This is a genomic window from Pseudescherichia sp. L3 (assembly GCF_024656065.1).
Classification (GTDB): Bacteria; Pseudomonadota; Gammaproteobacteria; order Enterobacterales; family Enterobacteriaceae; genus Pseudescherichia.
Genome location: NZ_JANKYC010000002.1, coordinates 288,358 through 345,521 on the forward strand (window position 1 = coordinate 288,358; position 57,164 = coordinate 345,521).

The 57,164-nt window shown below is 57.0% G+C and carries 51 protein-coding genes and 1 pseudogene (2 of these 52 only partly in view); 21 read left to right on the forward strand and 31 right to left on the reverse strand.

The window, feature by feature from the left end:
- A protein-coding gene (gene lplT, locus NR795_RS12915; RefSeq protein ID WP_144819044.1) for a lysophospholipid transporter LplT crosses the window boundary here: on the reverse strand, positions 1–260 show its start. 934 nt of this gene lie to the left of the window's left edge; only the first 260 of its 1,194 coding nucleotides appear in the window; it begins with the start codon at positions 258–260; its stop codon lies beyond the left edge, outside the window.
- Positions 253–2,412: a bifunctional acyl-ACP--phospholipid O-acyltransferase/long-chain-fatty-acid--ACP ligase gene (gene aas, locus NR795_RS12920; protein WP_257758444.1), complete on the reverse strand. Its 2,160-nt coding sequence runs from the start codon at positions 2,410–2,412 to the stop codon at positions 253–255. Before aas ends, lplT begins: the two co-directional genes overlap by 8 nt.
- A gap of 431 nt (positions 2,413–2,843) precedes the next feature.
- Between aas and galR the strand changes: the two genes are divergently transcribed.
- Positions 2,844–3,851, forward strand: a complete 1,008-nt coding sequence (galR, locus tag NR795_RS12925; RefSeq protein WP_144819040.1) for an HTH-type transcriptional regulator GalR — start codon at positions 2,844–2,846, stop codon at positions 3,849–3,851.
- Here galR and NR795_RS12930 read toward each other — a convergent pair.
- The gene (locus tag NR795_RS12930; RefSeq protein ID WP_144819084.1) at positions 3,848–4,297 is read right to left on the reverse strand and encodes a GNAT family N-acetyltransferase; all 450 of its coding nucleotides are present in this window, start codon (positions 4,295–4,297) and stop codon (positions 3,848–3,850) included. The two genes, galR and NR795_RS12930, sit on opposite strands and share 4 nt — an antisense overlap.
- Positions 4,298–4,307: 10 nt before the next feature.
- A complete protein-coding gene (lysA, locus tag NR795_RS12935; protein ID WP_257758445.1) occupies positions 4,308–5,570 on the reverse strand; it encodes a diaminopimelate decarboxylase in 1,263 nt (420 codons plus the stop codon).
- Positions 5,571–5,683: 113 nt separating this feature from the next.
- On the opposite strand from lysA, the gene NR795_RS12940 reads away from it, so the two are divergent.
- Positions 5,684–6,610, forward strand: coding sequence for a LysR family transcriptional regulator (locus tag NR795_RS12940; RefSeq protein ID WP_257758446.1), 927 nt, complete (start codon positions 5,684–5,686; stop codon positions 6,608–6,610).
- Here NR795_RS12940 and NR795_RS12945 read toward each other — a convergent pair.
- On the reverse strand, positions 6,607–7,299 hold the full coding sequence (locus tag NR795_RS12945; RefSeq protein WP_144819034.1) for an aspartate/glutamate racemase: 693 nt from the start codon (positions 7,297–7,299) through the stop codon (positions 6,607–6,609). The genes NR795_RS12940 and NR795_RS12945 overlap by 4 nt on opposite strands.
- 148 nt (positions 7,300–7,447) lie before the next feature.
- Here NR795_RS12945 and NR795_RS12950 point away from each other — a divergent pair, with 148 nt between their 5' ends.
- From NR795_RS12950 to NR795_RS12970, 5 genes are all read left to right on the forward strand, one after another.
- A complete protein-coding gene (locus tag NR795_RS12950; RefSeq protein ID WP_257758447.1) occupies positions 7,448–7,774 on the forward strand; it encodes a cupin domain-containing protein in 327 nt (108 codons plus the stop codon).
- A gap of 258 nt (positions 7,775–8,032) precedes the next feature.
- Positions 8,033–8,923 carry a carbohydrate ABC transporter permease gene (locus NR795_RS12955; protein WP_144819030.1) on the forward strand — a complete coding sequence of 297 codons (891 nt, stop codon included), beginning with the start codon at positions 8,033–8,035 and terminating at the stop codon, positions 8,921–8,923.
- Positions 8,916–9,818 carry a carbohydrate ABC transporter permease gene (locus NR795_RS12960; RefSeq protein ID WP_144819028.1) on the forward strand — a complete coding sequence of 301 codons (903 nt, stop codon included), beginning with the start codon at positions 8,916–8,918 and terminating at the stop codon, positions 9,816–9,818. The genes NR795_RS12955 and NR795_RS12960 overlap by 8 nt, the downstream gene beginning before the upstream one ends.
- A gap of 12 nt (positions 9,819–9,830) precedes the next feature.
- A complete protein-coding gene (locus tag NR795_RS12965; RefSeq protein ID WP_144819026.1) occupies positions 9,831–10,958 on the forward strand; it encodes an ABC transporter ATP-binding protein in 1,128 nt (375 codons plus the stop codon).
- A gap of 13 nt (positions 10,959–10,971) precedes the next feature.
- Complete coding sequence (locus tag NR795_RS12970; protein ID WP_144819024.1) at positions 10,972–12,261, forward strand: ABC transporter substrate-binding protein; 1,290 nt, start codon at positions 10,972–10,974, stop codon at positions 12,259–12,261.
- A gap of 42 nt (positions 12,262–12,303) precedes the next feature.
- Here the strand turns inward: NR795_RS12970 and NR795_RS12975 are convergent, their stop codons facing one another.
- The 3 genes from NR795_RS12975 to kduI all read right to left on the reverse strand — a co-directional run bounded on the left by NR795_RS12975 (position 12,304) and on the right by kduI (position 15,736).
- Positions 12,304–13,734 (reverse strand): sugar porter family MFS transporter, encoded by a 1,431-nt coding sequence (locus NR795_RS12975; RefSeq protein ID WP_257758448.1) that lies wholly within the window; start codon positions 13,732–13,734, stop codon positions 12,304–12,306.
- A gap of 342 nt (positions 13,735–14,076) precedes the next feature.
- The gene (kduD, locus tag NR795_RS12980; RefSeq protein WP_144819020.1) at positions 14,077–14,838 is read right to left on the reverse strand and encodes a 2-dehydro-3-deoxy-D-gluconate 5-dehydrogenase KduD; all 762 of its coding nucleotides are present in this window, start codon (positions 14,836–14,838) and stop codon (positions 14,077–14,079) included.
- A gap of 61 nt (positions 14,839–14,899) precedes the next feature.
- On the reverse strand, positions 14,900–15,736 hold the full coding sequence (gene kduI / locus NR795_RS12985) for a 5-dehydro-4-deoxy-D-glucuronate isomerase (protein ID WP_042387963.1): 837 nt from the start codon (positions 15,734–15,736) through the stop codon (positions 14,900–14,902).
- A 369-nt stretch (positions 15,737–16,105) separates the two neighbouring features.
- Here kduI and NR795_RS12990 point away from each other — a divergent pair, with 369 nt between their 5' ends.
- Positions 16,106–17,281 (forward strand): oligogalacturonate lyase family protein, encoded by a 1,176-nt coding sequence (locus tag NR795_RS12990; RefSeq protein WP_144819016.1) that lies wholly within the window; start codon positions 16,106–16,108, stop codon positions 17,279–17,281.
- Positions 17,282–17,433: 152 nt separating this feature from the next.
- On the opposite strand, the gene NR795_RS12995 is transcribed toward NR795_RS12990, so the two are convergent.
- The 4 genes from NR795_RS12995 to NR795_RS13010 all read right to left on the reverse strand — a co-directional run bounded on the left by NR795_RS12995 (position 17,434) and on the right by NR795_RS13010 (position 21,013).
- Positions 17,434–18,114, reverse strand: a complete 681-nt coding sequence (locus tag NR795_RS12995; RefSeq protein ID WP_042387967.1) for an oligogalacturonate-specific porin KdgM family protein — start codon at positions 18,112–18,114, stop codon at positions 17,434–17,436.
- Between the two features lie 374 nt (positions 18,115–18,488).
- Entirely contained in the window at positions 18,489–19,301 is an 813-nt protein-coding gene (locus NR795_RS13000) for a MetQ/NlpA family ABC transporter substrate-binding protein (RefSeq protein ID WP_257758449.1), read from the reverse strand.
- Between the two features lie 28 nt (positions 19,302–19,329).
- Complete coding sequence (locus NR795_RS13005; protein ID WP_103818366.1) at positions 19,330–19,998, reverse strand: methionine ABC transporter permease; 669 nt, start codon at positions 19,996–19,998, stop codon at positions 19,330–19,332.
- Positions 19,991–21,013, reverse strand: coding sequence for a methionine ABC transporter ATP-binding protein (locus NR795_RS13010; protein ID WP_257758450.1), 1,023 nt, complete (start codon positions 21,011–21,013; stop codon positions 19,991–19,993). The genes NR795_RS13005 and NR795_RS13010 overlap by 8 nt, the downstream gene beginning before the upstream one ends.
- Positions 21,014–21,424: 411 nt before the next feature.
- Here NR795_RS13010 and NR795_RS13015 point away from each other — a divergent pair.
- From NR795_RS13015 to NR795_RS13025, 3 genes and pseudogenes are all read left to right on the forward strand, one after another.
- Positions 21,425–22,441, forward strand: a pseudogene (locus NR795_RS13015) (PLP-dependent cysteine synthase family protein); the annotation flags it as partial.
- Positions 22,430–23,563, forward strand: coding sequence for a PLP-dependent aspartate aminotransferase family protein (locus NR795_RS13020; RefSeq protein WP_257758648.1), 1,134 nt, complete (start codon positions 22,430–22,432; stop codon positions 23,561–23,563). The pseudogene NR795_RS13015 and the gene NR795_RS13020, both read left to right, overlap by 12 nt.
- Before the next feature lie 89 nt (positions 23,564–23,652).
- Positions 23,653–24,183 (forward strand): sterol desaturase family protein, encoded by a 531-nt coding sequence (locus tag NR795_RS13025; protein ID WP_257758451.1) that lies wholly within the window; start codon positions 23,653–23,655, stop codon positions 24,181–24,183.
- Here NR795_RS13025 and crtB read toward each other — a convergent pair.
- From crtB to NR795_RS13075, 10 genes are all read right to left on the reverse strand, one after another.
- On the reverse strand, positions 24,119–25,048 hold the full coding sequence (crtB, locus tag NR795_RS13030; protein WP_257758452.1) for a 15-cis-phytoene synthase CrtB: 930 nt from the start codon (positions 25,046–25,048) through the stop codon (positions 24,119–24,121). The genes NR795_RS13025 and crtB overlap by 65 nt on opposite strands.
- Positions 25,045–26,523: a phytoene desaturase gene (locus NR795_RS13035; RefSeq protein ID WP_238081408.1), complete on the reverse strand. Its 1,479-nt coding sequence runs from the start codon at positions 26,521–26,523 to the stop codon at positions 25,045–25,047. The genes crtB and NR795_RS13035 overlap by 4 nt, the downstream gene beginning before the upstream one ends.
- Positions 26,520–27,680 (reverse strand): lycopene beta-cyclase CrtY, encoded by a 1,161-nt coding sequence (gene crtY / locus NR795_RS13040; RefSeq protein WP_374544357.1) that lies wholly within the window; start codon positions 27,678–27,680, stop codon positions 26,520–26,522. Before crtY ends, NR795_RS13035 begins: the two co-directional genes overlap by 4 nt.
- Complete coding sequence (locus NR795_RS13045) at positions 27,677–28,918, reverse strand: glycosyltransferase (protein ID WP_257758453.1); 1,242 nt, start codon at positions 28,916–28,918, stop codon at positions 27,677–27,679. Before NR795_RS13045 ends, crtY begins: the two co-directional genes overlap by 4 nt.
- Positions 28,915–29,958: a type 2 isopentenyl-diphosphate Delta-isomerase gene (fni, locus tag NR795_RS13050; protein WP_257758454.1), complete on the reverse strand. Its 1,044-nt coding sequence runs from the start codon at positions 29,956–29,958 to the stop codon at positions 28,915–28,917. Before fni ends, NR795_RS13045 begins: the two co-directional genes overlap by 4 nt.
- 62 nt (positions 29,959–30,020) lie before the next feature.
- Complete coding sequence (locus NR795_RS13055; protein ID WP_308219181.1) at positions 30,021–30,893, reverse strand: polyprenyl synthetase family protein; 873 nt, start codon at positions 30,891–30,893, stop codon at positions 30,021–30,023.
- 166 nt (positions 30,894–31,059) lie between these two features.
- Positions 31,060–31,809 carry an SDR family NAD(P)-dependent oxidoreductase gene (locus NR795_RS13060; protein WP_257758456.1) on the reverse strand — a complete coding sequence of 250 codons (750 nt, stop codon included), beginning with the start codon at positions 31,807–31,809 and terminating at the stop codon, positions 31,060–31,062.
- A gap of 123 nt (positions 31,810–31,932) precedes the next feature.
- Positions 31,933–32,703, reverse strand: a complete 771-nt coding sequence (locus tag NR795_RS13065) for a phosphate/phosphite/phosphonate ABC transporter substrate-binding protein (protein ID WP_257758457.1) — start codon at positions 32,701–32,703, stop codon at positions 31,933–31,935.
- Positions 32,693–33,667: a fatty acid desaturase gene (locus NR795_RS13070; RefSeq protein WP_257758458.1), complete on the reverse strand. Its 975-nt coding sequence runs from the start codon at positions 33,665–33,667 to the stop codon at positions 32,693–32,695. Before NR795_RS13070 ends, NR795_RS13065 begins: the two co-directional genes overlap by 11 nt.
- A gap of 158 nt (positions 33,668–33,825) precedes the next feature.
- A complete protein-coding gene (locus NR795_RS13075; protein ID WP_257758459.1) occupies positions 33,826–34,779 on the reverse strand; it encodes an aldo/keto reductase in 954 nt (317 codons plus the stop codon).
- Positions 34,780–35,031: 252 nt separating this feature from the next.
- Here NR795_RS13075 and NR795_RS13080 point away from each other — a divergent pair, with 252 nt between their 5' ends.
- Together NR795_RS13080 and NR795_RS13085 are read left to right on the forward strand one after the other, a co-directional pair.
- Positions 35,032–35,256, forward strand: coding sequence for a hypothetical protein (locus tag NR795_RS13080; protein WP_257758460.1), 225 nt, complete (start codon positions 35,032–35,034; stop codon positions 35,254–35,256).
- A gap of 258 nt (positions 35,257–35,514) precedes the next feature.
- On the forward strand, positions 35,515–36,726 hold the full coding sequence (locus tag NR795_RS13085; RefSeq protein WP_257758461.1) for an MFS transporter: 1,212 nt from the start codon (positions 35,515–35,517) through the stop codon (positions 36,724–36,726).
- 48 nt (positions 36,727–36,774) lie between these two features.
- Here NR795_RS13085 and NR795_RS13090 read toward each other — a convergent pair whose 3' ends face one another.
- The 3 genes from NR795_RS13090 to NR795_RS13100 all read right to left on the reverse strand — a co-directional run bounded on the left by NR795_RS13090 (position 36,775) and on the right by NR795_RS13100 (position 40,766).
- Complete coding sequence (locus tag NR795_RS13090) at positions 36,775–39,171, reverse strand: membrane-bound PQQ-dependent dehydrogenase, glucose/quinate/shikimate family (RefSeq protein ID WP_257758462.1); 2,397 nt, start codon at positions 39,169–39,171, stop codon at positions 36,775–36,777.
- Between the two features lie 168 nt (positions 39,172–39,339).
- Positions 39,340–39,861, reverse strand: a complete 522-nt coding sequence (locus NR795_RS13095) for a GNAT family N-acetyltransferase (RefSeq protein ID WP_257758463.1) — start codon at positions 39,859–39,861, stop codon at positions 39,340–39,342.
- A 29-nt stretch (positions 39,862–39,890) separates the two neighbouring features.
- Complete coding sequence (locus tag NR795_RS13100) at positions 39,891–40,766, reverse strand: DMT family transporter (RefSeq protein ID WP_257758650.1); 876 nt, start codon at positions 40,764–40,766, stop codon at positions 39,891–39,893.
- A 108-nt stretch (positions 40,767–40,874) separates the two neighbouring features.
- Here NR795_RS13100 and NR795_RS13105 point away from each other — a divergent pair, with 108 nt between their 5' ends.
- Together NR795_RS13105 and NR795_RS13110 are read left to right on the forward strand one after the other, a co-directional pair.
- On the forward strand, positions 40,875–42,221 hold the full coding sequence (locus NR795_RS13105) for a PLP-dependent aminotransferase family protein (RefSeq protein WP_257758464.1): 1,347 nt from the start codon (positions 40,875–40,877) through the stop codon (positions 42,219–42,221).
- Between the two features lie 296 nt (positions 42,222–42,517).
- A complete protein-coding gene (locus NR795_RS13110; protein WP_257758465.1) occupies positions 42,518–43,048 on the forward strand; it encodes a DUF2778 domain-containing protein in 531 nt (176 codons plus the stop codon).
- A gap of 265 nt (positions 43,049–43,313) precedes the next feature.
- Here the strand turns inward: NR795_RS13110 and NR795_RS13115 are convergent, their stop codons facing one another.
- From NR795_RS13115 to opgC, 6 genes are read right to left on the reverse strand one after another with little or no spacing between them, the layout of a single operon-like run.
- Positions 43,314–43,820, reverse strand: a complete 507-nt coding sequence (locus NR795_RS13115; protein WP_257758466.1) for a hypothetical protein — start codon at positions 43,818–43,820, stop codon at positions 43,314–43,316.
- Between the two features lie 41 nt (positions 43,821–43,861).
- Complete coding sequence (locus tag NR795_RS13120) at positions 43,862–44,281, reverse strand: ATP-binding protein (RefSeq protein ID WP_257758467.1); 420 nt, start codon at positions 44,279–44,281, stop codon at positions 43,862–43,864.
- A gap of 7 nt (positions 44,282–44,288) precedes the next feature.
- Positions 44,289–44,627: an STAS domain-containing protein gene (locus tag NR795_RS13125; RefSeq protein WP_144818969.1), complete on the reverse strand. Its 339-nt coding sequence runs from the start codon at positions 44,625–44,627 to the stop codon at positions 44,289–44,291.
- Positions 44,624–45,832 (reverse strand): PP2C family protein-serine/threonine phosphatase, encoded by a 1,209-nt coding sequence (locus tag NR795_RS13130; RefSeq protein ID WP_144818967.1) that lies wholly within the window; start codon positions 45,830–45,832, stop codon positions 44,624–44,626. The genes NR795_RS13125 and NR795_RS13130 overlap by 4 nt, the downstream gene beginning before the upstream one ends.
- Before the next feature lie 8 nt (positions 45,833–45,840).
- Positions 45,841–46,740 carry a hypothetical protein gene (locus NR795_RS13135; protein ID WP_144818965.1) on the reverse strand — a complete coding sequence of 300 codons (900 nt, stop codon included), beginning with the start codon at positions 46,738–46,740 and terminating at the stop codon, positions 45,841–45,843.
- A gap of 10 nt (positions 46,741–46,750) precedes the next feature.
- A complete protein-coding gene (gene opgC / locus NR795_RS13140) occupies positions 46,751–47,968 on the reverse strand; it encodes an OpgC domain-containing protein (protein ID WP_257758468.1) in 1,218 nt (405 codons plus the stop codon).
- A gap of 278 nt (positions 47,969–48,246) precedes the next feature.
- Between opgC and NR795_RS13145 the strand changes: the two genes are divergently transcribed.
- The 6 genes in view from NR795_RS13145 to NR795_RS13170 are tightly spaced (at most 2 nt apart) and all read left to right on the forward strand, a layout consistent with a single transcriptional unit that may run on beyond the window.
- Entirely contained in the window at positions 48,247–50,064 is a 1,818-nt protein-coding gene (locus NR795_RS13145; RefSeq protein ID WP_257758469.1) for a cellulose synthase catalytic subunit, read from the forward strand.
- The gene (locus tag NR795_RS13150) at positions 50,061–51,392 is read left to right on the forward strand and encodes a DUF3131 domain-containing protein (RefSeq protein WP_257758470.1); all 1,332 of its coding nucleotides are present in this window, start codon (positions 50,061–50,063) and stop codon (positions 51,390–51,392) included. The genes NR795_RS13145 and NR795_RS13150 overlap by 4 nt, the downstream gene beginning before the upstream one ends.
- Positions 51,389–52,936, forward strand: a complete 1,548-nt coding sequence (locus NR795_RS13155; protein WP_257758471.1) for a DUF3131 domain-containing protein — start codon at positions 51,389–51,391, stop codon at positions 52,934–52,936. Before NR795_RS13150 ends, NR795_RS13155 begins: the two co-directional genes overlap by 4 nt.
- Positions 52,921–54,315, forward strand: coding sequence for a DUF3131 domain-containing protein (locus tag NR795_RS13160; protein WP_257758472.1), 1,395 nt, complete (start codon positions 52,921–52,923; stop codon positions 54,313–54,315). The genes NR795_RS13155 and NR795_RS13160 overlap by 16 nt, the downstream gene beginning before the upstream one ends.
- Positions 54,312–54,746, forward strand: a complete 435-nt coding sequence (locus NR795_RS13165; RefSeq protein ID WP_257758473.1) for a globin — start codon at positions 54,312–54,314, stop codon at positions 54,744–54,746. The genes NR795_RS13160 and NR795_RS13165 overlap by 4 nt, the downstream gene beginning before the upstream one ends.
- A gap of 2 nt (positions 54,747–54,748) precedes the next feature.
- A protein-coding gene (locus NR795_RS13170; RefSeq protein WP_257758474.1) for a response regulator crosses the window boundary here: on the forward strand, positions 54,749–57,164 show its 5' portion. 266 nt of this gene lie beyond the right edge of the window; only the first 2,416 of its 2,682 coding nucleotides appear in the window; the start codon lies at positions 54,749–54,751; its stop codon lies beyond the right edge, outside the window.

Genomic DNA, 57,164 nt, shown 5'->3' on the forward strand with positions numbered 1-57,164 from the left:
CCATTGGCGAACATCATTACCCGCCCCTTGGCAAAGCTGTCCGCCACCTGTCCAACAAAAGGAGCGAAGAGTATGTAAGCACCTACAAACACCATCTGCAGGATTGGCTGGCTCCAGTCAGGATAGAACTCGGCCTTGAGCAGCGCCAGGGTGGCAAACAGCAGGGCGTTATCACCAAATGCCGAGAGGAACTGGGCGGCAGTCACCGCCAGCATGCCCTTCGACAGCAGAGAATTGTTCGTGCTTACTGGCTCATGCATGTTGCGCTTCCGCCTCGTCGAGTTTGCTCTTCAGGGTAACAAAATCCGGTTTGCCGCTGCCCAACACCGGCAACTGCTTCAGGAAACGGATATCACGCGGCACGGCCAGCTCCGGTACGCCCTGCGCGCGCGCCTGCTTAAGCAACGTCTCACGGGTCAGCTCGCTGTCGGTGGTAAACATCACCAGCGCTTCGCCTTTGCTGGCGTCGCTCTTCACAACCGTCGCGTGCATTTTGTCCGGCGAGGCCATTAACGCCAGCTGCTCTACCATCTCCAGCGAGATCATCTCCCCGGCGATTTTGGCGAAGCGCTTGGCCCGGCCCTGGATCTGCACAAAGCCCTGCTCATCGAAGCGTACGATATCGCCGGTGTCATACCAGCCGGGCTCAATCTCACCCTCGGCGTTTTCTGCAGCCGGGCGCTCAAGTACGCCTGGATTCTCAACGCGCAGATAGCCGGTCATGATGTTCGGCCCCTTCAGCTGTAGCCTGCCGCCCTCTTCAATGCCCGGCACCGCCATCAGGCGCGCATCCATGCCTGGGAGAATACGCCCCACCGTCCCTGGCTTCGCCGCCATCGGCACGTTGATGGAGACCACCGGCGCACACTCGGTGACGCCGTAGCCCTCCAGTACCCGCAGGCCGAACTTATCCTGCCAGAGCTGGCGGGTGCTCTCCTGCAGTTTTTCCGCCCCGGCGACCACGTAGCGCAGGCGGTAGAAGTCGTAAGGGTTGGCAAAGCGGGCGTAGTGCCCAAGGAAAGTCGAGGTGCCAAACAGCACGGTGCAGTTACGGTCATAGACCAGCTCCGGCACGATACGGTAGTGCAGCGGGCTGGGATAGAGAAAGACCTCTGCCCCGGTCAGCAGCGGGGTAAATAGCCCCACGGTAAGGCCAAAGGAGTGGAACAGCGGCAGAGCCGACATAAAGCGATCCCGGGCGGTAAAGTCCGCGATGGTCCGGATCTGCTCCACGTTGGCGAGAAGGCTTTTATGGCTGTGCACCACCCCTTTTGGATTGCCCTCTGAACCGGAGGTAAACAGCACCAGCGCGTCATCTTCCGGCTGCTGCGGTACCTGGGCGAGATGCGGCATCAGCAGATGGCCGAAGATCCACAGCTTATCGGCGGTAGTGACTTCGCCTTTCAGATCTTCCAGATAGATCCAGCGCACCTCGGTCAGCTGCTCCGGCAGATGCCAGAGCTTGCCCTTCTCCATAAACTGGCGGGAGGTAAAGATGGTTTTGATCTGCGCGGCGGTAATGGCGCTGCCCAGCCCCTTCACCCCAGCCGTGTAGTTCATCATTGCCGGGATGCGTCCCCGAGCGATGGCACCGAATATCACCGCCGCCGCAATGCCCGCGTTCGGCAGCATCAGGCCAATTTTTTCGCCCTGGGCGCTGTATTTATCCAGGATGCGCGCCACAAACAGCGTTTTGGTCAGCAGTTTGCGGTAGGTATCGGGCTTGAAATTGATATCCTCGACGCAGTTCTTGCCCGCGCCGTAGCGGTACTGCGCCGCCAGCAGGGCTTCGAACAGCGTTTCCCGCGGGCGCACGGCCATGCGCGCTTCCATCATAATCTGATGCAGCATCTCGCCCGCCAGCCTGCGGCGATCGCGGGCGCGTGGCGCTTCCGGCATCGGCAGCTGCGTCGGCGGCAGGATATGCAGAGTAATACGTGGGAAGAGGCGCTGCTTCACCAGCCCCTTCAGGCGGCTGAAGAAGGTCAGCTCCGCCCCTTCGATGCGCACCGGGATCACCGTTGCGCGCGATTTAGCCGCCACAAAGGCCGCCCCGTCATAAATCTTCATCAGCGAGCCGGAGACGGAGATACGTCCCTCGGGGAAGATCACCACCGGCCGGCCGCTCTCGATCAGCCGCACCAGCTGCTTGATCGACATCGGTTTGGTGGGATCGAGGGGGACAAAGTCGATCAGGTTCGACAGGGCGCGCATGTACCAGCTCTGGCTAATTGAGGTGTAGACCGCAAATACCGGACGCCCCGGTAAGAATAGGGCCAGCAGAATACCGTCAATAAAAGAGACGTGGTTGGGGGTAATAAGGACGCGATCGCCGCTCAGCGCCTGCGTATTGCCCGTGAGCTCTACGCGATAAAGCAGACGGAAGAGGGTACGGAAAAATCCCAGCATCATTAACTTCCTGTGTCAGTCGTTCGGGTATGGCAGATTGTGGCAGATTACACGAGAAGTGTAGCGGGCGGCAAAATCGAGGCGAAAAAAAACCTGCGCATCCGCGCAGGTTGGTGCAAAAAGTGAGTACTCATACGTACTGAAATCTCACCAATCAATACCTCTGGGATCTTGATTGTGGCTCCTCGCCCCTGTGGATGCCAGGGAACAATCGCAACAGCTCATCGCAAAGTGTAACTAAAGGTTTGAATTACCCTTTTTCTGTTTTATTTGCCCGGTTTATTTGCCTGATAACAACAGTGTAACGGTTTCACACTGCACATGCGCTTTGGCTCACGTTTGCGCACTTCAGAAAAGCAAGAGCCTTGAACCTGCCGCACTTTTCCGCAACACTTAACCAGGTGTAAACGCTTACCCATTAAAGAAGGTTCAGAATGGCGACCATAAAGGATGTTGCAAAACTCGCCGGTGTCTCCGTCGCCACGGTGTCGCGCGTCATTAACAGTTCCCCCAAAGCCAGCGACGCCTCCCGGCAGGCGGTGCAGAGCGCCATGGCGTCACTCAACTACCATCCCAACGCCAACGCCCGCGCGCTGGCGCAGCAGTCAACGGAGACCCTCGGCCTGGTGGTCGGCGACGTCTCCGATCCCTTTTTTGGGGCCATGGTCAAAGCCGTAGAGCAGGTGGCCTACCATACCGGTAACTTTTTACTGATTGGTAACGGCTACCATAATGAACAGAAAGAGCGGCGCGCCATTGAGCAGCTGATGCGCCACCGCTGCGCGGCGCTGGTGGTACACGCGAAAAGCATTCCCAATGACGATTTAGCTGCACTGATGGATCAGATGCCCGGCATGGTGCTGATCAACCGGATCCTGCCCGGCTACGAGCAGCGCTGCGTGGCGCTGGACGATCGCTATGGCGCATGGCTGGCGACGCGACATCTTATCCAGCAGGGACATACCAAAATTGGCTATCTCTGCTCTAACCATGCCATCTCCGATGCGGAAGATCGCCTCCAGGGCTATTACGATGCGCTACGGGAGAACGGCCTGCCCTGTAACGACAGGCTGGTGACCTGGGGCGAGCCGGATGAGAGCGGCGGCGAGCAGGCGATGACCGAGCTACTCGGGCGTGGCAGGCACTTTACCGCCGTTGCCTGCTATAACGACTCAATGGCCGCCGGGGCGATGGGCGTTTTAAACGATAACGGCATTGAGGTGCCGGGTGAGATCTCGCTGATTGGCTTTGATGACGTGCTGATCTCCCGCTACGTCCGTCCACGCCTGACCACCGTGCGTTACCCGATCGTGACGATGGCAACCCAGGCCGCAGAGCTGGCGCTGGCGCTGGCGAAAGAGCAGCCCCTGCCGGAGATCACTCACCTCTTTAGCCCAACGCTGGTGCGCCGTCACTCGGTGGGTACGCCGCAGGAGAGCTAAAGCGCGCAGCGGTAGAGGTGCACCGTGGTGGCCGGGTAGTCCAGCCCGTCACCGATATAGTGCCAGCCAAAGCGCTCGTAAAAATCGCGACAGGCAGAGTAGAGATGCAGCTGGGTAAAACCCCGTTCGCGGGCGTAATCCTTCACGTGCTGCTGAAGCCTGCCCGCGAGCCCCTGCCCGCGCGCGGCCTCATCGACATACAGCGCCGCCAGCCACGGCCAGAGATCCTGGCGGCTGATGAGATCGCAGCGCCAGAGCCCCACCGTGCCCAGCAGCCTCCCGCCTTCGGTGGCAATAAACGTAACAGGCAACGCCTCAGGCTGCTGGCTATGGGCAACCACGCTGGCAAAAAAATCGCGTGACAGCGTGTCGCCAAAGGCCTGCCACAGCCAGTCGGTTACCTGGTCCGCAAAGTGCGGCGCGTCGTACAGAGGCAGGATCTTCAGGCTCATTGTCTTACAGCAGCTCCAGCGCCAGCAGCTCGTCGATGGTCTGCCGACGGCGGATCAGCCGCGCCGCGCCGTTGTCAAACAGCACCTCCGGCAGCAGCGGACGGCTGTTATAGTTGGATGACATCGATGCGCCATAGGCCCCGGTATCATGCAGTACCAGGTAATCTCCCGGCACCACCGCAGGCAGGGCGCGAGTTTCAACTTCCCCGCCCGCCTGCTGAGTAAAGACGTCTCCGGATTCACACAGCGGACCGGCCACCACGGTATCGATAAGCGGCTCTGCCGCCAGATCGCGGCCGTCTGCTGCCAGAGCGCTGATGTGGTGATAGCTGCCGTACATGGCCGGGCGCATCAGGTCGTTAAAACCGGCGTCGATCAGCACAAAGTGTCGGCTGCCCATCGCTTTGACGCTGCGCACCTGCGCCACCAGCACGCCGGATTCAGCTACCAGGAAACGTCCCGGCTCGATCTCCAGCTTCACCGGATGCCCCAGGTGGGCGGCAATTTTTTCCCGGGCGCTGTTCCACAGGCCAAAGTAGTGATCGGTGTCGATCGCCTCTTCCCCTTCACGATAGGGGATTGACAGCCCGCCGCCGGCGGAGATCGCCTCCAGATCCTGGCCGAACTCAACGACCTGGCTGACCATCGCGCCACACACCTGCTCAAGGTGGCCATAGTCCACGCCGGAGCCGATATGCATATGAATGCCCACCAGCTTAAGCTGGTAGCGCTGCATGACCTCCAGCGCGGCGGGCAGATCGCTGTACCAGATCCCGTGCTTGCTGTTCTCGCCACCGGTATTGGTTTTCTGGCTGTGGCCGTGGCCGAAGCCAGGGTTAACCCGCAGCCAGACGCGGTGGCCCGGAGAGACCTCTCCCAGCTGAGCCAGCATATCTACCGATCCCGCGTTAACCGGGATCTGTAGCTCATGCACGCGGGCCATCGTCGGGGGATCGATCACATCGGCGGTAAAGACGATCTCATCCGCACCGTTCTGCGGCTGATAACCTGCCGCCAGCGCACGTTCGATCTCGCCCAGCGATACCGAATCCACCTTGACGCCCTGCTCGCGCATCAGACGCAGAATATGAATATTGGAGCACGCCTTCTGGGCGAAACGCACCACGTCAAACTGGGCTAGCTGGGCAATACGGCGGCGGATAATCCCGGCGTCGTAGGCCCAGACCGGGCAGCCAAATTCAGTCACCAGGCTGTGCAGGTTGGCGGCAGTGAGCGCGGTATCGGTGTTATTTAACGGACGTGGCATGGCGAACTCCATAATCATTTTTTTCTATTACGCCACAGGCCAAAGGGAATAAAAAATATCGTTATGTTACGATTCTATTCATATCTGATATACCTTGTGTCGCAGGAGAGCCTATGCCCGCCGTTAACCTTCGTCATATCGAAATTTTCCACGCCGTAATGACCGCCGGAAACCTGACCGAGGCCGCGCGTTTGCTGCATACCTCGCAGCCTACCGTGAGCCGGGAGCTGGCGCGCTTTGAAAAGGTGATTGGCCTGACGCTGTTTGAACGCTCGCGGGGGCGGCTACACCCTACGGTGCAGGGCCTGCGCCTGTTTGAAGAGGTACAGCGCTCGTGGTACGGCCTGGATCGCATCGTCAGCGCCGCCGAAAGCCTGCGAGAGTTCCGCCAGGGGGAGCTGTCTATCGTCTGCCTGCCGGTCTTCTCTCAGTCGTTTCTGCCCCTGCTGCTGCAACCCTTTCTTGCCCGCTATCCGGAGGTGAGCCTCAACGTGGTGCCGCAGGAGTCGCCGTTGCTGGAGGAGTGGCTCTCTGCCCAGCGTCATGACCTCGGCCTGACCGAAACCCTGAGCACCCCCGCCGGGACCGAACGCACGCCGCTGCTGACCCTCAACGAGGTGTGCGTCCTGCCCGCCGGGCATCCGCTGGCGCAGCGCAAGGTGCTTACTCCCCAGGATTTCCAGGGTGAGAACTACATTAGCCTGTCGCGCTCGGACAGCTATCGTCAGCTGCTGGATGCCCTGTTCGGTGAGCACCAGGTGAAACGCCGCATGGTAGTAGAGACCCACAGCGCCGCCAGCGTCTGCGCGATGGTTCGCGCCGGTGTCGGGGTGTCAGTGGTTAACCCCCTCACCGCCCTCGACTATGCCAGCAGCGGGGTGGTGGTCAGGCCCTTCAGCATCGCCGTGCCCTTTACCGTCAGCCTGATCCGCCCCCTGCACCGCCCCGCCTCTGCGCTGGTGGATGCCTTCTCCGGCCATTTACAGCAGGCGGTGTCGCGCATTATAGCGCCGTTAGAAGCGGTGCTGGCGGAGCGTTAATCCAGCATAAAGTCGACAACGTCGGCGGCGTGAAGCGCGGCGGTATCAAACACCGGGATCGGGCTTTGATCCTGGGAGACCAGCAGGCCGATCTCAGTGCAGCCGAAGATCACCCCCTCCGCCCCCTGATTCGCCATCCGCGCGATCAGGTCGATAAAGTAAGCCCGCGACGGCTCGCTAAAGGTGCCCAGGCAGAGTTCGTCAAAGATGATCTGGTTAACCCTGGCGCGATCCTCGTCGTCCGGGACGCAGGTCTCAATGCCGTGGGCGTCACGCATCCGCCCGCGGTAGAAATCCTGCTCCATGGTGTAACGGGTGCCCAGCAGCGCCACCTGTTGCAGGTTGGCTTTCTGGATCGCCCGAGCGGTGGCGTCGGCGATGTGCAAAAACGGCACGCTGCAACGATCTTCGATCTGACTGGCAACCTTGTGCATGGTGTTGGTGCAGAGCACGATCCCTTCGGCACCGGCGCGCTCAAGCCCTGCGGCAGCGCTGGCAAGTATCTCGCCCGCCCGGTCCCAGTCGCCGCTCGACTGGCAGGCCTCAATATCATGAAAATCGACGCTGTGCAGCAGCAGGCTGGCGGAGTGCAGCCCACCCAGCCGGGCCTTTATTCCTTCATTAATCAGACGGTAGTAGGGAATGGTTGATTCCCAGCTCATGCCGCCCAGCAGCCCTATCGTTTTCATCGTATCTCTCCCCTGTTATCCGCCTGTGAAAGCAAACTTGTGATCGACTTTCCACTTATTAGGCGTCGCGTTTCTTTTTAACGCTAGCTGATATAAATTTAATGAAACATTGTTTTACTCTTAAACTATTTTACTACAGGACGCTCTCATGTTTACTTTCCACCAGCAGACCCAGCTCGACGATCTGGGCAATGGCGTTACCCGACGCATTCTGGCCCATTCAGGCAAAATGATGGCGGTAGAGGTAAATTTTAGCGAAGGCGCGGTTGGCCCGCTGCATAACCACCCTCATGAACAGCTTACCTATGTTTTATCCGGCGAGTTTGAATTTACCATCGGCGATGAGAAACATATCGTTCGTGCCGGGGACACGCTCTATAAAGAGCCAAACATCGTGCACGGCTGCGTCTGCTTAAAAGCGGGCACCCTGCTCGATACCTTTACGCCGGTGCGTGAGGATTTCCTCACAGCGTAACCGTTAACGCTCTCTGTTAAAAAGCCCTCCGCCGCGAGGGCATTTTTATTTTTACCAAATCATTAGCGGGTTAATCATTCATTTATCCAGGCACTTACCCTGCGCGCTCACGGGAAATGTCACCTGGCTCACCTTATTGAAACGTCGTTTCGACTTTGATCACATTTCCATAATTAATTGAATGACGCAGAAATAAATCGCAATAAGATAAATTAAAACACCGTTTTAAAAAGCACTCATACACCCAGGCAGGTATATATGAATGAAAACAGACTGCTGGGATTGGCCTGGATATCGCCCTATATCATCGGGTTGATCGTCTTTACGGCTTTTCCCTTCGTTTCCTCGTTTTTCCTCAGTTTTACTGAGTATGACTTAATGAGTCCGCCAGTATTTAACGGGATTGAAAACTACCGTTACATGCTGACCGAAGATTCCCTGTTCTGGAAATCGATGGGCGTCACCTTTGCCTACGTCTTTTTAACTATCCCGCTGAAGCTCGCCTTCGCGCTGGGGATTGCTTTTGTTCTTAACTTTAAATTACGCGGCATCGGGTTCTTCCGTACCGCCTACTACATTCCATCCATCCTGGGCAGCTCCGTCGCCATCGCCGTGCTGTGGCGCGCGCTGTTTGCCATCGACGGCCTGCTGAACAGCTTTATCGGCGTTTTTGGTCTCGATCCGGTGAACTGGCTGGGCGAGCCGTCGCTGGCGCTGATGTCCGTGACCCTGCTGCGCGTCTGGCAGTTTGGTTCCGCGATGGTGATCTTCCTCGCCGCGCTGCAAAACGTGCCTCAGTCGCAGTATGAGGCGGCGATGATCGACGGCGCGTCGAAGTGGCAGATGTTTATTAAAGTGACCGTGCCGCTGATTACGCCGGTGATCTTCTTCAACTTCATTATGCAGACCACCCAGGCGTTCCAGGAGTTTACCGGCCCGTACGTCATTACCGGCGGCGGCCCGACCTACTACACCTATCTCTTCTCGCTCTACATCTACGACACCGCCTTTAAGTATTTCGATATGGGCTACGGCGCGGCGCTGGCGTGGGTACTGTTCCTGGTGGTGGCCGTCTTCGCCTCCATTGCCTTTAAGTCATCAAAATACTGGGTCTTCTACTCCGCCGATAAGGGAGGCAAAAATGGCTGACGTTCAACAAATTTCCACGGCAAGAAGCATCGCTGACCAGGAAGTCGCGCGTACCTTGCGTAAAGAGAAGATCAACGCCAGCATCCGCTACGTGATCCTGCTGTTTGTTGGCCTGCTGATGCTCTACCCGCTGGTGTGGATGTTCTCGGCGGCGTTCAAGCCTAACCACGAGATCTTCACCACCCTGAGCCTGTGGCCGGCACATGCCACCTGGGATGGCTTTATCAACGGCTGGAAAACCGGCACCGAGTATAACTTTGGCCATTACATGCTGAACACCTTCAAGTATGTGATCCCGAAAGTGATCCTGACCATTATCTCCTCCACTATCGTGGCCTACGGCTTTGCCCGCTTCGAGATCCCGTGGAAGAAGTTTTGGTTCGCCACGCTGATCACCACCATGCTGCTGCCAAGCACCGTGCTGCTGATCCCGCAGTACCTGATGTTCCGTGAGATGGGCATGCTCAACAGCTATATGCCGCTCTATCTGCCGCTGGCCTTTGCGACCCAGGGCTTCTTCGTCTTCATGCTGATCCAGTTCCTGCGCGGCGTGCCGCGTGACATGGAAGAGGCGGCGCAGATCGACGGCTGTAACTCTGCTCAGGTGCTCTGGTACGTGGTGGTGCCGATCCTGAAACCGGCGATTATCTCGGTGGCGCTGTTCCAGTTCATGTGGTCGATGAACGACTTTATCGGCCCGCTGATCTACGTCTACAGCGTGGATAAGTACCCGATTGCCCTGGCGCTGAAAATGTCCATCGACGTGACCGAAGGCGCGCCGTGGAACGAAATTCTGGCAATGGCGAGTATCTCCATTCTGCCGTCCATCATTGTCTTCTTCCTGGCTCAACGCTACTTCGTACAAGGCGTGACCAGCAGCGGAATTAAAGGTTAAGAGGGAAATATCATGGCTGAAGTTATTTTCAACAAGCTGGAAAAAGTGTACTCCAACGGCTTTAAAGCGGTACATGGTATCGACCTGAAGATTGCTGACGGGGAGTTTATGGTGATTGTTGGGCCGTCCGGCTGCGCCAAGTCTACGACCCTGCGCATGCTGGCCGGGCTGGAGACCATCAGCGGCGGCGAAGTACGTATCGGGGAGAAGATTGTGAACAACCTCGCGCCGAAAGAGCGCGGCATTGCGATGGTGTTCCAGAACTATGCGCTCTATCCGCATATGACGGTGCGGGAAAATCTCGCCTTTGGTCTCAAGCTGAGCAAGATGCCGAAGGATCAGATCGACAGGTACGTGGACGAAGCAGCGAAGATCCTTGAGTTAGAAGAGCTGCTGGAACGCCTGCCGCGCCAGCTCTCCGGCGGCCAGGCCCAGCGTGTGGCGGTGGGCCGGGCGATTGTGAAGAAGCCGGACGTGTTCCTGTTTGACGAACCGCTCTCTAACCTTGACGCCAAGCTGCGCGCCTCCATGCGCATCCGTATTTCGGATCTGCATAAGGAGCTGAAGAAGTCCGGGAAACCGGCTACCACCGTCTACGTAACCCATGACCAGACCGAAGCCATGACCATGGGCGATCGCATCTGCGTGATGAAGCTTGGGCATATCATGCAGGTTGATACCCCGGACAATCTCTATCACCACCCGAAGAATATGTTCGTGGCGGGCTTTATCGGCGCACCGGAGATGAACATCAAGCCCGGCAAGCTGATTGATAAAGCAGGCCGCCTGCATATCACCATCGGCGATGAGAGCCTGCCGCTGAACGCTCGCCAGCAGGAGAAAGTCGCCGCGTACCAGAACCAGTCAGTATTTTTCGGCGTGCGCCCGGAGTTCGTTTCCCTCTCCGATGAGCCCTTTGCCGAAGGCTGCTGCACCGGCGAGATGGTGCGCACCGAAAACATGGGCCATGAGTTCTTTGTCTACCTCAAAGTGGCCGACTATGAGCTGACCGCCCGCATCCCCTCCGACGAGGCTAAGCCAATGATTGAAAAGGGCCTTAACCGTAAGGTCTGGTTTAAGTTTGACATGGATAAGTGTCATATCTTTGACGCGAAAACTGAACAGAACATCTCTCTCTAACTGGAGTATAAAAATGAAAAAAGTGCTTTTAAGCGCAGCAATCTCCGCCACATTAGGCCTGAGCGCCCTTCCTTCACAGGCGGCGGATAGCGTCGACCTGCGTATGTCCTGGTGGGGCGGCAATGGCCGTCACCAGGTGACGCTGAAGGCGATCGAGGAGTTCCATAAGCAGCACCCGGACATTAACGTTAAATCAGAATATACCGGCTGGGACGGTCACCTCTCCCGCCTGACCACGCAGATCGCTGGCGGCACCGAGCCTGACGTGATGCAGACCAACTGGAACTGGCTGCCGATCTTCTCGAAAAACGGCGACGGCTTCTACGACCTCAATCAGCTGAAGGATGTGATCGATCTGAGCCAGTTCGATCCGAAAGAGCTGAAGTCGACCACCGTCAACGGCAAGCTGAACGGGATCCCGATCTCTGTGACCGCGCGCGTCTTCTACTTCAACGATGAGACCTGGAAAAAAGCGGGCGTTACATACCCCAAAACCTGGGATGAGCTGAAAGCCGCAGGTAAAACCTTTGAGAGCAAGCTGGGCAAGCAGTACTACCCGGTGGTGCTGGAGCATCAGGACACCCTGGCGCTGCTGAACTCCTACATGATCCAGAAGTACAACCTTCCGGCAGTGGACGAGAAAACCAAAAAATTCGCCTACAGCAAAGCGCAGTGGGTGGAGTTTTTCCAGACCTATAAGGATCTCGTCGACAACCACGTGATGCCGGATACCAAATACTACGCGTCGTTTGGTAAGAGCAACATGTATGAGATGAAGCCGTGGATTGAAGGTGAATGGGGCGGCACCTACATGTGGAACTCCACCATCACCAAATACTCTGACAACCTGAAGCCACCGGCGAAGCTGGAGCTGGGCAGCTACCCGATGCTGCCGGGTGCCACCGACGCGGGTCTGTTCTTTAAACCGGCCCAGATGCTGTCGATTGGTAAATCGACCAAGCATCCGAAAGAGGCGGCGCAGCTGATTAACTTCCTGCTGAACAGCAAAGAGGGAGCGGAGACGCTGGGCCTTGAGCGCGGTGTACCGCTGAGCAAGGCGGCGGTAGAGACCCTGACCGCTAACGGCACCATCAAAGAGGAAGATCCGTCGGTTGCGGGCCTGCGCCTGGCGCAGTCCCTGCCTGCCAAACTGACGGTATCGCCTTACTTTGACGACCCGCAGGTGGTGGCCCAGTTTGGTACGTCTCTGCAGTACATCGACTACGGTCAGAAAACCGTGGAAGAGACGGCGGCTGATTTCCAGCGCCAGGCGGAGCGTATCCTGAAACGCGCAATGCGCTAATGTAAAATGCCGGGCGGCGCTAGCGCTTGCCCGGCCTACGGTTTATACCCCGATATTCCTTAATTTTTCTCCCGCCATCAGCCTGCGTTCAATATGCTCAAGGGTGACGTTTTTCGTCTCCGGGATCAGCCAGAACGTAATACCGACAAACACGATATTCAGCCCGGTATAGAGCCAGAAGGTGCCCGCCGCACCAATCGCATCACCAATCGCATCAAGCAGGGTCAGGAAGGTCGCGCCGATAATCATGTTCGACACCCAGTTGGTGGTGGTCGAGCAGGTAATACCGAAGTCGCGGCACTTCAGGGGCTGAATTTCCGAGCAGAGGATCCACACTACCGGCGCGGCGCTCATGGCGTATCCGGCGATGCAGATCATGGTCATGCCCACAGAGAGCCAGGAGAGACCGCTGGAGGCGGTGCCGTTATCGAACTGCATCAGGCAGTAGCCCAGTACCAGCGTGCCAAAGGCCATGACGCTAAAACCGATCTTCAGCGCGGGCTTACGTCCGGCTTTGTCGACCATAAAGATGGCGATGAAGGTCGCGAACATAAAGGTCAGGCCGACCACCAGGGTAGCGATCATCTGCTGTTCGGTGGTGGTAAACCCGGCCATCTTAAAGATGCGCGGGGCGTAGTACATAATGATGTTCATCCCGGTAAACTGCTGCATCGCCTGGAGCAGCATGCCGAGAAATACCGCCCGCCGCACGTTGCGGTTGGCTTTGAACAGACCCCATCCGCCCTGCTTATGCTTCAGGCTTTCGCGGATCTCATTCAGCTCCTCGCGCGCCTTTTCGGAAGTATCGCGCAGCATGCGCAGCACCTCCTCCGCCTCAATATGCCGCCCCTTTTCCGCCAGCCAGCGCGGGCTGTTGGGCAGAAAAATAACCAGCACGATCAGCACCAGCGCCGGCAAGGCCAGCACGCCCAGCATGGCGCGCCAGTTGCCGGAGTAGCTCAGCGCCGTGTCAGAGAGAAAGGCCATCACAATGCCCAGAGTGACCATCAGCTGGTACATGCTGATCATCTTGCCGCGCACGTTCTCGCTCGCCATCTCGGAGAGATAGAGCGGCGCGGTATAGGAGGCGATGCCCACCGCCACGCCGAGGATCACCCTGGAGAAGATCAGCACCTCTACGCCAGAAGCGAAGGCCGACCCGAGGGATCCCACGACAAAAAGAATGGCCCCCGCCATCAGGCTGTATTTACGCCCCAGGCGAAACGAGAGCCAGCCGTTAAACAGCGCCCCGATGGCCGCTCCCAGCATCATGCTGCTCACCACCCACTCCTGCTGGCGGCTGGTCAACGTAAAGTGGTCGGTAATAAAGGGGAGCGCTCCGGCGATCACGCCAATATCCAGACCAAATAGCAGACCGGCCACGGCGGCGGAGATAGAGACAAAAAGATTCATGCGCCGCGTATCCTGCAACGCGCGCGGCAATGACGGTGCGTTATGACTCAATGAACTCATCTTTTGGTGCCTGAAGTAGTAAATCGTCTATTGAAAGTAAGAGAGGGATGGCAAAAGGTGTCAGGGGTTAACGGTCGTAGATATGGATTAAATTGCTATGCATATAGTTTATGTGATGGATATTCCACTTTCATAACCACATTTAATATTATCAAATTATTTTAATATGATGTTTTATTTAGAAAATAAGCAAGCAAGCGACTTTATTTTGGTTTTTGATATGGATATTTCGCGATTAACCATATGGATTTATCCGATTTTAAGCGATAAAAAATCCCGCCGAGTGGCAGGATCGTGTAAGTCGGGTAAGCGCAGCGCCACCCGACATTGAATTACGCTGAATTAACGCGCCAGCCAGCCGCCGTCTACCGCCACGGTGTAGCCGTTGATGTAGTCAGAGGCGCTGGAGGCCAGGAACACCACCGGCCCCATCAGATCGCTTGGCAGACCCCAGCGGCCCGCCGGAATGCGGTCGAGGATCTCAGCGCTGCGCTGCTCGTCGGCACGCAGCTGCTGGGTGTTGTTAGTCGCCATGTAGCCTGGTGCGATAGCATTCACGTTGATGTTGTGCTTCGCCCACTCGTTAGCCATCAGGCGGGTGATGCCCATCACGCCGCTTTTAGATGCGGTGTAGGACGGTACGCGGATCCCACCCTGGAAGGAGAGCATTGAGGCGATGTTGATGATTTTGCCGCCGTTGCCCTGGGCGATAAAGTGCTTCGCCGCCGCCTGGGACATAAAGAACACGCTCTTGATGTTCAGATCCATCACGTCGTCCCAGTCTTTTTCGCTGAAGTTGATCGCGTCTTCACGACGGATCAGACCTGCGTTGTTCACCAGCACGTCGATATGGCCGAACTCGTTCACCGCGCGCTCCAGCAGCGCAGGGATGCCGTCGATCTGGCGCAGGTCAGCGGTCAGGCTCAGGAAGCGGCGACCCAGGGCGGTAACGCGCTCAATGGTTTCGGTCGGCTCAACGATGTTAATCCCGACGATGTCGCAGCCCGCTTCTGCCAGACCCAGCGCCATACCCTGACCCAGGCCAGTATCACAGCCAGAGACAACCGCAACTTTACCTTCAAGAGAAAATGCATTCAGAATCATAGTGGTTCCTTAATCTATCTGCGCCTGTTCGCCAGGCATGGTTTGCTTTGCTCTCCGCGACTTAGCGCAGATCCTTAACGGCAACGTGGTCCATATCATCAAAGACCTGGTTCTCGCCTACCATCCCCCAGATGAAGGTGTAAGCCCGGGTACCCACGCCAGAGTGAATAGACCAGCTCGGTGAGATCACCGCCTGTTCGTTATGCATAATGATGTGGCGCGTCTCCTGCGGCTGGCCCATCATATGGAACACGCAGGCGTCCTCATCCATATTGAAGTAGAAGTAAACTTCCATCCGGCGTTCATGGGTATGACACGGCATGGTGTTCCACAGGTTGCCTGGCTCCAGCTCGGTCAGGCCCATGCTTAGCTGGCAGGTCTCCAGCACGTCCGGCACAAAGTATTTGTTGATGGTGCGGCGGTTGCTGGTGAGCGGATCGCCAAGGGTCACCGGGGCAACGTCCGCCGGGGTCACTTTTTTGGTTGGATATGCGGTATGCGCCGGGGCGCTGTTGTAGTAGAACTTAGCCGGTTTTGCCGGATCGACGCTGGCAAACACCACCTCTTTAGCGCCTTTACCCACGTAGAGGGCATCGCGATGGCCGATTTCGTAGCACTGGCCGTCAACGGTGATGGTGCCCGGACCGCCGATGTTAATGGTGCCCAGCTCGCGGCGCTCAAGGAAGTAGCTGACGCCCAGCTGCTTGCCCACTTCGCCGCCGACGGCGACGGTTTTTGCCACCGGCATAATGCCGCCAACGATAATGCGGTCGATATGGCTATACACCATGGTGTAAGCGTCGGCCTCGAATACCTGCTCAACTAAGAACTCGTCACGCAGCCCCTGAGTGTCCAGCGTCTTAGCATGCGCGCTGTGGATGCTTTGTCTGACTTCCACATTTACCTCCAAAATCGTTTTTGACCTAACGTCACATAACGGCGCAACGAAACGCTGTTCCGTTTTGTAGTATGGCGGCCATATTATCCCGGCTAAAACGTGTTTTCAATTGCAAATAAAACATTGTTTCATTTTTTCTGCGATTTCATTTGAAAATTGCAATTAGGATCACGATTGCTCAAAAACGTACGTTTTCCTCCTGCCTTTATCCCCTATCTACACGACTTTTTTCTTATAAAGTGCGTGACCAATCACACATATTGAAACGATGTTTTGATAATTTAATACCTCGTTTTTAAACTCATAATCCATTTGGGTCATTACGCTGACCGATACATCGTGACAGGCCCCCTTAACAAGGAGATAAGTATGGCGAAAGGTATGCGGGTTAAGCTCAACTATGCAGTCAGCCGCGATCCCGACACGGGCGCGGAAGTGATCCGCTTAACCCCTCCCGAAGTCACCTGTCATCGTAATTACTTCTATCAGAAATGCTTTTTTAATGATGGCAGCCACCTGCTTTTCGCAGGCGAATTCGATGGTCACTGGAACTACTATCTGCTGAACATCGCGAAAGCCGAAGCGGTACAGCTGACCGAGGGCGCGGGCGACAATACCTTTGGTGGCTTCCTGTCGCCGGATGACACGGCCCTCTACTACGTTAAAAACGACCGCACCCTGCGTGAAGTGAACCTGGAAACCCTGGCCGAGCGGGAAGTCTACCGCGTACCGGATGAGTGGGTTGGCTACGGCACCTGGGTAGCAAACAGCGACTGCACCAAGCTGGTCGGCATCGAAATTGCCAAAAGCGACTGGACGCCGCTCAACGACTGGAAAATCTTCCACGACTTCTTCCTGAAGGGGCCTCGCTGCCGCCTGCTGCGCGTCGATCTCCAGACCGGTGAAAGCGCCACGATCCATGAAGAGAAACTCTGGCTGGGTCATCCTATCTACCGTCCGTTTGACGATAACACCGTCGCCTTCTGCCACGAAGGCCCGCACGACCTGGTGGATGCCCGCATGTGGCTGGTAAATGAGGACGGCAGCAACATCCGTAAAGTGAAGACCCATGCCGAAGGCGAGAGCTGCACCCATGAATTCTGGGTACCGAACGGCTCGGCGCTGGTCTATGTTTCCTACCTGAAGGGGCAACAGGGCCGCACCGTTTATCGTTTTGATCCTACCACGGGGGTTAACGAAGCGATCATGGCGATGCCGGCCTGCTCCCATCTGATGAGCAACTTTGACGGCACGCTGCTGGTAGGTGACGGTTCAGGCTCGCCGGTCGATGTTAACGATGCCGACGGCTACAGCATCGATAACGATCCCTATATCTATGTGTTCGACGTGGCGGAGAAGCGCTACTTCCGCGCGGCACGTCACGATACCTCGTGGGCCACGGTGGCAAATAGTCGTCAGGTGACCCATCCGCATCCGTCATTTACGCCGGACGACAGCGCGGTTCTGTTTAGCTCTGATAAAGACGGTAAGCCTGCGCTCTATATTGCCCGGCTTCCTGAACAGCGTGAATGGCTTCAAGCATAATTGAGTGTGTTTAGTAACTGGCCTTGCCCTCCGTATGGAGGGCCTTTTTTTATCTGCATTATCTCTTCGCAAAAATCTATTTCACTCTCTCGCTGTTAATATAAAGAAAAAACCCCGGCCAACTGCTCCGGGGTCTTCTCATGAGGGTTCTGTTAGAAGGTATATGCTACGCCGACACGGAATCGGGTCTGGCGCTCGTCGGTATTTCGCACGCCGACGTTACCCACTTCTGCATACGGGGCCCAGTTCTTATCCCATTTATAGGCGAGCTTGGCGTTATATTCGTTAGAATAGGTTTTGTTATTTTCACGAATAACGTCTTCGCTGCTTTTCGCATAGACGTAGTTCAGCTCTGGACGCCAGTCGCCCATCGCCCAGCCTACCCACGCATCGAATTTATTGACTTTGTTATCAACCACATTTGAGTCCGGGTTACGGGTATACTCATAGCGGTAACGACCCGCAATATAGACGCCGTTATCAAAGCTGTATTGCGCATGCAGATAAGGTTTATAGATTGAGAAGGTGTCTTTACTTTCGATATTAAAGCCCGGGGTAAGGGCAATGTTATCTGTCGCTTTCCAGCGCCAGTTTATGGATTCTTCATGACCGTTGCCAACCAGTTCGGTTAATGGCTTATCTGCATCATCGCCGCCTGATTTCCATTTTGCTTCGACGCCAAAACCCAGGCCATTATCAAAGCGGTGCGAGACTGATACGCGGTCGGCGTTAGTTTCATTATCAATATATTCATGACGCAGATCGACAGTCACAGCCTGCGCAGCAAAAGAGGCACCGATGAGAGATGCAAGGATCAGAGTATTTTTAAACATAGCCACCCTCAAAAAATTAAAATGATGTTCCGTTTTTATGGAATTGCATTTTATTTTTTAAATAACTTTATTTTAGTGATCGAGATCGTAATTGTCTGTTTCAAAAAAACAGGCAAGTAAAGACGTGATGAATATCAACAAAGCGAGGCTTTTTTGGCTATAAATAACGACGCAGATCACAGCAGAAGGATATTAACGAAATAATTACAAATATCTCTAAATAAATTAAAATGCATATTTATCAGGTAGTTATTAGATTAGGTAACAAATAGTCACATATGTGACTTTATTAGAATCGCATAATACTTTTCTTAAGCATCTATTTAGACGTAAAAAAAGCCCGCTCTTTAGCGGGCCTTTGTGACGCATTCAACTCAGTTGTTAACTGGGATCACCGCGCCTTTGTACTTGGTGCGGATCCAGTCCTGGATCTCTTTCGAGTGCAGCACGTTCACCAGCGCAACAACGTCTTTCTTCTTCTCGTCGCCACGATGTACGGTGATGATGTTAGCGTACGGGTTGTTCTCACCGCTCTCTACCGCAATCGGATCTTTCACCGGATCCAGACCGGCGTCGATGGCGTAGTTGGCGTTGATCACCACCGCATCACCTTCGTCGTTGTTATACATCTGCGGCAGCAGAGAGCCCTCTACGTTCGGCAGGAACTCCAGCTTCTTCGGGTTCTCCACGATGTCGCTGATGCGCGCGTTGACTTTATTCACGCCCGGCTTCAGCTTGATCACGCCCTCTTTCTCGAAGATAGAGAGGATACGCCCCTCTTCCGCCACGGCATCACGCATGATCACTTTGCCACCCTGCGGCAGATCCTTCAGCGACTTGTATTTTTTCGAGTAGATACCGATCGGCTCAATGTGGATCGCGCCTGCGCTGACGAAATCATAGGTTTTGTCGCCTTCGTGATCCTTCAGCACGCTGTTCAGGTAAGGGATGTGCTGGAAGTAGTTAGCGTCGATGTCGCGGCTGGCCAGAGCGGTGTTCGGCAGGATGTAGTCCTGGAACGGTTTGATCTCAAGGTCGATACCCTGTTTGGCCAGGATAGGTTTAGCCTGCTCAAGGATCTCCGCGTGCGGCACGTTAGAAGCGCCCACGGTCAGGGTATCAGCCCATGAGGCGAAGCTCAGGACGCTAAGGGTCGCTGCGGCAATCAGTGTGAGTGTTTTTTTCATGATGTTGGTTCCCAATTTGTTGTTGTGTTTAGCGTTTATCTAACAGAGAGGTAATCACGTCGCCGCAGAACTGGATAATGAAGACGATGATCAAGATGGTCACCGTCGCCACCAGTGTGACGTCGTTGTGGTTACGCTGGAATCCTTCCAGATAAGCAAGATTTCCTAAACCGCCCGCGCCGATCACACCGGCCATGGCGCTGTAGCTCACCAGCGCGATCAGCGTAACGGTGATGCCTGACACTAACGCAGGCGACGATTCAGGCAACAGCACCCGAAACACGAGCGTACTGAGGCGCGCACCCATTGAGCGCGTGGCTTCAATAACGCCTTTATCCACTTCACGTAGCGCAATCTCCACCAGACGCGCATAGAACGGCGCGGCACCGACAATCAGCGCCGGCAGCGCAGCGTTGGCCCCCAGAATGGTGCCGACAATCGTTTTAGTGAAGGGGATCAGCAGCACGATCAGAATGATGAACGGAATCGAACGGAAGACGTTCACCACAATGGAGATCACGCTGTAGAGCGGCTTGTTCTGGAACAGCCCGCCTTTAGCGGTTAAAAACAGTGCCAGTCCGAGCAGGATCCCCAGCACAAAGGTTGCGACGCCGGAGAGGGCCGTCATGTAGAGGGTCTCCTGCGTGGCGGACCACAGCTGGTCCAGACGCAGATGCGGGAATAAATTCTCAACCATGTTTGATCACCTCGCCGTCAATATCGCTTTTCTGCAGATCTGCGAGGATATTGCCTAGTTGTTCTTGGGTTGCCACTACGTGTACCCAAAGTTGTCCAAAGACGCCGTGCGCCGTCTGGGTCATTTTGCCGTGCAGAATATTGAACGGCAGGCCGTAGCGCAGGGTCAGTTCGCCGACGATTGGCCTGTGCGTGCTGTGGCCGGTAAAGGTCAGCTTGATCACGCTGCCGTCCAGATCGTTAGCCAGCTCCGGGTTGAAGGCCTCCTCCTCTGCATACTGGCTCACCTGACGCACAAACTGGCGAGTGATGGGCTGTTGCGGGCGGGTAAAGAGATCCAGCACATCGCCCTCTTCCACCACTCTGCCGTTCTCCATTACCGCTACGCGGTCGCAAATCTTGCGCACCACGTGCATCTCATGGGTGATCAGCACGATGGTCAGCTTAAAGCGGCGGTTGATATCCAGCAGCAGATCGAGGATCTGATCGGTGGTCTGCGGGTCGAGCGCCGAGGTCGCTTCATCGCACAGCAGCACGTCCGGGCTGTTCGCCAGCGCACGGGCAATGCCGACGCGCTGCTTCTGCCCGCCGCTCAGCTGGGACGGATAGGCGTGTTCACGCCCGGTCAAACCCACCAGCTCAACCAGCTCCGCCACCCGGGCGGTGATTTTTGCTTTCGGCACGCCCGCGATCTGCATCGAGAAGGCGATGTTTTCATTTACCGTACGCGACCAGAGCAGGTTAAAGTGCTGAAAGACCATGCTGATCTTCAGCCGCGCCTGGCGCAGGCTCTCGCCGCGCGCGGCAGAGATATCCTGGCCGTTGATGGTCACGCTGCCCTCGGTGGGCTTCTCCAGGCCGTTAAGCAGGCGGATCAGGGTACTTTTCCCCGCCCCGCTGTAGCCGATGATGCCGTAAATTTGTCCCTGCTCGACCGTCAAGTTCACATTATCCACGGCGGTAATAGGGACCTTTCCGTGGTCAAAAATCTTAGAGATATTCCTCAGGACGATCATTTCGTTGGTGTATCCGTTATGGCAGTTTAGCAGTATGGATGTCTGAACGATGATAAACAGCCGTTACTACCTTTGCAAATGATAAAAAAGAGATGTGAAATAATTTATGGATATATATGGCGACTTCTATGGCCTGCGAGAGAAAGGATAAATTCAGTAATGCTTTGCTAAAGAGTGCATATAGGCCCGGATACGGTCCCCAGCGGCAACGCCACTAGTAGATATTAACCCTTTGTTTTATAAACATAATAAATACCACGCAGTGCAACGTTAACAATAGACGGCTTTCCATCCTGACGGCTAAACAGCATAGATATGCTATTTTGTTCTATTTAGCAGAGAATCATTCTTTAAAACCTCTTTTTTGCCGCCCTATCCTCCTGCTATCGCATCTCATAACAGGTACAAAACATGTCCGTATTCCACTCTATTACTGACCTAATCGGTCAGACCCCGGTGCTTCAGCTGCATAAACTGGACGCGGGTCCATGCGCGCTTTTTCTCAAGCTGGAGAACCAGAACCCCGGCGGCTCTATCAAAGACCGGGTGGCGCTGTCGATGATCAACGAGGCCGAGCGCCAGGGTTTGCTTGTGCCCGGCGGCACCATCATTGAAGCCACCGCAGGTAATACCGGGCTCGGGCTGGCGCTGATAGCTGCGCAGAAGGGCTATAAGCTGGTGCTGGTGGTGCCGGACAAGATGAGCCATGAGAAGATCTACCACCTGCGTGCGCTGGGTGTTGATGTGCGCCTGACCCGCTCCGACGTGACAAAGGGCCACCCGGAGTACTATCAGGACTACGCCCGCCGCCTGGCAGAGGAGACGCCGGGTGCTTACTATATTGATCAGTTCTCTAACCCGGCCAACCCGCTGGCGCACGCCACCACCACCGCACCGGAGCTGTTCGACCAGCTGGCAGGCAGGGTTGATGCCGTGGTAGTAGGCGTTGGCTCCGGCGGCACGCTGGGTGGCTTGCAGGCATGGTTTGCCAAACACTCGCCGCATACCGAATTCGTGCTGGCCGATCCCGTTGGCTCGATTCTGGCGGATCAGGTTGAGACCGGACAGCACGGCGAAGCGGGATCCTGGCGCGTCGAAGGGATTGGGGAGGACTTTATCCCTCCCCTCGCCCAGCTGGAGAATGTCCGCCAGGCGTATCGGGTCACGGATGCAGAGGCCTTTGCCACCGCTCGTCAGCTGTTACAGACGGAGGGGGTGCTGGCCGGCTCCTCTACCGGCACCCTGCTGGCCGCCGCGCTACGCTACTGCCAGGCCCAGACGACGCCGAAGCGGGTGGTGACCTTCGCCTGCGACAGCGGCAATAAATATCTCTCCCGCATGTTTAACGATGAGTGGCTGCGCCAGCAGGGCTTGCAGGATGATGATCGGCCCGCGCCCGCCGCGCCTGCTAGCGCCCTGGCAACCCTCAGCGTGCATAGCGGGGCCTTTAACGACCAGCACGGGGCAGTGATGCCGCCTATCTATGCCACCTCAACCTTTGCCCAGCCTGCACCGGGCCAGCACACCGGCTACGAATACTCCCGCAGCGGCAACCCAACCCGCCACGCCCTGGAGAGCGCTATCGCCGAGCTGGAGGGCGGCACACGCGGCTACGCTTTTGCCTCCGGCCTGGCAGCAATCTCTACCGTACTGGAGCTGCTGGATAAAGATAGCCATATCGTCGCCATTGACGACGTCTACGGTGGCACCTACCGCCTGATTGAGAACGTACGCCGCCGCAGCACCGGACTACAGGTGAGCTGGGTGAAGCCGGACGATCTCGCCGGACTGGAGGCCGCCATCCGTCCCGACACGCGGATGATCTGGGTAGAGACCCCCACCAACCCGCTGTTGAAGCTGGCGGACCTGGCGGCTATCGCTGAGATCGCCCGCCGTCATAACGTGATTAGCGTGGCAGATAATACCTTTGCCTCGCCGCTGATCCACCGCCCGCTGACGCTGGGCTTTGATATCGTGGTGCACTCGGCCACCAAATACCTCAACGGCCACTCCGACGTGGTCGCCGGGCTGGCGGTGGTGGGCGATCGTCCGGCGCTGGCGGAGAAGCTGGGCTACCTGCAAAATGCGGTGGGCGGCGTGCTCGATCCGTTCAGCAGCTTCCTGACCCTGCGCGGGATCCGCACCCTCGCCCTGCGCATCGAGCGCCACAGCAGCAACGCCCTGGCGCTGGCCCGCTGGCTTGAGCAGCAGCCGCAGGTCGAGAAAGTCTGGTTCCCGTGGCTGACATCCCACCCGCAGTATGCCCTCGCGCGCCAGCAGATGGCTCAGCCGGGCGGCATGATCTCCATCGTGATCAAAGGCGACGACCAGCGTGCGGCAGAGGTGATCAGTAAACTGAAGCTGTTTACCCTCGCTGAGAGCCTGGGCGGCGTTGAGAGCCTGGTGAGCCAGCCGTTCAGTATGACCCACGCCTCGATCCCGCTGGCGCAGCGCCTGGCGAACGGCATTACGCCACAGCTGATCCGCCTGTCGGTGGGCATTGAGGATGAGCAGGATCTGCTGGCGGATCTAAAGCAGGCTCTGGCCTGATACCGATGCGCGCCGCCTGCGATTGCGACTATGCTTAGAGGCTAAGGGTTTTGATTAAGCCAGTCTGAGTCGCAGGAGCGCGCACCGCTATGCTAGTAAATAGTTTGATCGTCATCTTGAGCGTTATTGCGATGGAGGGCATCGCCGCGTTTACCCACCGCTACATTATGCACGGCTGGGGATGGCGCTGGCATGAGTCACACCATACCCCGCGCAAGGGCGTATTTGAGCTAAACGATCTCTTTGCGGTGGTGTTTGCCGGGGTGGCTATCGCGCTGATTGCCGTGGGCACGGCGGGCGTTTGGCCCCTGCAGTGGATTGGCTGCGGCATGACGGTCTATGGCCTGCTCTACTTCCTGGTGCACGACGGTCTGGTGCATCAGCGCTGGCCCTTCCACTGGATCCCGCGCCGGGGCTACCTGAAGCGGCTCTACGTCGCCCACCGCCTGCACCACGCGGTGCGCGGCCGGGAGGGCTGCGTCTCCTTCGGTTTTATTTACGCCCGCAAGCCTGCCGACCTACAGGCGATCCTGCGTGAACGTCATGGCCGCCCGCCTAAACGGGACGCTGCCAAAGAGCGGCCGGACGCGGCGTCACCCTCGTCGTCTTCGCCCGAATAACCTGCCCCGGTGCCGCCATCAGCATGGCAATTTTTTCACCTTTGCTGGTGTGCTGGCGGCAATCCCAGGCGCTGCCTCCCGCCGCTTTTACCTTAATACCAATCTCCCGGTAGACGCTGCGGGCGGTGGCGATCGCCCAGGCGCAGCGCGGCGGCAGATCGTGTAGCCCGGCCTGGGAGGAGATGTAGTACGGCTCTGCGGCATCAATAAGCCGTTCCGCCACCCGCGCCAGCGCGGCCCGATTCTCGCGCGCGGCATAGTTCTCCGGGGTCAGCCCGGCATCCTGCAGCCACTCGGCGGGCAGATAGCAGCGGTCAATAGCCGCATCGTCAATAATATCCCGGGCGATATTCGTCAGCTGAAAGGCCAGCCCCAGATCGCAGGCGCGATCCAGCACCCGCTCATCCCGCACGCCCATGACGCGGGCCATCATCAGACCCACCACGCCCGCCACGTGATAGCAGTAGCGCAGCGTATCCTCAAAGGTGACATAGCGGGTCTGGGCCACATCCATCGCAAAGCCGTCGAGGTGATCGAGCGCCATGCGAGGCGTAATACCGTGGGTTAGCGCCACCTCCTGAAAGGCAGCGAAGGCCGGATCCTGCATCTCGGCCCCTTCAAACGCTGCCAGGGTCAGCGTGCGCAGCCGGGCCAGGCGCTGGGAGGCCTCCTCCTCCGCCGCGGCCTCGCTGGCGAAGCCGTGGGTCTGGTCGTCAATGACGTCATCGCAGTGGCGGCACCAGGTGTAGAGCATCAGCACGCTACGGCGGGTGGCCGGGTCGAACAGCTTCGCAGCGGTGGCAAAACTTTTCGAGCCGTTGGCCATGGTCTGCGTGGCGTGGTCAAGCAGCGGCGGTTGGCTCATTGCAGATCCTCAATCATCAGGCTGGCGGTGGCTTTCGCCGAGGCCACCACGCCAGGAATGCCCGCCCCAGGGTGAGTGCCTGCACCCACCAGGTAGAGGTTGGCAATGTCGCTGTCGCGGTTGTGCGGGCGGAACCAGGCGCTTTGGGTCAGCAGCGGCTCGATGGAGAAGGCCGATCCCAGATGCGCATCCAGCGTGTCGTGGAAGTCTGCCGGGGTAAAGATCCGCTGGGTCACCAGCTGGCTACGCAGGCCGGGCATATAGCGCTCTTCAAGGTAGTCAAAGATGCGGTCGCGCAGCTTCGGCCCCTCCTGCGCCCAGTCCAGCGGCGCGTTGCCAAGATGCGGCACCGGGGCCAGCACGTAGAAGCTGGCGCAGCCGGGAGGCGCGAGCGAGGGATCGGTCACGCAGGGCGAGTGCAGGTAGAGCGAGAAGTCATCCGCCAGCGCGCTGCCGGTAAAGATCTCGTCGATCAGCTCCCGGTAGCGGGGACCAAAACAGATGGTATGGTGCGCCAGCTGGGGATGAGGCTGGTTCAGGCCGAAGTAGAGCACAAACAGCGAGTTGCTCATGCTCTTGCGCTCCAGCGCTGCCGCCCGCTTCTGCCCCACCGGATGGTGGCCGAGCAGCTTTTTATAGGTGTTCACCACGTCAGCGTTCGAGGCTACGGCGTCGGCGTCAAAGGTCCGGCCATCCGCCAGCCGGACCTGGCTTACGCGGTTATCGGCCACCACCAGCTCTTCGACACGGGCGTTGAGTTCGATCTCTCCGCCCAGATCGGTAAACAGCTTCACCATGCCGTTCACCAGCGCCCCGGTGCCGCCCTCAGGGAACCAGACCCCCCACTCCCGCTCAAGGGCGTGGATCAGGGTGTAGATGGACGAGGTGGTGAAGGGGTTGCCGCCTACCAGCAGAGAGTGGAACGAGAAGGCCTGCCGCAGATGCTCATCCTCAATAAAGCGCGAAACCGACTGGTAGACGCTCTGCCACGCCTGGAGCTTAAGCAGCTGCGGCCCGGCGCGCAGCATGTCGCGAAAAGAGAGGAACGGCACGCTGCCGAGGCGCAAATACCCCTCCTGGAATACCGCCTGGGAGTAAGCCAGAAAGCGCCGGTAGCCCTCGACGTCGCGGGGGTTGAACTGGGTAATCTGCGCCTCAAGCTCGGCGCTGTCGTTAGCATAGTCGAGGGTCTTCCCGGACTCCCAGCAGAGTCGGTAGAAGGGTTTTACCGGCAGCAGCCTGACGTAATCCTCCATGCGCCTGCCGGCCAGGGTGAACAGCGCCTCAAGCGCGGTGGGATCGGTGATCACCGTCGGCCCGGCGTCAAAGGTAAAGCCCTGGTCATGCCAGACGTAGGCCCGACCGCCGGGCTTGTCCCGCTGCTCCAGCAGTACGGTTGGGATCCCTGCCGCCTGCAGGCGAATCGCCAGCGCCAGGCCACCAAAGCCTGCGCCAATCACAACGGTTTTTTTCATCCTTTATCTCGTCTGTCAGGAAAATGGTTCAGCGCCGCCCGCCAGGCTTCGCCCAGCGGAACCGGTGGCTTGCCCGTCAAAATGCGGGCCTTATCAAAGAGAGAGAGCCGACCGGCGTAAAAGCGCTCTACGGTGGGCTCCGGCAGCCCATAAAAGCGCTGCATCACCCGCCAGCGGTTCTCCTCGCGCCCGGCCAGGAAAAGCATCCGGTTCAGCAGGCGGAAGAATCCCTGCCTGCGCCAGTGGCGTTCGGCAAACTGCCGGGTGAGCTGATAGAGCGGAACGCTGCCCAGCCGCGGGCTGTCGGCAATCGCGTCGGCAAGGGCCACCGCCAGCGGCAGCGAATAGCCAGTGGTAGGGTGAAATAGCCCAGCCCGCATTCCCGAGCGCGGCACGCCCGGCGCATCGGCCCACAGAGCCTGGATGTCACCCGCCAGGGTAATCGGCAGACAGCCGGTCTCCTCGCGTTCAAGCTGGGCCAGCTGCCACCCTTTGCTGTGAGCATAGTCGGTAACCGTCTGGCGTAGGGCATTATCATCACGCTGCGGGACATTGGCGTAGCGCGTATCCTCGATCAGCAGCGTGTCGGCGGAGAGCGGCAGCGTGTAGACAAAGCGATAGCCCTGCTGCTGCGCCACCGTGGCATCCATCAGGATCGGTACGGTCAGGCCGTGGGGCTGTGTCAGCCGCCACTGCTGACCAAGAAAGAGCTGATAGCCGGTTTGCATCGCCGAACTGGCGGTCACGCCGCGTCCGTCAATCACCGCTCCGGCAAGCAGCGCCTCACCGTTGGCAAGGCGCACGCTATTGGGTAACACCTCGCTCACCGAACAGTTTAGCCAGATGTTCTCCCCCAGCGCCTGATGCAGGGCCTCGGCAAAGCGCTCTGAGGTAATGGAGTAGTAGCCGCGCGCGAGGCGACGGCGAAGATCGGGAAACTGCACCTCATAGCCCGGCCAGGCGTGGGCCACTAGCGGGGCCAGCCAGGCGTGCTGCTCGGGAGTCAGATCGTCTTCATGGAATGACCAGGTATGGTTCCCGCCGGGCTGCTCCCCGGCCTCGATCAGCAGCAGGTTAAGCTGCGGGTAGCGCTGGCGCAGACGCCAGGCGATCAGCCCGTTGGCCAGGCCGCCGCCGACTAAAATCAGATCCCTCACGATACGCTCTCACTCCCTGCTATGGCCTGTTCAATCAGGGTCGCCGCACGGGGCGTGCCCCCGGCGTCGTTAAGCTGCTGGCGGGCCGTCGCCAGACGCTGATGCAGCGTCTCATCCCCCAGCAGTTGGGCAATCTCATCCGCCAGCGTCTGCTGTCTGGCAAAGCGCGATACCCGGCGGCCCAGCCCGTTATAGACCAGCCGGGCAGCCACGGCGGGCTGGTCGAAAGAGAGTGGCACCGCCAGCACCGGCGTCGCGGCAGCCAGCGCATCCAGTACGGTATTGAGACCGCCGTGGGTGATCACCAGATTAGCCTCGGCAACGTAGCGCGGCTGGTCGACAAAGCTGACCACCTCCGTCGCGCCGCAGGCGTAGAGCGAGTCGGCCTGGGCGGGCTTCAGGCCATCGCAGTGGGCAATGGTCACCTCCGCCCCCACGCTGGCACAGGCGCGGGCGATCTTCTGAAACAGGCGTAGACGGTGGCCCTGGAGGGTGCCCAGCGAGGCAAAGATCCGCGGCGTGCTGCGTGGCGAGCGTTCTACCTGCGGCGGCGGCTGATAGCGCAGTGCACCCACGTAGTGAAAACAGTCCGGCAGCGCCCGGCGTGGGAAGTCGAGGGCCGGAACGGACTGGCTAATCTGCGCCAGCGGCGAGAGACACTCGTCGAGACGCCTGCGCTCCGGCAAACCAAAGCGCTGGGCGTGGCGCAGGATCGTCTGCCCGTGCGGGTACATCAGCGCATCGTAGATCCGTTCGCTGACCTGAAAACGCCGCAGGGCTCTCTTATCCTCGGCGTAGTGAAACGGCATCACCGGCAGCGGCAGACCCGGCTCGCGGTTGACCGGCAGCGCGCAGGCAATAGAGATAAATGGTAGTCCCAGCGCCTCGGCGACCAGGCTTCCGGCGGGCTCCATCTCATCGACAATCAGCGCGTCCACCGCCAGCCGCTGTAGTATAGCGGGCAGCTGCTGGCAGAGCAGATCGGTCAGGGATGACATGGCCGCAATCAGCCGCAGCAGGTTGCCGTTGCTCTGCTGCTGGACGTTGCGCTGGGCCTGTTGCACGCTGGCGGGAAGTGGATAGAACGCCACCCGCTCCGTTTCCTGCTCTGCCAGCGAGGCGACGTTGCCGGTGAGAAAGGTCACCCGGTGGCCGCGTTGGGCCATCTCCAGCGCCAGGGCATGCAGCGCCACCGCATGACTGTAGAGCGGCGGTGCCACAATGGCAAAATGGCTCATGGCGTATCCCGCACATAGCGGATATCCGCCTGCTTTAGCTCGCTCAGGCTGCGGCTGCCGGTGCAGAAGCAGGCCACCCGCAGCTGCTCAATAATCACGTTGAAGTGATCGATCACCTTCTCCGTGGAGACGCCTGCGCTGCCGAGCACGGCGGCGGCCTGCCCTACCATGCACGCGCCGAGCCGCAGCGCTTTCGCCGCGTCGACGCCGTTTTTAATCCCGCCCGAGGCAATAAGGGGCATCTGCGGCCAGGCCTCGGCAATGTCAACCAGCGCCTCAGCGGTGGGGATCCCCCAGTCGGCAAAGACGTTGGCCACGCTGCGCTGCTGCTCGGTGGCCGCCCGCTCGCCTTCAACGGCGGCCCAGCTGGTGCCACCCGCGCCCGCGACGTCAATCACGGTAACGCCGGCATCGATCAGCTGCCCGGCCACGGTTCGGGAGATACCGGCTCCCACCTCTTTCACCACCAGCGGAACGGGCAGCTCGCGGACCAGAGTTTCAATAGCCGCCAGCCGTCCGCGCCAGTCGCGATCGCCGCCGGGCTGTAGCGCCTCCTGCAGCGGGTTTAGGTGCACAATCAGCGCATCCGCCTCGATCATCTCCACGGCCCGTCGGGCGTAATCAATACCTTTTCTGCCGGTCAGCTGCGCCGCGCCGAGGTTCGCCAGCAGCGGCACGTCCGGGGCCAGCTGCCGCAGGGTTTTATCCAGCCCTAAGCCCGCGTCGCTCTCAATGGCGACGCGCTGGGAGCCCACCCCCATCGCAATTTTTAGCACCTGCGCCGCCTCGGCGAGGTGGCGGTTGATATGGCGCGAGCGCTCAACGCCGCCGGTCATGGAGCTGATCAGCAGCGGAGCCTGTAGCTGCCGATTAAGGAAGGTGGTTTCCAGCGTGATGTCGCTAAAATTCAGCTCTGGCAGGGCGCAGTGGGTAAAGCGCCAGCGCTCAAAACCTGCGCTAGCCTGAGTTACGGCGCGACGGGGGTCGAGAACGATATCCAGATGATCGTTCTTACGCTGAACAAGGCGCTCGTCCTTCATTCATCACTACTCCTGTAATGTGGTTCCATCGTTATGTACTGCTTGAACCCAAAAGGGCGGTATCAGGCGATTTTCATGACCGGTGACCAGTCGGCAAGGTGATGGCCAAACCACAGATGCATAAACTGTCGGATGGCGTTGCCCTGCGGACAGGCAAAAGTGAGGTGTTTGTCGGCGGAATCAATATGCTCGCGCAGCTTTTGCCGGGCCGCGTCTGCGCCCAGCCGGTTGACCAGCGTCGATTTTCCCGCGTCCTTATTGCGATCTTTACCGGTTTCCGGGTGATCGTCACGCAGATCGTCCAGCAGTTGAAACGCCTGGCCGAAGTCGAGGGCGAAGGCGTGCAGCGTCTCTCGTGTGCTCGGCGACGAGGCGGAAGCAATGGCGACGATCTGCAGCATCGCGCTGAACAGAATGCCGGTCTTGAGGTGGTTGGTGCTGAGGATAGCGTCAGGGGTACGGTCGAGGGCGGCATCGTTAAGATCGCGAAACTGCCCCAGTACCAGGCCCTGCACGCCCACGGCGGTAGAGAGCTCGTTGACCGCCTGGGCACGCCTCTCCCCCGGCAGATCGCCGGTGGCGGCGATCAGGCCAAAGGCTTTAGAGAGCAGCCCAACGGAGGCAAGGATCGCCACGCTCTCACCAAATTTTTTGTGGGTAGTGGGCTGACCGCGGCGCAGCTCGGCGTTGTCCATGCAGGGCATGTCGTCGAGCATCAGCGACGCGGTATGGGTCAGTTCAACGGCGCAGGCGAGATCGAGCAGCGTAGGCATACTGCCCTGGTAGCGGAGGTCGCGGGCGGCCAGCAGCATCAGCAGCGGACGGATCCGTTTACCGGGCGCCATGACGCCTTCACGCATCGCAAGGCTGACGATATCCTGGCTGTCGGTTTCAGGTAACAGGCCAGCCAGGTGATCGTCAATGGATTGTCTCATTACTTCTATTTCGCGATGAGGCGAAACGCCCGCTTTACTGCCACTCACCATTGCAAGGTTACCCGCTGAATTGTCTTTTAGTATCAGTTAACCGTAGACCGCGCGGATAGCTCTCGCCAGGTTCTGAAGCAGTTTTACATTGTGCGAAGCATGAGACGCTGTGCCTTTAGATCTGCGCCATGCTGCCATCAACGAACAGCTCTACGCCGTTGATAAAGCTGGCCGCATCGGAGCCAAGAAATGCGACCACTTTACCGATCTCCTCCGGCTCACCGAGGCGGCCCAGCGGCACCTGTGCGGCGAGGGCGTCAAACAGCCCCTGCCGATGCTCATCCGGCACCAGCTCGCTGAGGCCTGGCGTACGAACCGGGCCGGGGCTGACCACGTTGACGCGAATGCCGCGATCTTTCAGATCCAGCGCCCACGAGCGGGCAAAGTTGCGCACGGCGGCCTTGCTGGCGCTATAAACGCTGAAGCTGGCGGTGCCCATAACGGAGGTGGTCGAGCCGGTTAAAATCACCGATGCGCCATCCACCAGCAGCGGCAGCGCCTTCTGCACCGTGAACACCACGCCGCGCACGTTGGTGCCAAAGATGCGATCAAAATGCTCTTCGCTGATGGCCCCCAGCGGCTGCATGTCGCCGCCTCCGGCGTTGGCAAACAGAATGTCCAGCCGCCCGACCTGTTTCGCAATCTGGGCATAGACCGCGTCCAGATCCGCCAGCTTAGAGGCATCGGCACGAATGCCGGTTGCCGCCGCGCCGATGGACTCAACCGCTGCGTCCAGCTCGGCCTGGCGACGCCCGGTAATAAACACCTGCGCGCCCTGCGCCGCCAGCACCTGTGCGGTTGCCAGACCAATGCCGCTTGTGCCACCCGTAACTAATGCAATTTTACCGTCGAGTTGTTTGTTCATCTTATTATTCCTTACCTGCTTAATAGTGAGTATCGGGAGTGCCCGTCACCGCATCGTCAGGGCATGGATGAACTCTACTGCGCATTGCATTAGGGAAAAATAGTGGAAAATAGAAAGCACTATTTACCGGTGTGGATAATCACCAGAGAGGATGGGCGCATAATCCTGGCGTGAAACCTCGCTAAAGCCGCTGATGAACAGCGCTGTACACGGGGTGCAGTACGCCGGATCGCTCACTAGCTGGGTCAATGCATCACGCAGAAGGGCTATGCATGCCGACGATGTGCTTCTACTCGTAATCAACAGCAGGCCCGGCGCGGCAGGGCTTGCGCCAATCACCGCCAGCTCGGCAACGAGCATGGGTGCATGGCGCTGGAGCAGCGCGAAGGTGACGCAGTCGATGGCAGCAATGTCCGCCCTGCCCTCGCCGATCTCAACCAGCGACTGGCGGTGGCTACCGCTGAAAGTAACGCTATTAAAGAAGGTCCCCTGCTGCGCCAGCGGGGCAACCATCTGCATCAATACGTTGTAACCCGACTGGGAGTCGGGTGCGTTGCAGACCGCGCGGCTGCCGCGAAAATCCGCCAGCGTTTTATGCCTGTCGCTCTGGCGCACCACCAGCAGGCTGCGATAATAGATCCCTTCGCAACCCGGAGCAGAGTAGTGAAAGCAGCCTACCGTCTGCACCTCCGGTAGCTGCGTGACCAGCGGATAACCACAGGCCTGACTGAGCAGCAGATCGTCATCCTGCCAGTGGGTAAGCAGATCCGCCTGCGGCCAAATCGGCGTGACGGCAATGCCCCTTGCCGCCAGCAGATCCTGCACAGCCTGAATCAGCGCCTCGCTATCCGGGCGGTGCAGGTCATACATCGGAAACGCAATCTTAGTGCTCATTACCGTTTGCCTTGCTAAAGCCGGGATGGACATTGACGTTCACCGAGCGGCATAAAAAGTGCCGCAGCCACTCGCCGTAGCCGCGCACCAGAAAACCACCGTTGCGCTGCTGATAGCTCGCCCGATCGCGCAGATAGATCTTGCGTAATGCGTACCAGGGCACGCCCGGCAGATCGTGATGCACAGAATGGTAGTTCAGATTCAGGAACAGCACCCGCCACGGCAGCGAGGCCTCGTTGATTACCGAGCGCGCAAGCGGATCGTTATCCGCCCGATGCTCCAGAAACGATCGCACCTTCGTCAACGCCAGCGCCGGATAGCTGATCGCCAGCACGAAATAGAGAATTGAAAACCCGCAGTGCACCAGCCAGGCAAAGGTTACCGCCAGCAGGATACCGTGCACAATCCACATCGCCATCGCCCGCCAATCCAGCTGGCGAAACGCGGTCAGCATCCCGATCAGCAGCTGGACGATATCCAGCGCCGGGGCCAGCAGCAGGCGACCGGGAAAGGTGTTGCGCAGGGTTATAAGCTTGCGCTGCCAGGGCGCATAGCGCCGCCAGCGCCACTCGGGAATATAGTAGGACTCGGGATCGTCCTCCGGCTGCGTGAGCAGATGGGTGCGATGATGCGCCAGATGCGCGTCCCGATAGAGGCTATAGGGATACCAGACCGCCAGCGGCATCAGTCCCAGCAGCTGGTTCACCCGTGCATAGCGCGTTGGATGGCCGTGGATCAGCTCATGCTGAAGCGACATGTACCAGGTGGTGAACCAGATCAGCAGCAGCGTGGCGGGCAGCAGCCCCAGCATCTGCCAAAAGGCCAGCGTCGCAAACCAGCCGCCGTAGATCGCGACGATCAACATCCAGGTTGGCAGCTCGCTGCGCCAAAGCCAGGAGCGGCCGTGCTGTCGGACCCAGTCGCGCTGCTGCTCGTGCAGCCAGCCAGCGGTGCTTTTCGCCATTGTTTTCCTCTACTCGGCTTGCTCGTCAGATAGCGCAAACGATGTGAGAAAAAGGCGGTAATGACAAAGAATTTAAATGGCTTAGCTTTTGCGAGGCGCGGCAATAATCCACCGCAGGATAGAGCGCCCGGTGATAACCACCGGGCAGAGGAGAGGGATTATGCGCCGGCTTTATCCAGGGTGAGTATATCTTCCGGCGTGAGCTGAAGGTTGATGGCCTCAACAAAGCCGTCGACGTGCTCAATTTTGGTGGCGCTGGCGATAGGTGCGGTAACGCCGGGACGGCTAATCAGCCAGGCAAGCGCCACCTGCGCGGGCTTGACGTCGTGCCTCTCCGCCACGCTGTCCAGCGCCGCCAGAATGGCGTAGCCGCGCGGATTAAGGTATTTACCCACGCCCTCGCCGCGCTGGCTTTGACCCAAATCCTTCTCGCTGCGGTACTTCCCGGAGAGGAAGCCTGAGGCCAGGCTGAAGTAGGTCACCACGCCAATATTCTCCCGCACCACCAGCTCCTGCAGTTCGCCTTCAAAGCCGTCGCGATCGTAGAGGTTGTACTCCGGCTGTAGCACCTGGTAGCGCGGCAGGCCGTTGGCGTCGGCGGCCTTAAGCGAGGCTTCCAGCTGCGCCGCATTGAGGTTGGATGCACCAACAGCGCGGATCTTGCCTGCCTTCAGCAGCTTCTCATACGCGCCGAGGGTCTCCTCATAGGGGGTACTGTCGTCCGGCCAGTGGGAGAAGTAGAGATCGATGTAGTCCGTTTGCAGGCGCTTGAGGGAGTCATCTACCGCCTGTTCGATCCAGCGGGCGGAGAGCCCCTTTTTCCCCGGCTCGCCAAGATCTGAGCCTACTTTGGTAAACAGGGTGATCTTTTCCCGTGCGCCAGGGTGGGCAGCGAACCACTTGCCAAGGATCGTTTCGGATTCGCCACCTTTGTTACCTGGTGCCCAGGCAGAGTAGACGTCGGCGGTGTCGATAGCGGTCAGGCCGCGCTCCAGCAGCGCATCCAGCAGGCTGAAGCTCTGCTGCTCATCAACGGTCCAGCCAAAGACGTTACCGCCAAAAACCAGCGGTGGAATGTGTAATCCCGTCGTGCCTAATGAACGTAAAGCCATGCGCAATACCCCTTTTTTGAGTTACGGTATAGGCAAGGGTAGACAAAACACGGCGAGGCATAAGCAATCTTTCGCGTATGATTATCAGAATCAGGCAAAACCGCATTAAATGTGACAATGAAGCTCTATGCTTGTTAGATATACTTACCTTATAAATTAATTCCGCTAAGCAACAGTGGTTTATTTTACTTATTGGTGAGAAAAGTTTAAGGTTTCTTTGTCACTTTGTTCACATTAAGAAGTATCCAGACAATGAAGAAAGCAATACTTTTTTTACTATGGGCAGGTATCACTCTATCAGCGATACTTGGCGTTGTATCAGCAGCGTTAAATGTTATGCTCATGCTTTCGTTAGCTTTTAATGAGACTGCAAATAGTTATGCTTATGGTTTTTTAATTGGCCGTTGGAGCTTTACGCTTATAATGGTCATCTTATTCTACGTTTTAAAACGGTTAGTAAAAAAATGTAGCTTATAGCTAATCAACTATTCTAATAAGCCATGCCCAGTAATATAGGCTGCCAGCATGTACTGAATGTAAAATGCTTCCAGGCGCTTAGCAGCGATGCATAAGCAATCTTGTACCTCTCTTTTCCAGAGCCGAAATAGATGCTACGTTATCGGTTCGCTCTCAACGCCCGGACCAGCCAATGTAACGACATCTCAACTCTGACAGCTTTCACGATCGTGCGGCACCTGCTGCATGAGGACTTCTGTTTGATTGAGTATGTTAACAATGAATAACCTTTTGATGGTTCTGGTGCAGGCGCTACGCCAGCATCGCTGGCTATGCCTGTTTGGCGTCGCCTATATTTTTTCTTCAGTGGGTAATGGACTGACCCAAACCCTGATCCTCGGCCAGCTCCTGCGCTGGCATGCGCCGCCCTCAACCCTGACGCTGACCTATATGCTGGCTACCCTGCCTGGCTTTATCGGCAGCTACCTCGGGGAGAGGCTATGCCGACGCGTCTCTCCGCTGCGCCTGCTGCTGCTCAGCGAACTGGCTGGCATGGTGTCGCTGCTGCTCCCGGCATATGGTCTGATGGCGCACAGCACTCCTTCGCTGCTTGCCCTGCAGTCGATAGAGGCGCTGCTGGCGGGGCTGTCATGGCCAGCGATGAGCCTGCTGTTTAAGCGGGGCTTAAGCACTTCAGAGCTGCCTGCCGCAACCGCAATGGAGACGGTGATTTTTGCCTCGCAGGTGCTGCTGGGAACCGGTATCGGTGTGCTGCTTTTTGATCGCGTCTCCCCCGCGACGCTACTCTGCGCCGACGCGATAAGCTTTTTGCTTTCTGCCGTTTTTCTGCTGCTTGCCATGCGTTGCCTCGGGCCGATTGATGAGCAGCCTGATAAGCAATTTGCTACACAAATGGCGCTGCGCTGGCACGCGCTATCCTGCCGGCAAAAACGGAGCCTGCTCCTGCTTCCGGCGCTGGCTGCGGTCGGCGCACCGGCCATGGCGCTGCTGCCCGCTCTGGCGCAGCAGATCAGACCGGATGAAACCACCGGGCTGGCGCTGCCGCTGATCTTTGCCCGCAGCCTGGGTCAGCTCTGTGGCCCGCTTCTGCTCAACGCTGACCGGCTCGGCGAGTATGCCCGCAGCAACCGCTACCTGCTGGGCTGCCTGCTGATTTTCCTTGCTGCTTACGCTCTGTTACCTGGCTTTTCAGCCTACAGGAGCGTCGCGCTACTGATGATATTTCTGGCACACCTGGCATCTAACATGGTCTTTGCGCTGGGCACCTTTAGCGTCCTGAACGACTTCACTGCGGAAACGGTGTCGGTCGCGAGTGGTAAAGCGTGGCGGTGGCAGGCGGTGAGCGCTGCGTTAACAACGGGTATCGCGGCCATCGTGGCGGCGCAATGGGGAGCGGCTCAGGCGTTATATACGGTGTCGTTCACATCGCTGACGCTGGTGATGGCGATTCTGGTTCGCTATCGTCACTAAGAAGGAAAATGCTACGGGTCGGCTGACCCGTAGCAGAGAGGGTAAAGATTACTTCAGACGATACGCAACAACGGCGTCGCCGCCTTTGGTGCCCAGCGAGCCGTGACCGCCCGCGGCAATAACGACGTACTGCTTGTTATCGCTGCCCAGGTAGGTTGCCGGGGTCGCCTGGCCGCCTGCTGGCAGCTCGGTTTGCCACAGAAGCTTACCGGTGTTGATGTCATAGGCACGGAAGAAGTTATCTGCCGTTGCGCCATGGAACACCACGTCACCCGCCGTCACCAGCGGACCGCCGTGAGCAACCATCCCCATCGGGAAGCCGATTGGGAAGCGCCCTGGCAGAAAGGAGGTGTTGAGGTTCTTGGTCGTGCCGACCCGACGCATCCACTCCGTTTTACCGGTGGTCAGATCGACACCCACCATCCGGCCCCACGGCGGAGCGATACACGGAATGCCCAGATCGGAGGAGAGCTGCTGGATGTGGATCGCGTAGGTGCCCTGGAAGTTCTCATTCCAGTACGGCGAGTTCTCCTTAGTAAACAGACGCTCTTCTTCTGTCTGTGGGGTACGTTTGATCAGGTTGTATTTGTAGGCCAGACGTACCGGCGAAGCGATCAGGATCTGACGCTCCGGGTCGATAGCCACTGAACCCCAGTTAAACACGCCGATGTTACCCGGGAAGACAATAGAGCCGCCTTCGGTGGCTGGCGTCCACGGGTTACCGTCGTAGCGCAGCGATTTGAAATCGATACGGCAGGCCATCTGATCGAACGGCGTGATCCCCCACATCGCTTTTTCGCTCAGCGGATCGGGAATAAAGTTCAGCGCGGAGACCGGCTGGGTCGGCGAGAAGTTCTCCCCGGTGATGCCGCCTTCGGTCGACACTTTCTGCTGGTTGATCGGGTAGACAGGCTCCCCGGTCAGACGGTTAAGCACAAACAGGTTGCCGGTTTTGGTCGGCAGGATAACGACCGGCTGTTTTTTGCCCTGGTAGTCGATATCCAGCAGGGACGGCTGGGACGGGTTATCGCGGTCCCACAGGTCATGCTTCGAGGACTGGAAACGCCATTTGAACGCGCCGGTGTTGAGATCCAGCGCCACCAGCGTGTCGCGGAACTTCTCGGTGTTGCTCTGCGGGTCGCGCTGAGTACCGATTTCATCCGGCGAGGCGTTGCCAAACGGCACGTAGACCAGGCCATTTTTCAGATCGGCGCTGAGGGTAGCCCAGGCCACAGGGGTATCCTGCGGGAAGGTCTGCCCGGCGGCAATCGGCTGGGTATTCTCAGGGTTAGCCGGATCAAAGTTCCAGACCAGACGACCGGTTTCGGCGTCAAAAGCGCGGATCACGCCAGACGGGTTACCGCTGTTATAGCCGTTATCCATCACGGAGCCGCCGAGGATCACCAGCTTACCTGCGACCAGCGGGGCAGCGGTCTGCATCAGCGCGTGCGGACGAACGGTGCCCATGTTGTCATGCAGATCGACAATGCCGTTAGTACCAAAATCGGCGCACAGTTTACCGGTATCGGCATCCAGCGCGATCAGTTTTGCATCGGTAGTGGCATTGAAGATACGGCGAGTACAGGCCGCCGGTGCAGCGTTAGTGGCTGCCGGCTGGGCCGGGCTGCTGCTCTGCGCGGCTGCGCTGCCGTCGTAGTAGCTTACGCCACGACAGGTCTGGTGCTGCTGGAGGTAAGATCGATCCTTCTCAGGAACGTATTTCCACTTCAGCGCCCCGGTCTGCGGGTCGAGAGCGTGTACTTCGTTGTGCGGCGTACAGAAGTAGAGCGCGTTGTTGACCTTCAGCGGCGTTGCCTCGAAGGTGTATTCCGTCGCGTCTTTGTTGCCGTCGCGCAGGTCGCCGGTGTGGTAGGTCCAGGCTACTTCCAGATCGCTGGCATTGTCTTTATTGATCTGGTTAAGCTTAGAGAAACGCAGGCCGTTGGTGGTGCCACCGTAGGCGGTCCAGTTGTTTTCCGCAACGTCAGCGCTGGAGGCGTTACGTGCAGTCGTAATGGTGCCCTCCTGCGGGTATGGATCGTAGAAGCAGAGGCCGATCACCAGGGCGATCATCACCGCGACGGTACCGCCGAGGAAAGGATGGAAGCGACGCTCCCCGGCACCATTGGCGCGGAATAGCGGACGCACTACCCACGGCATCGCCAGCCAGAGGCCAATGACGCCAATCAGATCGCCACGCGGGATCCACTGCCACTTATCAAAGCCGACCTCGTAGATGATCCAGGCCAGAACAATCCACATCAGCACCGCGTAGAGGCTAAGCGCAATGCGTTTGTTCAGGTAGAGCGTTACGGCGGTGGCAATCAGCCCCACGGCCATCACGGCGTAGAATGGCGAGCCGCCGACCAGCAGCAGCTTCGCCCCCATATAGAGCATCGCGAGCCCAATGAGCGCGATGACAATACTTGTTATTTTGTTAAGCATGATTCCCCTGACATAGACAAATGTACAATTGAAACGTCGTTTTACAACAATTTCGAAACAATGTTACAACGATCACAAAAAAAATATAGGGTTGGTGTCGTTGCAAATTTGTCGTTTTGTGCGGGGAAAGGGTCAGAGCAGGGGTAAAAGGCCTGATGCGTAACGGTCTCAGGCGTTACGCATCAGGCCAAACAGCCAGTCGTTATGCAACTTACCCCTCAGCCGATAGCTTTCGTGTAGCTCCTGCTCGAGGGTGAAACCGACTTTTTCCAGCAGGCTGCGGGAAGCGAGATTACCTGCGGTGACGGTGGCAATAAGTCGTTTAATCCCACCCTCGCGGAAAGCGTAATCGCAGACGGCCCGCAGAGATTCTGTGCCGTAGCCCTGCCCCTGGGCGTCGGGCGCGAATAAAAAGCCCACTTCGGCGCAGCCGCTATCGCGATGGATATAGCCCGTAACGCCGAGCCTTTTTCCACTGGCCCTGTCAGAAACCACGAGGCACAGCCAATGGGGACTTTGGGGTGACCAGAGCGGCAGCCTTGAGGTAAACGCGGCGCGAATCTCTTCTTGCTGCGGCATATCCGCCACGTAATACATCACCTGCGGGTCTGTCTGTAGCGCGTGGAAAAAGTCCCAGTCGCTCTCCGTAATCTGCGTGCAAAGAAGCCTGGCAGTCGTTATCGTTATCATCGAGAAACCTCAGTATGTTAACACCCTGATTACCCGGAAAACTTTCGCGATCCGGCCACGCAAAGAATAACACCCAGCGTGCTAACCAGCATCAGCGGATCGACGGTTTCGTGCAACAGCGCGGCGGATAATCCAAGCCCAAAGAACGGCTGCAATAGTTGCAGCTGTCCTACAGTCGCGATGCCGCCAAGGGCCAACCCTTTGTACCAGAAGATAAACCCAATAAGCATGCTGAACAGCGATACGTAGCCCAGCGCAGTCCAGGCTGAGGTAGAGAAGGCACTAAACGATTCTGGCCGCGTGGTAAACGAGGCGATCAGCATGAAGGGCAGCGCAACGATCAGCGCCCAGCTGATGACCTGCCAGCCTCCCAGCTCCCGGGTCAGCTTTGCCCCTTCGGCATAGCCCAGTCCGCAGACAATAATGGCCGCGAACATCAGGAGATCTCCCGTCAGCGAAGCAGAGGCATGTTGCGACAGGGCAAAGCCGACCACCAGCAGACTGCCCAGCACGGAGAAGATCCAGAAGGCAGGACGCGGCCGCTCGCCGCCGCGCAGCACGCCGAAAATCGCCGTAGTAAGCGGCAGCAGGCCCAGAAAGACAATGGAGTGCGCGGAGGTCACGTGCTGCAACGCCAGCGCCGTCAGCAGCGGAAAGCCAACCACCACGCCCAGCGCAACGATAACCAGCGGCACGAGCTGCGACCGATGCGGGCGCTCTTCACGAAAGCCAGCGATCAGTGCGGCAGCTAAAAGACCGGCAATCGAAGCGCGCAGGAACGTCAGAAAAAAGGGATCCATATCGAGGACGGCAATGCGAGTCGCGGGCAGCGAACCGCTGAAGATAACTACTCCAAGCAAACCGTTGAGCCATCCGGAGAGCGCTCCCGGTTCCGCCTTATGCACATCTGCATTAACCATCTTAACGCCACCTTCGATCAGCTTGAGTCATGAATGACGGGATGGTAATTTGCCTGACACAGTACAATCAAAAAATTGTCATAGATACATCTCATGAAGGCGCGCTATAAATCTATCGTAGATAATTTTGCTGAGGCTATACGTTGCGGAAAACGCACCGCCGGAAGCCGTCTACCGACGCACCGGCAGCTTGCATCCGCTGAGCATATCTCGCTGGCAACGGCGACTCGGGTCTATAACGAGCTGGAAGCGATGGGGCTGGTCAGCGGTGAAACTGGACGCGGGACCTTTGTCAGGGATATCTCTCTGCCGCCCGGACACGGCGTGGATCAGCTCGTCGTGGCAACGGATATACTGGATCTGAACTTCAACTACCCCTCCCTGCCGGGTCAGGGTGAATTGCTGCGCGACGCGCTCAGGCAGATGGCGGCAGGCGGAGATATCGAATCCCATCTTCGCTATCAGCCCCATGCGGGGCGGCTCGCTGAACGGGAAATTATTGCCCGCCATTTGACCCAGAGCGGTTTTCGCCCTGAAGCAGAGAACCTGCTTATCGTTAACGGTGCCCAGCACGGGCTGACCATCACCGCGATGGCCCTGCTCAAACCTGGCGATGTCGTCGCCGTGGATGCGCTAACCTATTCCGGTTTCAAAGCCTTAGCGGCGCTCTGCCATCTTGAACTGGTTGCCATTCCCTGTACTGTCGAGGGGCCGAATTTAGAGGCGCTGCGCCAGTTGTGTACCCGGCGGCAGGTGCGGGCTATTTACACTATGCCGACGCTGCATAACCCTCTGGGCTGGGTGCTGGATCGTCAGCAACGAAAAGCGATTGCCGATATCGCCCGGCAGCATGACTTGCTTATTATTGAAGATGCCGCCTACGCGTATTTGATTCGACGTCCGCCCCCGCCCCTCGCATTCTTTGCGCCAGAAAGAACCATCTATATCACCGGCTTTTCCAAAAATGTCGCCACCGGACTGCGGGTAGGCGTTGCCATCTGCCCTGCTCACTATCGACCTGCGCTGGAGCGAGCAATCAGGGCCACGGCCTGGAATACGCCTTCGCTGATGACAGCCCTGGTCTGTAGCTGGATAGAGGACGGGACGGTTTTACGGTTCGAGACGCTTAAGCGGCGCGATGCCCGGCTGCGCCAGTCCATAGCAAGAGAGAGTCTGGGCCCCCTCCCCTCTATTTCGCATCCCGACGCCTATTTTATTTGGCTGCCGCTGGCGGAAGGGGCCAGAGCCGACCGGGTGGTAAAAGCGTTGCTGGAGAGTCATATTTCCGTATCCACCGCCGAACCCTTCTCGGTTTCAGCGAGCGTGCCGCAGGCAATTCGCATCGCGCTAGGCTCGGTGTCTATTGATAACCTGCGCAGCGCGCTGGTAAAGGTGCGGGAGGTCATTGAGTTTGAGCAGTATGGGCTAAGGGGAAGGTGACGATGTTTGTACATATTAAGAGTTCATGTAATATATGAATCAATCAAATGTGCCATACCCTTTATAAAAAATGTAATCCTTTGATTCAATATGCCTTAAAAAGTATCTAAATAAATAATTTTTTGTGAGCAAAGCATACAATGATAGTCATGAGTGACTAGCCCAACCTATATAAAGCAGTTTTTCAAAACTAATTCACCCATAAAATTTTGTTTCATTTCAGCGCTTGGCTTCATTACAAAAAGGAATAAATTAACCACTATCAAGTGCATCAAAATTTTAGTGATGGAAAACATATGCAAATTATGAGAATGAGTTACTCCGATGTAACAAAAGGCGGCGGGGAAGCTAAATTGCACGTTTATGGCGTCGGCATTTTCCCTGTTTTTTCTGGTGAACAACCGTACACTAATAACCCGAACTGTACCGATCGGCGATACAGTGCAATTCCAGTAGGTCGCTATTGGATTGTTGATCGTCCGGAAGGAAGCACTTATAATAGGTTCAGAAGGTATGTAATAGACTCGTGGAACCAATCTAATCACTTCGATTGGTTTGCTTTGTTCAATGCCCAGACGATGAGCGATACTACGTTTATTAACGGTGTATCCCGTGGAGGATTTCGATTACATCCTCTTAGGCCTGATGGTTCGGGTGAAAGTCAAGGCTGTATTACCTTTGTCAGACGCTCTGATTTTTACTTAGTAAGGCAAATATTAATCCGCAGAACAAGGATACGAGTTCCCGGTTCTCGAAATGGTTTAATGGCCTATGGTTATATAGATGTTCAAGGGGATAGTAACTTTGCTAACTGTAAAGCACGTTAAGAATATCGGTCTATTCACTCTGTGCTTTATTAGTGCACTCTGGCTCTCCCGTTATGGTATGCCGCTCTATTCAATAACCAATAAATTTATTGATTTTTCTCACCAAATTTTTGGTAAATATCAGTCGGATATCTATGAGGCGGGCACCGACCCATTAACGTTCACCACCCTGCTCGTGGCAATAACACTGTATGCTTTAATTATTTTTTGGTGCACTAAGATTATCATTAAAAAACTCAGAGAAAAAAGAAGAACTTAACTAAATCTATTTTCTCATGAGTCTTACAATCAACATATACGCAGCAGTAGTAATAGCGATGTTGATAATAACGATTGCGAGGTAAAGAGCCGTGCTTTGCGAACCGTTACCCAGCGACTCATAAGGCATAACCCGAAAAACGATCCAGAACAGCCAGGTATACAAGAACACCTTCAGAAATCGCCGGACTGTAGACGTCATCCACTCTTTCGCATGATGGCCAGTCGTGCTGCGTTTAACGGCAATATGGTATGTCGTTATTAGTGCACTCAGTAACGGGATGCTGATTAGCGTATTGATTAAAAGGCTGAAGTAATCGGACACTGCCTCCCATGCCTCGGGATTTGGCTCTCCCTCGATAGCAGCGGTAAATCGCTGTGCGCCTTCAAAATCAAACCGTTCAGTAATAGCACTCACTATTCCATCGTAGGGCACCCATTTAGCCACAAGAAACATAATTAAAATGAATAATGCGATTTTTATAATCAGGTTAAATAGATCTTTTACTACCATTAACCACTGCCTCAATAGCGCCGGATCGATATCTTCCTTTGCTAAGATGAAAGAAACTTTTTGAACGTGGTGACATTCTCTCCTGAATGGCGCTCTATCTGCAACTCATCAACGCAAAGCAAAATGAGTTTTAATCCCCTTCCGCTTTCTGAGAGCGGCGAAACGTCAGAGAGGGGTTGATTACGCGCTTCCGCCAGGCGCTGAAGGGGGAATTCATCGCCGGCATCGGTAAATCGCACCGTGACTTCCTGGCGAACAGCGGTAAATTCTACGCTAAACAGTCGGTGTTCATCCTCGTTAAGCGCATGGCGGATAATATTGGTTGCCGCCTCACATGCGGCAAGATCGAGCGCAAAGCGCCACTCATCGCTAACGTGCAGCGGGGCCATCTTTTCTGCAAGCCAGGTAGCCAACGGCGAAAGCGAAGCCAGGGCAGCAGGGAGCGTGATAGCGTTAGGCATGGGCGCGTCACCCATTCAGCTGAGCCAGCGCTGAAGCGCGGTCCGGGCAGATGCGGAAAATACGATCCATACGGGTTAGCGTGAACATATTGCGGATGCCGGGATTGAGAGCGCACAGTGTCATTTCGCCTCTGCCGTTCATCATCTTCAGTAGAGAAACCAGCATCCCCAGTCCACTACTGTCGATAAATTCAATCTGACTAAAATCAACGATCAGCGCTTTTCGATCCTCGCCTATCTCACGGACAACCGCTTCCTTGAACGCTGCGGCTACCGAAGCGTCCAGCCTGCGCACCGAGGGCGTAAGAATATTCACGTTTGGCTCTCTTTCTGTATTCATATTCATTCTGTATCTCCTTTGCGCTCAATGATTAAGAGTGAGACATCGTCAGCCATAGCGTGCTGCTCTGCGTTTTCACCGCTGTGCCAGTGGGTCAGATAGTGGCCAAACTGCGGTAAAAGCGCCTCTAATGCCAGACCGTTACTGTCCCGTAGCCAGCGTTGCAGCCGCAGCTGCCCAAACTGCTCTCCGCCAGGGTTTTCACACTCCGTAATGCCGTCGCTAAACAGGCATAGCCGCTCGCCTGACTTCAACACAAAGGGGACGTCGGTCCACGAGAGATCGGGCATTAACCCCACCGGCGCGCCTCCGTTGCCCACTGCGTTAACCTCACCAGCAGGACTTACGATAAAGGGTGTCGGATGGCCTGCCTGGCACAGTTTCCCCTGCCCCGTATCCAGATCGATGACACCATAGATCATCGTGAAATAGCTGACGATCTCTACTTCGTCACTACAAAAACGGCTATTGAGGATGCGTACAACCTCTGCTGGGGACGCTACGCCACCCTCTTCGGAATAGAGAAAGCGCTCGACGGCCCGACCGTGTAAAAACTGCCGGGCGACGGCAAGCGACATCATCGCCGCCCCGACGCCGTGACCTGATACATCGACGCAGTAAAACCCCAGATGGTTATCCAGCGGAAAAACGTTAAAAATATCCCCGGATACCCACGCCGAGGGTAAAAAAAGCCAGTCGGAAAGGTAGTCCCGATAGTGAAGCTGGTGAGAAGGGAGTACCGATTGCTGAATGCGTGCGGCAACCTCCAGATCCTGCTCAATTTGCCGCAGCGCCTCGCTCAGACGGGCATTGCGCGCAGCAAGCGTGGCCTCCAGGGAGAGAATGCGGGCACCCGCATGCAGCCGTGCTCGCAGCTCCGTCTGCTCAACGGGCTTACTGAGAAAATCATCCACACCGGCATCAAACCCCAGCGTCAGATCGCCCGGATCTTCACGGGCAGTGAGGAGAATAAGATAGATGTAGTGACCGAACTGGCGACAACGTATCTCACGACATAGCGTCAGGCCGTCCATCTCTGGCATCTCCCAGTCGCTGATCACCATGCTGAATGTCTGGCTGGCCAGCATCTCAAGGGCAGCAACACCGTTTTCCGCCTCGCTCACGCGATATCCCCACTGAGCTAGCATGCGGGAAAGCAGTCGGCGGTAGACAGGTGAGTCTTCAACAATCAGTACGGGTAGTGCTGACATGTCGCCCCCTATAACGGTAAGAACCAGATAAGGCTAACGGTGCCTTCACGAAACTTCCCATTACCGCTCTGATGGCCGGGATAGCGGGTGCCGGAGAAATTCGCATACTGGATAGAGAATGAGCCTGGCGTATAGCCTGCGTAGCCAAAGCTGTAGCTGTAATCCCCGTTCCAGGGCTGCTGCTGGCTTCTGTCCGGGAACCAGAACGCCGTCGCGCGTACAAAGAAGTGCTGCTTAAAGGTGTAGCCGCATCCCCCTAACATCACGTTTTTATCTTTCCGGATGTCGTTGCTGTCTAAATCGTAGTAGCGCGGAACCCAGCTGTAGCCCACCTGGCAAATAATAGAGTCACCTTTATTGATCAGTAGCGTCTTCTCTACAGGCTTTGGCAGCGAAAATTTATATGCCAGGGTCACAGCGCCCTGCTCAAAGTAGGTATGGCGACCTCCTCCTGATGTCCAGAAGCGATTATCGCCGTAGTTGCTATAAACCAGGCTGACCGTGTTGGCATGCCAGTCATCATAGCCAAAACTGTACCGAAAATCGGCCGTGTAGCGGCTGGTGTCGGTGACCGGCAAACGCGATGTCACGTTGGCGAACCAGTAACTGTAGGGTGAGTACTGCAGGCTAAGATTTAACGTCTGGTTGTATTTTCTTTTCTGCTTTGCACTGTCCGAACTATTCGGGATGGTCATCCACTGCTCTTTCAATCCTGAACTAAAGCTCAGCGCGCCAGAAAAAACATCCTCATTACCTGAAAAAAGACGTCCCCAACGGCTGGTGAACACACCTGCCTGCACCGGCTCGCCATTCTTGTCGCGTAACAATTCTGCATCGTCCTTTTGCGCCGCCTCTGCTCCTGAGATCACGCACAACAGCGCGCAGGCCAGCAAATATTTATCCCGCATGTGCTCTTCCTTAGTTAGGTATCCAGCGTGCACCGACGTTATATTTCGCCATCAGCCACAGTGCACCCAGCGCTGCGGCGTGAACAAAAGTGTTCATAATCCAGTCCTGTCGCCACAGATCGAAGGTCACAAACTGGCTAACCACGAGCACAACGTAAACATGCAAAATAAAGGTGTAGAGAGAGCGTTGCCCTAGCGGGATGAGAAACCACCCTGCAAGGCGATAGATCGGCTGCCAACCCCAGGTCAGCAGCAGGTAGACCGTTACCATCAGGCAGATATCGTTTAACACTCTTATTGGCCCCAGCCCGTTTTTCGCTGCCCATGTGTGATAGAAAGCGTTGAAGTCTGCAGGTGAAATGGTATGCATCAGCAGAGCGGGAGGCATAAAGGGGTTAGTGTGATTTTGTGCGACAAAACCCAGGATGAGCGCCACCAGCACCATAGCAGTAATGGCTACTTTGCCCGGCGGGGTACGGGCAAATGAGATCAGCTCCTCTTTGTACCAGCCGCAGCTCATGCCTAATACGAAAATAAATTGCCAGGCCAGCAGCGGGAAGGCGAACTCAAACTCGGCTGCCGTCACGCGCACGGGCCAACGCTGCCAGCAGCCATAGACCAGTAGAGAGAGGCTTAACAGCCACAGCACTTTGCCCTTCTGCAGCATCCCCAGGAAAAGCGGGCTGAGCAGAAGAAGAAAGATATAGAGGCCCAAAATCTGCGTCTGATGAGGCCCTATCTGCAGGTAGAGCACAATGTTGAACCACGTCTCTTTAATTTGCGGCGTAACAGGGTAGAGCGACCAACTCGTCCCCGAAAAACGATCGGTAAAATGGGTCACCTCAAAGACATTAATAAAAGGGATATATGCCAACCCTAAAAAAGAGAGGATGATGATGATATTAACGCGATATATTTTCCAGGCCCGCAGATAGAGCCCCCAGGAAACGGTGAGTAAAACAACTTTATGTAGCCGGGCACGATTTAGCATGCCTAACATAAATCCGGAGAGGATAACAAAACCCTCAGCGCCAGTGGTCAATCCAAATCTCTCCCAAGTGAATATATTAAATATCGACATTACTTCCGTGTGAGCCACGACCATCATGACCAGCGCAATACCGCGCATTAAATCGATTCTCAAATCGCGACTCCCCGCCACTGAATATTGCCAGGTAGTTGATTTTTCATCGTTATAACGCGCAATCTCTGGCAAAACCTGGCTCATAGGCAGACCGTTCATCCATTCTAATACACAGCGGGTAAATTATTTAAATAGCTCAAAGGCGTGCATCTGGCAATTATGAAGCGATGACGAAAGGGTATTCCCCTCGGCGACCTCTGCTAAAAAATAGTTTTTTTGCCCTTTCCCCTGCTGGAAAGTTTGTCTCTGCAATCTACACTTAATTTACATTTTTGTTAGACGTTATTTCTTCTGGTGAGCCGCTTCCTGCTGGCAAAACGTCTTTAATTCAGAATTATTGCGGAATCAGGATATCCCTCGCTATGGATTTTTACTTTTCCCGTTTTGAAAATCGGCGGCCACCAGAACCACTCAGCACACCGCGCTGGGTGATGGCAATCTGGCAGGTATTAGCGGTAGCGGCGCTCATTCTCGGTGCGAATTATATTTATTGGCGCTGGACGGCATCGCTGAATACTGACGCGCTATGGTATGCCATCCCTCTGGTACTGGCGGAAACGCTGGCCTGGATCGGGACGATTTTGTTCACGATTAACTTGTGGAAAGAGGAAGACCCGCCGCAAACCTCGCCGCCCACTGAGATTAACGACTGCTTGCTGCCGGATGAAAAGGTGGAGCAGAGGCCTATCAAGGTGGATCTCTTCATCGCGACCTATTCCGAAGACGTGGAGCTTGTCAGACTCTCTATTCGCGATGCAATGAAAATGCATTATCCCGTTCCGCTGGACTATCGGGTACACGTTCTTGACGACGGGCGACGCCCCGAGATGAAAGCCGTGTGCGAAGAGGAAGGTGCCAATTACATCACCCGTCAGACCAATATCGGTTATAAGGCTGGCAACCTGCGCAACGGGCTTGAGCAAACCGACGGTGATTTTCTGGTGATTTGCGATGCCGATACCCGCGTTTTTCCTACCCTGCTTAGCCATACGCTGGGCTACTTCCGCGACCCGGACGTTGCCTGGGTTCAGACCCCCCAGTGGTTCTTCGACTTGCCAGAAGGGGAAAACCTCTCTCGCTGGATGGCGCGTAAAGCAGGTAAAGCGGGGTACGGGCTGGGCTGGCTAACGCAAAAACTTATCGGCCCCGTCACCGTGGGCCGTGATCCGTTTTTTAACGATCCGCGTATGTTCTACGACGTGATCTTACGCCGCCGCAACTGGGCCAATGCCGCATTTTGCTGTGGTGCTGCCTCGGTCCACCGTCGCGAAGCGGTGATGCAGGCAGCGCTTCGCAGCTATGTCTGGAGTATTGAGGAGGAGATAGGCCGGCATACGCGTGATATCCGCGATCCAGCTATCCGCGAAACGCTGGAAAATGCCATGCGTCCGCATGTGGCTTTTGATACAGAGCTGACACCCTATAAGTTTCACGTATCAGAAGATATCTATACCTCAATTTTGCTGCACGGCGATGCCGCACGGCGCTGGCGCTCGGTTATGCACCCACGCATTGAGTCTAAAATGCTCTCCCCGCAGGATATGCTGACGTGGATGATCCAGCGTTTTAAATATGCCGCAGGATCGCTGGACATCCTGTTTCATGACAATATCTTTAGCCGCCGCCGCTTTAAGCTTTCTCTGCCACAAACCCTGATGTACGCCACCACGTTCTGGTCCTATATGGCCTGCGTATGGAATACCATTTTCCTGATCTCACCCGTTATTTACCTGTTCACCGGTATTCCGCCGGTCTCAGCCTGGTCTGAGCCCTTCTACCTGCACTTTTTACCCTTTTTTATTGTCTCTGAGCTGGCCTTTATGTTTGGCACATGGGGCATATCCGCCTGGGATGGCCGGGCCTCTTACCTCTCCTTCTTCTCCATGAACCTGCGAGCGCTCGACACCGTACTGCGTGGGGAGCAGATCAAATTTCATGTCACCCCGAAAGAGCGCCAGACAGGCCGTTTTCTCTATCTCGTAAAACCGCAGATCGCCATCGTCGTGCTTACTCTGGCGGGGCTTATCTGGGGTGGGATCCAGGTGGCGCGTGGACAGGTTGACGATCCTTCCGGCTATGTCATCAACATCTTCTGGGGCGCAGTGAATATTGCCGCTATGCTGCCGCTGATCCTTGCCGCCATCTGGACGCCAGCGGAAGAAGAGGAGACGAGCCAATGAGAAAACGCGACGCGCTTTTGTCAGCCCGCAGCTATCTCACCATCCTGCTCGGCTTTCTGCTAGGGTTCGCCATTGTCGTCTGGGTAGAGAAACAGATGCCCACCCGCGTAGAGAGCAGTGCGGGGATGAACCTAAGCAAAGACTTCCCTCCCCTACCCGCCCCCCGCGAGCTGACCTTCGACGAAGCAATCTGGGCGCGGGTGGCCTGGCAGTACTATGTCAACAACACGCAGCCGAATGGGCTGGCCAACGCGCATGACGGTGAACCCTGGTTTAGCCTGTGGAGCACCGGCAGCTATCTTTTTGCCTTAGCGGCGGCAAAGCAGCTGCACATTCTTACTACCGACGAATTTGATGAGCGCATCACGGCCGCACTGTTTACGCTAGGTCAGCTTCCGTTGAATCCTCAGGGGTTGCCCGCCGCCTACTATCATGCTGACACGCTGCAAATGCTGGGTAAACCGGACTCTTCTGCCATCGGTATGGGCCGCCTGCTTAACGCCCTGCAAACCTTGCTGTGGCGCTATCCCCAGCACGCTGCCGCCGTGCGCGATCTCTTCAATCAATGGAAGGTAGGAGCCCTGATCGCCAGCAGTACCGCCAGCCCGGCAGCGGTCCCATTACACCACTGGGCGCTGGCGGCGGACGAACCACGAAATAGCTTTGGCTATCGCCAGTATGCCAGCCATACGCTTCGGCTGATTGACAGTACTGCAGGCCTGGCGGTCACCAATCCGCCTGAGGGACAGCAGATGATTGATATCGACGGCATTATGGTGCCTGACGAAGGGCTACGCACACCATGGGGGCGTCAGCCTTCCCTTATCAGCCTTCCTTATCTGTTAACGGGTCTTGAGCTGGGTTTTGACGCGCAGAGTGCTGAGATCGCCTGGCGCATTATGCAGATCCAACAGCGTCGCCACGGCCTGCGGGTAAGCAAGCCGCCCATCAGCATCGACTATGCCGAGCCTGCCCCGGACTTTGTTAACGATCTACCGGATCGGCAGCCGGTGCAAAATAGCGCCCTGCGCGACGCCACTCCAGAGCAAACGGCAATCACCTCCACCCGCACCGCCTTTGCCTGGTATGCCCTGTTCCGCAACGGCTGGAGCGAAGCGTTGCGCCAGCAGGTACAGAAGCTGCAGATCCCCGGAAAGGGCTGGCAGCGCGGCCTTAACCTTAATAGCAGCGTGAACGATATCGTTGATGCCGATACCAATGCGATCGTCCTTGAAAGCCTGGCCTATATCGCCCAGGGCCAGATGCTTTGTCTGGCCTGCCTTGGCCCTACTACTTCCCCTATTTCTTCCGCAGGAGCTAAGCCATGAAGCTGAAATTTTTACTCTTTTTTCCTCTTCTGGCTGGGCTCATGGCGTGCTGGCTTTCGCTCTCTGCGGCCCGGGCCGCAACCGGGCTACCCGCCTCGGAATTTGAACCACGCAGTGGTGAACTTACGCCCAGGGAGATGGCTATTGCCAAAAACGCCTGGCAATATTTCGTCGCCAACTACCAGCCCACCACCGGGCTGGTCAACGCGGTAAACAAATACCCCTCTACCACCATGTGGGACAGCGCCTCCTACATGGCTGCAATGACGGCAGCCCGTGAACTGGGGATTATCGATAAAACCGAATTTGACCGCCGGATGCTGAAACTCCTCGCCACCCTGAACAAACTGGATCTGTTCCGCAACGAGCTACCCAACAAGGCCTATAACACCATCACAGGACAGAAGGTGAACTACCAGAACAAGCCGGGTGAGATCGGCTTTTCGGCGCTGGATATCGGCCGGATGCTGATCTGGTTAAAAGTGATCAAGGAGCGCTATCCGGAGTACGGCAACAGCATCGATAACGTGATGCTGGGGTGGAATTTCAGCAACGTCATCAACCCCTGCGGCATGCTCTACGGTGCCTATCTGGAAAACGGCCAGCCGAAATACGTGCAAGAGGGACGGCTGGGTTATGAGGAGTATGGCGCGGCAGGATTTTCACTCTGGGGCTTTGGCACCTGTCAGTCCAGCAAGCCCCAGCCTTATGAGCTAGCGGAGATCTACTGCGTGATGGTGCCTTACGATTCTCGCGATCCGCGAATGACCAGCCAGCATAACTATGTGGTAACCGAGTCTTACGTGCTCTATGGTCTGGAATTTGGCTTCGATAAGCCAGAGGACCGGGATAACAGCCCGCGCGACTACTCCCACCCGTGGATGAAAAACTTCGCCGACCGGGTCTATCAGGCCCAGGAAAACCGCTACACCATCACCGGGATTTTAACTGCCCGCTCCGAGCACCAGCTCGATAAGTCACCCTACTTCGTTTACGACACCATCTTCAGCGACGGCTTTAACTGGAACACCATCACCGATAAAGGCCAGTACGTACCTAATACTGCCGCTATATCGCTGAAGGCGGCGCTGGGCATGTGGGTCTTGTGGGACTCTCCCTACACCGACCGCCTGTTGGACGCCATCGAAAACGCCAATGAAGAGGGCAAAGGCTTTTACGAAGGGCTATATGAAAACGGCGACGGTCCAATCAAGGAGTTTACCGCCAATAACAACGGCATCATGCTGGAAGCGATGCTGTTTAAGAAAGAGGGCAAACTGCTACAGTTCAACACCGACAACCCTAAAAACCGCAATTTTGCTCCCTCCCTGTGGGATAAAAAGCTTGTGGATCTGTTTGAACCCAATAACACCCTACGCAATCGTCCATTCCTGAACAGTACGCCAGCCGTTAAGACATGGTGTGACCAGACTGGCACCACGATGCGCACCAAACCCGCCTGCCAGGCCTGCCAGTGCGCCTCCTGTAACACGGACGAGCCCATTAAACTGCCGCCGGTGACTGCGCAATGCTTAAAACCCTAGTGCGCTGGCTGGCCTGTGCCGTCGTCATTCTTCTCATCGCCTTTGCCCTGTTCAGCGGGGATGGCAAAGGGTGGCGCTGGCTGACGCACGGCGGCTGGCATACTACCGCGCGCATCGACAGCCTGACGCCGCAGGAGCAGGAGTGGGCGCGCATCGCCTGGCGCTATTTTGAAAACAACACCCAGCCGCAGACGGGACTGGTCAACGGCAGCGACAAGCAGCCGCGCGTGACGCTGTGGCAAATGGGCGACACGCTGATCGCCCTGCTCGCTGCCCGAGAGCTGGGGTTGGTGCAGGAGGCTGAATTTGACGCAAGGCTAACACGCCTGCTTGGTACTCTGAATCGTCTGACGCTCACCGATACGCGTACGCCCGGCAGGCTCTACTCCAGCCGGACCGCGACCCCAGTCGATTTTAGCGGCAAACCGGCCAACAGCGGCTGGTCGGCAAAAGATATGGCACGACTGATGCTGGCCTTGCGGCTTACGGCTGAACGCGCGCCGCAGTATCGTGAGTATCTGGATAAAATTATCCTGCGCTGGAACTTCTGTCCGGTCATGGATAAAGAGGGAGAGCTGTGGTCCTCCTCGTTGCAAAACGGCAAGCCGCTGATCCGCGATGAGCTGCGTCTGGGTGAAAGCGAGTATGCTGCCAGCGCGTTTCGCCTGTGGGGTTTTTCAACGGGAAAGGCATTTTCCCCTCCCTCTCAGAACGTCATTATTTATCAGCGCAGCCTCGCCGTAGACGCCCGCGATCCACGAACCACATGGCAGCCTTCGTTACTCACCACGCTGCCCGCCATGCTGCCCGGGCTGGAGTTCGGCTGGCAACCGCCGGGCGTGCCGTCCGAGGTACAAAAAACGCTGCGCGCTCGAGCCGAAGGGGTCTGGCTTAGCCAGAAAGCGCGCTGGGAGCGTGACAAGGTGCTTACCGCGCGCGCTGACTTTTATCTCGCCCAGGCCCCCTGGCACGTTGAAGATACCGTCTGGGGAAATGGCTATGCCTGGAACACCCTGGGTGATGATGGTAATAACTATCCCCGTCTGGCACAGGTCACTACCAAAGCGGTCTTTATGCTCTGGGCGCTGTGGAAAACCGGCTATACCGATGCCCTGATGGCAGTGACCCAACATCTTAACCATCCGCAGCAGGGCTGGTTCGAGGGCCGCGTTGAGGCCACCGGTGACATCAATCCAACCCTTACCCTCTCTACCAACGCCATGGTGCTGGAAGCCCTGCTGTACAAACACAACGCCGGACCGCTGTTTAAAAACGGCCTGGTAGAAGACGACGGCTATTTCTCCCACCGCACCGCGGATGTGTTTAACCCGCCCGGTCTCTGTCTGCCGGGCGAACGGGCCGCGAGGGCCGCACCATGAAATTTTATCGCGATCTCTTCGAGGCAAGCCTGAACCGGGTCATACCCAGGCACGACAAAAAGCGCTTTTTCGAAGCCTTTTGGGACACCTTTATCCATATGTCCCCTGAGACGGAGCAGCACTTCGCCCGGCGTCCGGGCACGGAAGGCCAGCAGATGATCTATAAAAGCTTTTTCGCCATGCTCGCCGTTGACGGTGCGCTCTTCGTGCCGGACTTTCTTGAACGTCTGGCGCGGGAGCAGAGCGATGAAGGGCTGCGCCTGCCGCCGCGATTTTTTGCGCTCTGGCGCGAGGCGATGCTCAAAACCGTGCGCACCAGCGATCCTCTCTGCGATGAGGAGATCCTTACCGCCTGGGCGATGGCGATTGCGCCCGGTCTGGAGTACCTGCGTCGCCAGGCAGAGCTGCATTACACGGCGGGAGGCGAATAACCATGCCATCGACATCCAGTTTTGATCTCAACGTGCTGCCCATGGGGGTGATGATCTACGATGAGGCCGAGCGCCTGCGGGCATGGAATGCTAAGGTGCCCCACTTTTACCCGGTGATTGCCCCCTGGTTAACCGTCGGCGCAACCCTCGAAAGCCTGGCGGAGAAATTTATTGATGCGGGCTACAATATCGATCCCGCTCGCCGCCGGACGCTGCGCGAGGCCATTATCCGCAACTGCCGTCAGGCGAGTCATCGAGAGGTGCGGCAATCGGGAAAACGGCGGCTTTATATCCTGCATCAACGGCTTGCGGATGGTGGCATTATCAGTCTGCATACCGATATCACCGAGCTTGACGAGGCGCAGCGCTCGCGCCATCAGCTGCACGACGATTTTTTATTGACCGCGGAGTCGATCCAGATTGGCATCTGGGACTGGCAGGTTTCTTACGACAGCCTGCAGGTGAACGATACGCTGCTGGCGATGGTGGGCCAGTCGCGCGTGCAGCTGCACTACCCGCTGCGTTTTTTGCTTAACCTGGTTCATGAGGAAGATCGTTCCACCCTGCGCCGCGCGATAATCGACTCTAAGCAAGATCATATGCCGGTGTTTGAGTGCGAAATTCGCGTACATCACGAGACGCAGGGCTGGCGCTGGATGCTGATCTCCGGGCAGGTAGTGACCCTTAATATGCAGCAGCAGGCGGAACGAGTCATCGGCACCCTGCAGGACATCACCCGCCGTAAAGAGGCCGAGCTCCTTGCCATCGAGGCCGCCAAAGTCGCCCGGGAGGCCAACGAGGCGAAAAGTGCCTTCCTGGCCAACATGAGCCACGAAATTCGCACTCCGATGAACGGTATCTTAGGCATGACCCAGCTCTGCATGGACACCCAACTTAACCCGCAACAGCAGGAATACCTCTCGCTGGTGATGAGTTCGGCTCAGTCGCTGCTGCATATTATCAATGACATTCTCGACTTCTCACGCATTGAGTCAGGCAAGATGACGGTGGACCAGGAGGCAGTGGAAATTCGACCCTTTATCCAGTCGCTGATCCGTCCGCATATGCCCGCCGCCAGTGAAAAAGGTATTGAACTGCTGGTGGACATCTCCCCGGCGGTACCGGATGTGCTGATGGTAGATGGTCCCCGGCTGCGTCAAATCCTTACTAACCTCTTAGGCAATGCCCTAAAGTTTACCCACCAGGGCGAGATACTGCTGGCGATAGAGCCTGGCGACAGCGATGAAAAATGGCGATTTCGTATTCGCGACAGCGGTATCGGCATCCCGGTGGAGAAGCAAAAGGCCATCTTCGAGGCCTTCAGCCAGGCCGATAGCTCTACTACCCGCCGTTACGGCGGCACGGGCCTGGGGCTGACCATCTCTGCCCGGCTGGTGAGCCTGATGGGCGGAGAGCTGACGGTGCAGAGCGCGCCCGGAGCAGGCAGCGAGTTCGCCTTCACCCTGTCACTGGAGGGTCAGCGGACTCTCTCTGAGACGGATGCCCCTATGGCGCGCTTTAATGGTGAACAGGTGCTGGTGGTGGATGACAACAGCACCAACCTGCGTCTGCTGGACACTATGCTTTGCCTGATGGGGCTAACACCGACCTGCGTAAACAACGCTGACGAGGCGTTACGGCTGGCGGCGGAAGGCGAGAGCGTACGCTGGCCGCTGATCCTGCTTGATGCGCAGATGCCGGATATGGACGGCGTTTCGCTGGCGCTTGAGCTTTCGGTTCTGCCCCGGACCGAACAGAGCCATATCATCATGCTCAGCTCAATGAGCCGCCATTTTGACGCCAACATGCTTAAGCGCATTGGTATTGCGCATTACCTGCATAAACCAATTGCACAGCGCGAACTGCATCAGACTATCGCCAGCGTCCTTGAACCTGCCCCCTTACCTATTTTGACATCTTCCCTCGCCGCCCCGCCCATCACCGCGCAGGTTAGGCTACGTATCTTGCTGGCCGAGGATAACCTGGTGAATCAGAAAGTCGCCAGACGCCTGCTGGAGCGGCTCGGCCACCAGTGCGAGGTCGTGGACAATGGTCGTGAAGCGCTGGAACGCTGGCGCGAACAGCCCTGGGACGTGCTGCTGATTGACCTGCAAATGCCGGAAATGGACGGTGAAACCGCCATCCGCCTGCTTCGCGAAGAGACGCTGGTACAGGGTCGCAGCCATCAGCCCGCCATTGCCATGACAGCCCACGCCATGCAGGGCGATAAAGAGCGCTGCCTGGCGATGGGCTTCGACGGCTATATTGCCAAACCGGTGAATCAGGATGCACTTCAGAATGAGATTATGCGCGTTGCCGCCGGTGAGCAACAGGGGCTGCCGGATGAAGCCAGCCTGTTAAAGCAGTGTGCTGACGATCCACAGTTGGTTCAGGAACTGCTGGCGCTGTTCGGCGAAG

What these genes read in the sequence shown, in the direction of transcription:
- aas (WP_257758444.1), bottom strand. Translation starts at nt 2,412, where the DNA reads ATGATGCTGGGATTTTTCCGTACCCTCTTCCGTCTGCTTTATCGCGTA.
- galR (WP_144819040.1), top strand. Translation starts at nt 2,844, where the DNA reads ATGGCGACCATAAAGGATGTTGCAAAACTCGCCGGTGTCTCCGTCGCC.
- lysA (WP_257758445.1), bottom strand. Translation starts at nt 5,570, where the DNA reads ATGCCACGTCCGTTAAATAACACCGATACCGCGCTCACTGCCGCCAAC.
- NR795_RS12940 (WP_257758446.1), top strand. Translation starts at nt 5,684, where the DNA reads ATGCCCGCCGTTAACCTTCGTCATATCGAAATTTTCCACGCCGTAATG.
- NR795_RS12945 (WP_144819034.1), bottom strand. Translation starts at nt 7,299, where the DNA reads ATGAAAACGATAGGGCTGCTGGGCGGCATGAGCTGGGAATCAACCATT.
- NR795_RS12950 (WP_257758447.1), top strand. Translation starts at nt 7,448, where the DNA reads ATGTTTACTTTCCACCAGCAGACCCAGCTCGACGATCTGGGCAATGGC.
- NR795_RS12955 (WP_144819030.1), top strand. Translation starts at nt 8,033, where the DNA reads ATGAATGAAAACAGACTGCTGGGATTGGCCTGGATATCGCCCTATATC.
- NR795_RS12960 (WP_144819028.1), top strand. Translation starts at nt 8,916, where the DNA reads ATGGCTGACGTTCAACAAATTTCCACGGCAAGAAGCATCGCTGACCAG.
- NR795_RS12965 (WP_144819026.1), top strand. Translation starts at nt 9,831, where the DNA reads ATGGCTGAAGTTATTTTCAACAAGCTGGAAAAAGTGTACTCCAACGGC.
- NR795_RS12970 (WP_144819024.1), top strand. Translation starts at nt 10,972, where the DNA reads ATGAAAAAAGTGCTTTTAAGCGCAGCAATCTCCGCCACATTAGGCCTG.
- NR795_RS12975 (WP_257758448.1), bottom strand. Translation starts at nt 13,734, where the DNA reads ATGAGTTCATTGAGTCATAACGCACCGTCATTGCCGCGCGCGTTGCAG.
- kduD (WP_144819020.1), bottom strand. Translation starts at nt 14,838, where the DNA reads ATGATTCTGAATGCATTTTCTCTTGAAGGTAAAGTTGCGGTTGTCTCT.
- NR795_RS12990 (WP_144819016.1), top strand. Translation starts at nt 16,106, where the DNA reads ATGGCGAAAGGTATGCGGGTTAAGCTCAACTATGCAGTCAGCCGCGAT.
- NR795_RS12995 (WP_042387967.1), bottom strand. Translation starts at nt 18,114, where the DNA reads ATGTTTAAAAATACTCTGATCCTTGCATCTCTCATCGGTGCCTCTTTT.
- NR795_RS13000 (WP_257758449.1), bottom strand. Translation starts at nt 19,301, where the DNA reads ATGAAAAAAACACTCACACTGATTGCCGCAGCGACCCTTAGCGTCCTG.
- NR795_RS13005 (WP_103818366.1), bottom strand. Translation starts at nt 19,998, where the DNA reads ATGGTTGAGAATTTATTCCCGCATCTGCGTCTGGACCAGCTGTGGTCC.
- NR795_RS13010 (WP_257758450.1), bottom strand. Translation starts at nt 21,013, where the DNA reads ATGATCGTCCTGAGGAATATCTCTAAGATTTTTGACCACGGAAAGGTC.
- NR795_RS13025 (WP_257758451.1), top strand. Translation starts at nt 23,653, where the DNA reads ATGCTAGTAAATAGTTTGATCGTCATCTTGAGCGTTATTGCGATGGAG.
- crtB (WP_257758452.1), bottom strand. Translation starts at nt 25,048, where the DNA reads ATGAGCCAACCGCCGCTGCTTGACCACGCCACGCAGACCATGGCCAAC.
- NR795_RS13035 (WP_238081408.1), bottom strand. Translation starts at nt 26,523, where the DNA reads ATGAAAAAAACCGTTGTGATTGGCGCAGGCTTTGGTGGCCTGGCGCTG.
- NR795_RS13045 (WP_257758453.1), bottom strand. Translation starts at nt 28,918, where the DNA reads ATGAGCCATTTTGCCATTGTGGCACCGCCGCTCTACAGTCATGCGGTG.
- fni (WP_257758454.1), bottom strand. Translation starts at nt 29,958, where the DNA reads ATGAAGGACGAGCGCCTTGTTCAGCGTAAGAACGATCATCTGGATATC.
- NR795_RS13055 (WP_308219181.1), bottom strand. Translation starts at nt 30,893, where the DNA reads ATGAGACAATCCATTGACGATCACCTGGCTGGCCTGTTACCTGAAACC.
- NR795_RS13060 (WP_257758456.1), bottom strand. Translation starts at nt 31,809, where the DNA reads ATGAACAAACAACTCGACGGTAAAATTGCATTAGTTACGGGTGGCACA.
- NR795_RS13065 (WP_257758457.1), bottom strand. Translation starts at nt 32,703, where the DNA reads ATGAGCACTAAGATTGCGTTTCCGATGTATGACCTGCACCGCCCGGAT.
- NR795_RS13070 (WP_257758458.1), bottom strand. Translation starts at nt 33,667, where the DNA reads ATGGCGAAAAGCACCGCTGGCTGGCTGCACGAGCAGCAGCGCGACTGG.
- NR795_RS13075 (WP_257758459.1), bottom strand. Translation starts at nt 34,779, where the DNA reads ATGGCTTTACGTTCATTAGGCACGACGGGATTACACATTCCACCGCTG.
- NR795_RS13080 (WP_257758460.1), top strand. Translation starts at nt 35,032, where the DNA reads ATGAAGAAAGCAATACTTTTTTTACTATGGGCAGGTATCACTCTATCA.
- NR795_RS13085 (WP_257758461.1), top strand. Translation starts at nt 35,515, where the DNA reads ATGAATAACCTTTTGATGGTTCTGGTGCAGGCGCTACGCCAGCATCGC.
- NR795_RS13090 (WP_257758462.1), bottom strand. Translation starts at nt 39,171, where the DNA reads ATGCTTAACAAAATAACAAGTATTGTCATCGCGCTCATTGGGCTCGCG.
- NR795_RS13095 (WP_257758463.1), bottom strand. Translation starts at nt 39,861, where the DNA reads ATGATAACGATAACGACTGCCAGGCTTCTTTGCACGCAGATTACGGAG.
- NR795_RS13105 (WP_257758464.1), top strand. Translation starts at nt 40,875, where the DNA reads ATGAAGGCGCGCTATAAATCTATCGTAGATAATTTTGCTGAGGCTATA.
- NR795_RS13110 (WP_257758465.1), top strand. Translation starts at nt 42,518, where the DNA reads ATGCAAATTATGAGAATGAGTTACTCCGATGTAACAAAAGGCGGCGGG.
- NR795_RS13115 (WP_257758466.1), bottom strand. Translation starts at nt 43,820, where the DNA reads ATGGTAGTAAAAGATCTATTTAACCTGATTATAAAAATCGCATTATTC.
- NR795_RS13120 (WP_257758467.1), bottom strand. Translation starts at nt 44,281, where the DNA reads ATGCCTAACGCTATCACGCTCCCTGCTGCCCTGGCTTCGCTTTCGCCG.
- NR795_RS13125 (WP_144818969.1), bottom strand. Translation starts at nt 44,627, where the DNA reads ATGAATATGAATACAGAAAGAGAGCCAAACGTGAATATTCTTACGCCC.
- NR795_RS13130 (WP_144818967.1), bottom strand. Translation starts at nt 45,832, where the DNA reads ATGTCAGCACTACCCGTACTGATTGTTGAAGACTCACCTGTCTACCGC.
- NR795_RS13135 (WP_144818965.1), bottom strand. Translation starts at nt 46,740, where the DNA reads ATGCGGGATAAATATTTGCTGGCCTGCGCGCTGTTGTGCGTGATCTCA.
- opgC (WP_257758468.1), bottom strand. Translation starts at nt 47,968, where the DNA reads ATGAGCCAGGTTTTGCCAGAGATTGCGCGTTATAACGATGAAAAATCA.
- NR795_RS13145 (WP_257758469.1), top strand. Translation starts at nt 48,247, where the DNA reads ATGGATTTTTACTTTTCCCGTTTTGAAAATCGGCGGCCACCAGAACCA.
- NR795_RS13150 (WP_257758470.1), top strand. Translation starts at nt 50,061, where the DNA reads ATGAGAAAACGCGACGCGCTTTTGTCAGCCCGCAGCTATCTCACCATC.
- NR795_RS13155 (WP_257758471.1), top strand. Translation starts at nt 51,389, where the DNA reads ATGAAGCTGAAATTTTTACTCTTTTTTCCTCTTCTGGCTGGGCTCATG.
- NR795_RS13160 (WP_257758472.1), top strand. Translation starts at nt 52,921, where the DNA reads ATGCTTAAAACCCTAGTGCGCTGGCTGGCCTGTGCCGTCGTCATTCTT.
- NR795_RS13165 (WP_257758473.1), top strand. Translation starts at nt 54,312, where the DNA reads ATGAAATTTTATCGCGATCTCTTCGAGGCAAGCCTGAACCGGGTCATA.